Origin of the sequence: Alloalcanivorax xenomutans, from assembly GCF_900217905.1 — a bacterium.
In the GTDB taxonomy this organism is placed as follows: Bacteria; Pseudomonadota; Gammaproteobacteria; order Pseudomonadales; family Alcanivoracaceae; genus Alloalcanivorax; species Alloalcanivorax xenomutans.
This window is the reverse complement of the sequence record NZ_OBMO01000014.1, coordinates 1-56,238: the sequence shown is the minus strand read 5'-3', so window position 1 is coordinate 56,238 and position 56,238 is coordinate 1. Positions and strand designations below refer to the sequence as shown.

Annotated in this window: 52 protein-coding genes; 33 read left to right on the top strand and 19 right to left on the bottom strand. The window is 63.1% G+C overall.

All coding sequences use genetic code 11. The features are described from left to right. Positions 1-69 precede the first annotated feature (69 nt). From fabZ to tilS, 7 genes are all read left to right on the top strand, one after another. Positions 70-507 carry a 3-hydroxyacyl-ACP dehydratase FabZ gene (gene fabZ / locus CRO06_RS12420; RefSeq protein WP_014994279.1) on the top strand — a complete coding sequence of 146 codons (438 nt, stop codon included), beginning with the start codon at positions 70-72 and terminating at the stop codon, positions 505-507. Positions 508-623: 116 nt separating this feature from the next. Then, complete coding sequence (gene lpxA / locus CRO06_RS12415) at positions 624-1,394, top strand: acyl-ACP--UDP-N-acetylglucosamine O-acyltransferase (RefSeq protein ID WP_022994542.1); 771 nt, start codon at positions 624-626, stop codon at positions 1,392-1,394. A gap of 1 nt (position 1,395) precedes the next feature. Then, the gene (gene lpxB, locus CRO06_RS12410; protein WP_097058558.1) at positions 1,396-2,541 is read left to right on the top strand and encodes a lipid-A-disaccharide synthase; all 1,146 of its coding nucleotides are present in this window, start codon (positions 1,396-1,398) and stop codon (positions 2,539-2,541) included. Continuing rightward, positions 2,538-3,176, top strand: coding sequence for a ribonuclease HII (rnhB, locus tag CRO06_RS12405; RefSeq protein ID WP_172800735.1), 639 nt, complete (start codon positions 2,538-2,540; stop codon positions 3,174-3,176). The genes lpxB and rnhB overlap by 4 nt, the downstream gene beginning before the upstream one ends. Before the next feature lie 38 nt (positions 3,177-3,214). After that, the gene (dnaE, locus tag CRO06_RS12400) at positions 3,215-6,718 is read left to right on the top strand and encodes a DNA polymerase III subunit alpha (protein WP_080530864.1); all 3,504 of its coding nucleotides are present in this window, start codon (positions 3,215-3,217) and stop codon (positions 6,716-6,718) included. Between the two features lie 153 nt (positions 6,719-6,871). Beyond that, positions 6,872-7,843, top strand: coding sequence for an acetyl-CoA carboxylase carboxyl transferase subunit alpha (accA, locus tag CRO06_RS12395; RefSeq protein WP_022994546.1), 972 nt, complete (start codon positions 6,872-6,874; stop codon positions 7,841-7,843). Continuing rightward, on the top strand, positions 7,843-9,111 hold the full coding sequence (gene tilS, locus CRO06_RS12390) for a tRNA lysidine(34) synthetase TilS (RefSeq protein ID WP_097058557.1): 1,269 nt from the start codon (positions 7,843-7,845) through the stop codon (positions 9,109-9,111). The genes accA and tilS overlap by 1 nt, the downstream gene beginning before the upstream one ends. A gap of 101 nt (positions 9,112-9,212) precedes the next feature. Here tilS and CRO06_RS20070 read toward each other — a convergent pair whose 3' ends face one another. After that, a complete protein-coding gene (locus CRO06_RS20070; RefSeq protein WP_179746581.1) occupies positions 9,213-9,359 on the bottom strand; it encodes a hypothetical protein in 147 nt (48 codons plus the stop codon). Positions 9,360-9,558: 199 nt separating this feature from the next. Between CRO06_RS20070 and CRO06_RS12385 the strand changes: the two genes are divergently transcribed. The 11 genes from CRO06_RS12385 to CRO06_RS12335 are packed head-to-tail and all read left to right on the top strand — an operon-like array spanning position 9,559 to position 19,271. Continuing rightward, positions 9,559-11,184: a CTP synthase gene (locus CRO06_RS12385; protein ID WP_022994548.1), complete on the top strand. Its 1,626-nt coding sequence runs from the start codon at positions 9,559-9,561 to the stop codon at positions 11,182-11,184. A gap of 3 nt (positions 11,185-11,187) precedes the next feature. Continuing rightward, positions 11,188-12,036 carry a 3-deoxy-8-phosphooctulonate synthase gene (gene kdsA / locus CRO06_RS12380; protein WP_022994549.1) on the top strand — a complete coding sequence of 283 codons (849 nt, stop codon included), beginning with the start codon at positions 11,188-11,190 and terminating at the stop codon, positions 12,034-12,036. A 25-nt stretch (positions 12,037-12,061) separates the two neighbouring features. Further along, a complete protein-coding gene (gene eno / locus CRO06_RS12375; RefSeq protein ID WP_097058556.1) occupies positions 12,062-13,351 on the top strand; it encodes a phosphopyruvate hydratase in 1,290 nt (429 codons plus the stop codon). Positions 13,352-13,394: 43 nt separating this feature from the next. Next, positions 13,395-13,709 carry an FtsB family cell division protein gene (locus tag CRO06_RS12370; RefSeq protein WP_026949951.1) on the top strand — a complete coding sequence of 105 codons (315 nt, stop codon included), beginning with the start codon at positions 13,395-13,397 and terminating at the stop codon, positions 13,707-13,709. After that, complete coding sequence (gene ispD, locus CRO06_RS12365; RefSeq protein WP_244902823.1) at positions 13,693-14,412, top strand: 2-C-methyl-D-erythritol 4-phosphate cytidylyltransferase; 720 nt, start codon at positions 13,693-13,695, stop codon at positions 14,410-14,412. The genes CRO06_RS12370 and ispD overlap by 17 nt, the downstream gene beginning before the upstream one ends. After that, positions 14,409-14,891, top strand: a complete 483-nt coding sequence (gene ispF / locus CRO06_RS12360) for a 2-C-methyl-D-erythritol 2,4-cyclodiphosphate synthase (protein ID WP_097058554.1) — start codon at positions 14,409-14,411, stop codon at positions 14,889-14,891. The genes ispD and ispF overlap by 4 nt, the downstream gene beginning before the upstream one ends. Beyond that, positions 14,878-15,960, top strand: coding sequence for a tRNA pseudouridine(13) synthase TruD (truD, locus tag CRO06_RS12355; RefSeq protein WP_244902822.1), 1,083 nt, complete (start codon positions 14,878-14,880; stop codon positions 15,958-15,960). Before ispF ends, truD begins: the two co-directional genes overlap by 14 nt. A gap of 39 nt (positions 15,961-15,999) precedes the next feature. Then, entirely contained in the window at positions 16,000-16,659 is a 660-nt protein-coding gene (locus CRO06_RS12350; RefSeq protein ID WP_026949947.1) for a protein-L-isoaspartate(D-aspartate) O-methyltransferase, read from the top strand. After that, on the top strand, positions 16,656-17,579 hold the full coding sequence (locus CRO06_RS12345) for a DUF368 domain-containing protein (protein ID WP_097058552.1): 924 nt from the start codon (positions 16,656-16,658) through the stop codon (positions 17,577-17,579). Before CRO06_RS12350 ends, CRO06_RS12345 begins: the two co-directional genes overlap by 4 nt. Before the next feature lie 43 nt (positions 17,580-17,622). Continuing rightward, the gene (locus CRO06_RS12340; RefSeq protein ID WP_233925873.1) at positions 17,623-18,360 is read left to right on the top strand and encodes a peptidoglycan DD-metalloendopeptidase family protein; all 738 of its coding nucleotides are present in this window, start codon (positions 17,623-17,625) and stop codon (positions 18,358-18,360) included. After that, positions 18,357-19,271 carry a cation diffusion facilitator family transporter gene (locus CRO06_RS12335; protein ID WP_080530867.1) on the top strand — a complete coding sequence of 305 codons (915 nt, stop codon included), beginning with the start codon at positions 18,357-18,359 and terminating at the stop codon, positions 19,269-19,271. The genes CRO06_RS12340 and CRO06_RS12335 overlap by 4 nt, the downstream gene beginning before the upstream one ends. Positions 19,272-19,461: 190 nt before the next feature. Here the strand turns inward: CRO06_RS12335 and CRO06_RS12330 are convergent, their stop codons facing one another. Together CRO06_RS12330 and CRO06_RS12325 are read right to left on the bottom strand one after the other, a co-directional pair. Continuing rightward, positions 19,462-22,110 (bottom strand): efflux RND transporter permease subunit, encoded by a 2,649-nt coding sequence (locus CRO06_RS12330; protein ID WP_097058551.1) that lies wholly within the window; start codon positions 22,108-22,110, stop codon positions 19,462-19,464. A 94-nt stretch (positions 22,111-22,204) separates the two neighbouring features. Next, positions 22,205-22,633: an SRPBCC family protein gene (locus tag CRO06_RS12325; protein WP_022996811.1), complete on the bottom strand. Its 429-nt coding sequence runs from the start codon at positions 22,631-22,633 to the stop codon at positions 22,205-22,207. Between the two features lie 242 nt (positions 22,634-22,875). Here CRO06_RS12325 and CRO06_RS12320 point away from each other — a divergent pair, with 242 nt between their 5' ends. From CRO06_RS12320 to CRO06_RS12310, 3 genes are read left to right on the top strand one after another with little or no spacing between them, the layout of a single operon-like run. Continuing rightward, positions 22,876-23,943, top strand: coding sequence for an AraC family transcriptional regulator (locus tag CRO06_RS12320; protein ID WP_097058550.1), 1,068 nt, complete (start codon positions 22,876-22,878; stop codon positions 23,941-23,943). A 55-nt stretch (positions 23,944-23,998) separates the two neighbouring features. Further along, complete coding sequence (locus tag CRO06_RS12315) at positions 23,999-24,865, top strand: fructosamine kinase family protein (RefSeq protein WP_097058549.1); 867 nt, start codon at positions 23,999-24,001, stop codon at positions 24,863-24,865. A gap of 38 nt (positions 24,866-24,903) precedes the next feature. Next, entirely contained in the window at positions 24,904-26,070 is a 1,167-nt protein-coding gene (locus CRO06_RS12310; protein WP_080530871.1) for a 4-phosphoerythronate dehydrogenase, read from the top strand. Here the strand turns inward: CRO06_RS12310 and CRO06_RS20065 are convergent. Continuing rightward, a complete protein-coding gene (locus CRO06_RS20065; protein ID WP_167321212.1) occupies positions 26,003-26,176 on the bottom strand; it encodes a PA1571 family protein in 174 nt (57 codons plus the stop codon). The two genes, CRO06_RS12310 and CRO06_RS20065, sit on opposite strands and share 68 nt — an antisense overlap. A 108-nt stretch (positions 26,177-26,284) precedes the next feature. Here CRO06_RS20065 and CRO06_RS12305 point away from each other — a divergent pair, with 108 nt between their 5' ends. The 4 genes from CRO06_RS12305 to CRO06_RS12290 all read left to right on the top strand — a co-directional run bounded on the left by CRO06_RS12305 (position 26,285) and on the right by CRO06_RS12290 (position 31,655). Beyond that, positions 26,285-27,427 carry an ATP-NAD kinase family protein gene (locus CRO06_RS12305; protein WP_097058579.1) on the top strand — a complete coding sequence of 381 codons (1,143 nt, stop codon included), beginning with the start codon at positions 26,285-26,287 and terminating at the stop codon, positions 27,425-27,427. A gap of 194 nt (positions 27,428-27,621) precedes the next feature. Beyond that, positions 27,622-28,419: an SDR family oxidoreductase gene (locus CRO06_RS12300; protein ID WP_055100790.1), complete on the top strand. Its 798-nt coding sequence runs from the start codon at positions 27,622-27,624 to the stop codon at positions 28,417-28,419. 42 nt (positions 28,420-28,461) lie between these two features. Next, positions 28,462-29,331 carry a tRNA 2-thiocytidine(32) synthetase TtcA gene (gene ttcA / locus CRO06_RS12295; RefSeq protein WP_063139648.1) on the top strand — a complete coding sequence of 290 codons (870 nt, stop codon included), beginning with the start codon at positions 28,462-28,464 and terminating at the stop codon, positions 29,329-29,331. A gap of 149 nt (positions 29,332-29,480) precedes the next feature. Next, positions 29,481-31,655, top strand: a complete 2,175-nt coding sequence (locus CRO06_RS12290) for a malate synthase G (RefSeq protein WP_097058548.1) — start codon at positions 29,481-29,483, stop codon at positions 31,653-31,655. Between the two features lie 151 nt (positions 31,656-31,806). Here the strand turns inward: CRO06_RS12290 and CRO06_RS12285 are convergent, their stop codons facing one another. Continuing rightward, positions 31,807-32,736, bottom strand: a complete 930-nt coding sequence (locus CRO06_RS12285) for a LysR family transcriptional regulator (protein ID WP_022996819.1) — start codon at positions 32,734-32,736, stop codon at positions 31,807-31,809. A gap of 133 nt (positions 32,737-32,869) precedes the next feature. On the opposite strand from CRO06_RS12285, the gene CRO06_RS12280 reads away from it, so the two are divergent. Both CRO06_RS12280 and CRO06_RS12275 read left to right on the top strand, forming a co-directional pair. Next, positions 32,870-34,072, top strand: a complete 1,203-nt coding sequence (locus tag CRO06_RS12280) for an MFS transporter (RefSeq protein WP_097058547.1) — start codon at positions 32,870-32,872, stop codon at positions 34,070-34,072. Positions 34,073-34,154: 82 nt separating this feature from the next. After that, positions 34,155-35,186 carry an aldo/keto reductase gene (locus tag CRO06_RS12275; protein ID WP_097058546.1) on the top strand — a complete coding sequence of 344 codons (1,032 nt, stop codon included), beginning with the start codon at positions 34,155-34,157 and terminating at the stop codon, positions 35,184-35,186. A 208-nt stretch (positions 35,187-35,394) separates the two neighbouring features. On the opposite strand, the gene CRO06_RS12270 is transcribed toward CRO06_RS12275, so the two are convergent. The 3 genes from CRO06_RS12270 to CRO06_RS12260 all read right to left on the bottom strand — a co-directional run bounded on the left by CRO06_RS12270 (position 35,395) and on the right by CRO06_RS12260 (position 38,158). After that, positions 35,395-36,387, bottom strand: coding sequence for an aldo/keto reductase (locus tag CRO06_RS12270; RefSeq protein WP_097058545.1), 993 nt, complete (start codon positions 36,385-36,387; stop codon positions 35,395-35,397). Between the two features lie 19 nt (positions 36,388-36,406). Continuing rightward, the gene (locus CRO06_RS12265; RefSeq protein ID WP_097058544.1) at positions 36,407-37,135 is read right to left on the bottom strand and encodes a hypothetical protein; all 729 of its coding nucleotides are present in this window, start codon (positions 37,133-37,135) and stop codon (positions 36,407-36,409) included. Positions 37,136-37,246: 111 nt separating this feature from the next. Next, positions 37,247-38,158 (bottom strand): toxin-antitoxin system YwqK family antitoxin, encoded by a 912-nt coding sequence (locus CRO06_RS12260; RefSeq protein WP_179746579.1) that lies wholly within the window; start codon positions 38,156-38,158, stop codon positions 37,247-37,249. 160 nt (positions 38,159-38,318) lie between these two features. Between CRO06_RS12260 and trmB the strand changes: the two genes are divergently transcribed. After that, positions 38,319-39,005: a tRNA (guanine(46)-N(7))-methyltransferase TrmB gene (trmB, locus tag CRO06_RS12255; RefSeq protein WP_167374836.1), complete on the top strand. Its 687-nt coding sequence runs from the start codon at positions 38,319-38,321 to the stop codon at positions 39,003-39,005. A 13-nt stretch (positions 39,006-39,018) separates the two neighbouring features. Beyond that, a complete protein-coding gene (locus tag CRO06_RS12250; protein ID WP_097058542.1) occupies positions 39,019-40,413 on the top strand; it encodes an MFS transporter in 1,395 nt (464 codons plus the stop codon). A gap of 45 nt (positions 40,414-40,458) precedes the next feature. Here CRO06_RS12250 and CRO06_RS12245 read toward each other — a convergent pair whose 3' ends face one another. The 8 genes from CRO06_RS12245 to CRO06_RS12210 all read right to left on the bottom strand — a co-directional run bounded on the left by CRO06_RS12245 (position 40,459) and on the right by CRO06_RS12210 (position 47,876). Continuing rightward, positions 40,459-41,820, bottom strand: a complete 1,362-nt coding sequence (locus CRO06_RS12245) for a TrpB-like pyridoxal phosphate-dependent enzyme (protein WP_063139638.1) — start codon at positions 41,818-41,820, stop codon at positions 40,459-40,461. Between the two features lie 44 nt (positions 41,821-41,864). Next, positions 41,865-42,290: a GNAT family N-acetyltransferase gene (locus CRO06_RS12240; protein WP_022996386.1), complete on the bottom strand. Its 426-nt coding sequence runs from the start codon at positions 42,288-42,290 to the stop codon at positions 41,865-41,867. An 11-nt stretch (positions 42,291-42,301) separates the two neighbouring features. Continuing rightward, on the bottom strand, positions 42,302-43,429 hold the full coding sequence (locus CRO06_RS12235) for a cupin domain-containing protein (protein WP_022996387.1): 1,128 nt from the start codon (positions 43,427-43,429) through the stop codon (positions 42,302-42,304). 2 nt (positions 43,430-43,431) lie between these two features. Further along, complete coding sequence (purB, locus tag CRO06_RS12230; protein WP_022996388.1) at positions 43,432-44,799, bottom strand: adenylosuccinate lyase; 1,368 nt, start codon at positions 44,797-44,799, stop codon at positions 43,432-43,434. 142 nt (positions 44,800-44,941) lie between these two features. Next, positions 44,942-45,586, bottom strand: a complete 645-nt coding sequence (gene hflD, locus CRO06_RS12225) for a high frequency lysogenization protein HflD (protein WP_022996389.1) — start codon at positions 45,584-45,586, stop codon at positions 44,942-44,944. Then, the gene (gene mnmA, locus CRO06_RS12220; protein WP_063139633.1) at positions 45,583-46,701 is read right to left on the bottom strand and encodes a tRNA 2-thiouridine(34) synthase MnmA; all 1,119 of its coding nucleotides are present in this window, start codon (positions 46,699-46,701) and stop codon (positions 45,583-45,585) included. The genes hflD and mnmA overlap by 4 nt, the downstream gene beginning before the upstream one ends. A gap of 25 nt (positions 46,702-46,726) precedes the next feature. After that, positions 46,727-47,194, bottom strand: a complete 468-nt coding sequence (locus CRO06_RS12215; protein WP_022996391.1) for an NUDIX hydrolase — start codon at positions 47,192-47,194, stop codon at positions 46,727-46,729. A 58-nt stretch (positions 47,195-47,252) separates the two neighbouring features. After that, on the bottom strand, positions 47,253-47,876 hold the full coding sequence (locus CRO06_RS12210) for a pseudouridine synthase (RefSeq protein ID WP_022996392.1): 624 nt from the start codon (positions 47,874-47,876) through the stop codon (positions 47,253-47,255). 109 nt (positions 47,877-47,985) lie between these two features. Here CRO06_RS12210 and icd point away from each other — a divergent pair, with 109 nt between their 5' ends. Continuing rightward, positions 47,986-49,248: an NADP-dependent isocitrate dehydrogenase gene (gene icd / locus CRO06_RS12205; RefSeq protein ID WP_022996393.1), complete on the top strand. Its 1,263-nt coding sequence runs from the start codon at positions 47,986-47,988 to the stop codon at positions 49,246-49,248. Between the two features lie 28 nt (positions 49,249-49,276). Here the strand turns inward: icd and CRO06_RS12200 are convergent, their stop codons facing one another. Next, positions 49,277-49,549, bottom strand: coding sequence for a cold-shock protein (locus CRO06_RS12200; protein WP_022996394.1), 273 nt, complete (start codon positions 49,547-49,549; stop codon positions 49,277-49,279). A 447-nt stretch (positions 49,550-49,996) separates the two neighbouring features. Here CRO06_RS12200 and clpS point away from each other — a divergent pair, with 447 nt between their 5' ends. Then, on the top strand, positions 49,997-50,380 hold the full coding sequence (gene clpS, locus CRO06_RS12195; RefSeq protein WP_022996395.1) for an ATP-dependent Clp protease adapter ClpS: 384 nt from the start codon (positions 49,997-49,999) through the stop codon (positions 50,378-50,380). A gap of 69 nt (positions 50,381-50,449) precedes the next feature. After that, positions 50,450-52,723, top strand: coding sequence for an ATP-dependent Clp protease ATP-binding subunit ClpA (gene clpA / locus CRO06_RS12190; RefSeq protein WP_022996396.1), 2,274 nt, complete (start codon positions 50,450-50,452; stop codon positions 52,721-52,723). Positions 52,724-52,803: 80 nt separating this feature from the next. Here clpA and infA read toward each other — a convergent pair whose 3' ends face one another. After that, a complete protein-coding gene (gene infA, locus CRO06_RS12185) occupies positions 52,804-53,022 on the bottom strand; it encodes a translation initiation factor IF-1 (RefSeq protein ID WP_014994331.1) in 219 nt (72 codons plus the stop codon). 75 nt (positions 53,023-53,097) lie between these two features. Continuing rightward, positions 53,098-53,847 (bottom strand): arginyltransferase, encoded by a 750-nt coding sequence (locus tag CRO06_RS12180; RefSeq protein WP_022996397.1) that lies wholly within the window; start codon positions 53,845-53,847, stop codon positions 53,098-53,100. Positions 53,848-54,048: 201 nt separating this feature from the next. On the opposite strand from CRO06_RS12180, the gene CRO06_RS12175 reads away from it, so the two are divergent. After that, positions 54,049-56,046 carry an acetoacetate--CoA ligase gene (locus CRO06_RS12175; protein WP_022996398.1) on the top strand — a complete coding sequence of 666 codons (1,998 nt, stop codon included), beginning with the start codon at positions 54,049-54,051 and terminating at the stop codon, positions 56,044-56,046. Positions 56,047-56,238: the final 192 nt, after the last annotated feature.

The window sequence follows — 56,238 nt, the reverse complement described above, 5'->3', positions numbered from 1 at the left end:
CGCGTCAGGCCCAGCGACGATCGGATGTCACGCCCCCGACAGGGGGTTTTTGCTTTCGGAATACATATCATGATGGACATTAACGAGGTGCGGGAATACTTGCCCCACCGCTATCCGTTTTTGCTGGTGGACCGGGTGGTGAACGTGGAGCCGGGCAAGCGCATCGAGGCGTACAAGAACGTCACGATCAACGAGCCCTTCTTCAACGGCCATTTCCCGCAGGAACCGATCATGCCCGGCGTGCTGATCATCGAAGCGATGGCTCAGGCCGCCGGGATCCTCGGGTTCGTCACCGAGAACAAGCGCCCGGCGGATGGTTACATCTACCTGCTGGTGGGCGTGGACAATGCCCGTTTCAAGCGTCAGGTCGTGCCCGGTGATCGTTTGACGCTGCATGCCGAGTGGCTGATGCTGCGCCGCAGCATCCTCAAGTTCACCTGCCGCGCGGAAGTGGAGGGCCAACTGGTGGCCTCCGCCGACATGCTGGTGGCGGAACAGAAAGTCTGATTCACGCCCGCTCGGGCGGGCGTCACGGCCATCGCCGCCCCTTGGCCTCTTGGCTATACTGGCGGCGATTGCACCATTCGGAACGACACACCAGCCCAGGGTGGACACGCATACCTATGATTCATCCCACAGCCATTATCGATCCCAAAGCGGACCTGGCGGCGGACGTCGAAGTCGGGCCGTACTCCGTGATCGGGCCTGACGTCACCATCGGTGCCGGCACTGTTATCGGCCCCCATGTGGTGATCAAGGGGCCGACCCGCATCGGCGCCAATAACCGCATTTTTCAGTTCGCTTCGGTGGGCGAGGACTGCCAGGACAAGAAATATCAGGGGGAACCCACCCGTCTGGAGGTCGGTGACGGTAACGTGATTCGCGAGCACGTCACCATTCACCGCGGCACCGTGCAGGATCAGGGGCTGACCCGCATCGGCAACAACAATCTGCTGATGGCCACGGTGCATGTGGCCCATGATTGCATGATCGGCAACGATAATATTTTCGCCAATGCCACCGGCATCGCCGGCCACGTGCACATCGGCGACAACGTGATTCTCGGCGGCATGACCGGTATTCACCAGTTTTGCCACATTGGTTCCTACGCCATGTCCGCCGGCTGCAGTCTGATCGTCAAGGATGTCCCCGCCTACGTCATGGTTGGCGGCAATCCTTCCTCGGCCCGCAGCATGAACTTCGAGGGCATGCGCCGGCGCGGATGGGACAGCGAAGTCATCAACCGTCTGCGCAAGGCCTTCAAGGTGGTCTACCGCCAGGGCATGACCCTGGAGCAGGCGCTGGCGGAGCTGGATCCGGAAGCCGGGCAGTGCGATAAGCTGAAGCTGTTCGTGGACTCCCTGCGTGATTCCACCCGGGGCATCACTCGCTGATATGGACGCGCCGCTGATCGCCCTGGTGGCCGGCGAGGCTTCCGGCGATATTCTCGGCGCCGGCCTGATCGAGGCCTTGCGGGCGCGTTACCCGGATGCCCGTTTCTTCGGTGTTGGCGGCGAACGCATGATCGCCGCTGGTTTTGAAACCCTGTTTCCGATGGAAAAACTGTCGGTGATGGGCATCACCGAGGTTCTTGCGCACCTGCCGGAACTGTTCCGTCTGCGCCGCCAGTTGGTGGACGCCTTGCTGGAAAAGCGCCCGGCGGTGGTGATCACCATCGATTCCCCGGATTTTACCCTGGGTGTGGCCAAACGCGCCCACGCCGCCGGTCTGCGCACCGTTCATTACGTCAGCCCGTCGGTGTGGGCCTGGCGGCAGGGGCGGGTCAAGGGGATCCGCCGGGACGTGGACCTGATGTTGACGCTGTTCCCGTTCGAGGCGCTGTTCTATGAGGAGCATGGTGTGCCGGTGGCTTTCGTCGGCCACCCGCTGGCGGACATGATCGAACTGGATGTGGACACCGCCGCCGCCCGCGATGAGCTGGGCCTGGCCAGGGACAGCCAGTGGCTGGCGGTGCTGCCGGGCAGTCGCGGCGGAGAGGTATCGCAACTGATGCCGCCGTTCCTCGACGCCATGGTGCGCCTGCAACGGGACAATCCGGCGCTGCGTTTTGTTATTCCCGCCGCCAACCGGGTCCGCCGCGAGCAGATCGAACTGGCGCTGGGGGCGGCACCGGCGTTGCCAGTGACGGTGGTGGATGGGCACAGCCGCACGGTGATGGCGGCCGCCGATGTGGTGCTGATGGCTTCCGGCACCGCCACCCTGGAAGGCTTGCTGCTGAAAAAACCCATGGTGGTGGGCTACCGGGTGGGCGCGGTGACCTATGCCATCGTTTCACGGCTGGTGAAGAGCGAGTTCGTTGCCTTGCCCAATCTGCTCTGCCGGAAAGCCATGGTGCCGGAGCTGATTCAGGATCAGTTGAGCGGCGAGGCGGCGGCGCGGGAAGTGAATCGCTGGTTGCATGAACCGCGGCGGGTGGCCGCGTTGCGGGAGGATTTCACCCGGGTGCATGAGGCCTTGCGTGGCGGCGCCAGCGCCAAGGCCGCCGAGGCCGTCGCCGGCCTGTTGGAGAGGCCGCGATGAATCATCCCTTTCCTGAGTATGATCTGAACGAACCGTTCGTGCCCAGCGCCTTTGCCTGGCAACCGGGCATGGTGTTGGCCGGCGTTGACGAGGTGGGCCGTGGTCCGCTGGTGGGGGCGGTGGTGACCGCCGCGGTGGTGCTGGACCCGGCAAGGCCCATAGAAGGGCTGGCGGATTCCAAGAAACTCACCGCCAAACGCCGCGAGCGGTTGGCGGAATTGATTCGCGAACGGGCCCGAGGCTGGGCCCTGGGCCGCGCCGAGGCGGCGGAAGTGGATCAATTGAACATCTATCACGCCACTCACCTGGCCATGGTCCGGGCGGTGGAGGCGCTGCCCATTGACGTGGAAGCGGTGTTGGTGGACGGTAACCGGACCCCGTCCTTCGCTTGCCCGGCGGAAGCGGTGGTGAAAGGGGACGGCCGGGTGCCGGCAATCGCGGCCGCGTCGATTCTCGCCAAAGTGGCGCGGGACGCGGAAATGGTGGCGTTGCACCAGCGGCATCCCGATTACGGCTTCGATCGCCACAAGGGCTATCCCACCGCGGTGCACCTGGAAGCGCTGCGCCGGCTCGGTCCCTTGCCCGAACATCGCCGTTCCTTCGGCCCGGTAGCGGCCCTGATCGAATCGAACTGACCCGCCGCAGCCGTGGCGGGAATCAAGGAGCTTTTTTCGTGAGCGAACCTCGTTTCGTCCATTTGCGATTGCATACCGACTACTCCCTGGTGGATGGGGTGGTGCGAGTGAAAGAACTGGTCAAGACTTGCGCTGCCCAGGGCATGCCGGCGGTGGCGGTCACCGATGAGAACAACCTGTTCGCACTGATCAAGTTCTACTCCAATGCCCAGAACGCCGGCATCAAACCGGTGATGGGCGCCGACCTCTGGGTGCAGGCGGACGATCCCGAAGACGAGCCCAGCTATATCACCTGTCTGGTGCAGAACGAACAGGGCTACCGCAATCTGACCCTGTTGATCAGCCGCGCCTGGCAGACCAATCAGGTGCGTGAACGGGCACTGATCCGGCGCGAGTGGCTGCTGGAACTCAACGAGGGGCTGATCGTGCTGTCCGGCGCCCGTTTTGGTGACGTGGGCAAATTACTGCTGGCGGAGAAGACCGATCTGGCACGGGAGCGGGCCTCGGAATACAAAACCGTGTTTGGCGACCGTTACTACCTGGAAGTGCAACGCACCCAGCGCCCCGGTGACGAGGACTGCCTGCACGCCAGCGTGGCGTTGGCGGCGGAGCTGGACATCCCGGTGGTGGCCAGCAATGACGTGCGTTTCCTCAAGCGCGAGGATTTCGAAGCCCACGAGGCGCGGGTCTGCATTCATGACGGCAACACCCTGGATGATCCGCGCCGGCCACGAAAATATTCCGAAGAGCAGTACCTGAAAAGCGCGGAGGAAATGGCGGAGCTGTTTTCCGATCTGCCGGAGGCGCTGCAAAACAGCGTCGAGATTGCCCGCCGCTGTACCCTCGACATTCGCCTGGGCAAGAACTTCCTGCCGGATTTCCCGGTGCCGGAAGGCATGACCATCGAACAGTATTTCGAGAAAGTGTCCCGGGACGGGCTCGAGGAGCGGCTGGCCAAGATTCTCGATTCGCAGGCGCCGGACTACGCCGAGCGCCGCAAGGTCTACGACGACCGCCTCAAGTTCGAGCTGGACATCATTAATCAGATGGGCTTCCCCGGTTACTTCCTGATCGTGGCGGACTTTATCCAGTGGGGTAAGGAACATCAGGTGCCGGTGGGACCCGGGCGGGGCTCCGGCGCCGGTTCCCTGGTGGCCTACGCACTGAAGATCACCGACCTCGACCCGATCGCCTACGACCTGCTGTTCGAGCGGTTCCTCAATCCGGAACGGGTATCCATGCCCGACTTCGACGTCGATTTCTGCATGGAAAAACGCGACCGTGTGATCAATTACGTGGCCGACAAATACGGCCGTGACGCGGTCAGCCAGATCATCACCTTTGGCACCATGGCGGCGAAGGCGGTGGTGCGGGACGTGGCGCGCGTGCAGGGCAAGCCCTACGGCATGGCCGACCGGCTCTCGAAGATGATTCCCGGCACTCCGGGGATGACTCTGTCCAAGGCACTGGAGCAGGAAGAGACGCTGCGGGATTTCCTCGAGGACGACGGCAACCCGGACAAGGAAGCGGTCAATGAAATCATGGAGATGGCCTTCAAACTGGAGGGCCTGACCCGGAACGTGGGCAAACACGCCGGCGGCGTGGTGATCGCGCCGGGCAAACTCACCGATTTCGCGCCGTTGCACTGCGACGAGCACGGTGAAAACCTGGTCACCCAGTACGACAAGGACGACGTCGAGCAAGCCGGGCTGGTGAAGTTCGACTTCCTCGGCCTGAAAACCCTGACCATCATCGACTGGGCGATGAAGGCGGTGAACGTGCGCCGCCAGAGGGAAGGGGAAGGGCCGCTGGAGATCGAGCGGATCCCCCTGGACGACGCGCCCAGTTTCGATCTGCTCAAGCGCGGTGACACCACCGCCGTGTTCCAGCTTGAAAGTCAGGGCATGAAGGAGCTGATCAAGAAGCTCAAGCCCGACGTGTTCGAGGACATCATCGCCCTGGTGGCGCTGTATCGCCCTGGTCCACTGGAATCCGGCATGGTGGACAACTTCATCAACCGGAAGCATGGCCGTGAGCCGCTGGCCTACCCGGATCCGCAATACCAGCATGAATGGCTGGAACCGATCCTCAAGCCCACCTACGGGGTGATCCTCTACCAGGAGCAGGTGATGCAGATCGCCCAGGTCCTGGCCGGCTATACCCTTGGTGGCGCGGATATGTTGCGCCGTGCCATGGGTAAGAAAAAGCCGGAGGAGATGGCCAAGCAACGGGCGATCTTCGAAAGCGGCGCGAAAGAGAAGGGCGTGGATCCGGATCTGGCGATGAAGATCTTCGACCTGGTGGAGAAGTTCGCCGGTTACGGCTTCAACAAATCCCACTCCGCCGCTTATGCCCTGGTGGCGTATCAGACTGCCTGGCTCAAGGCCCATTACCCGGCGGAGTTCATGGCGGCGGTGATCTCCGCCGATATGCAGAACACCGACAAGGTGGTGACCTTCATTGATGAATGTCACTCCATGGGCCTCAAGGTGCTGCCGCCGGACGTCAATTCCTGTGGCTATCGTTTCACCGTCAATCCCGATGGCGACATCGTCTACGGGTTGGGGGCGATCAAAGGGCTCGGCGAAGGCCCCATCGACGCCATCGTCAGTGCCCGCGGCGACAGCGATGGATTCGACGATCTGTTCGACTTCTGCCGCCGTATCGACCTGAAGAAGATCAATCGCCGCTCCCTGGAAGCCCTGGTGCGTGCCGGAGCGCTGGACAAGCTCGGGCCGAACCGTCATTTCCGTGATCGCGCCACGCTGCTGGCGACCCTGCCGGATGCCATCGCCGCGGCGGAACAGGATGCCCGCAACGAAGAAGCCGGCATGATGGATTTGTTTGGCTCCATGCAGACCGCCGAAACACCAGTGGTGGAATGGAAGCCGGCCCGCGAGTGGAATGACGAACTGCGTCTCAACGGCGAGCGCGATACCCTGGGCCTGTTTCTGACCGGTCACCCCATCGACCAGTTCGAGCACGAGGTGCGGCAATTCGTCAGCGCCCGCTTCAATGCCCTGCAACCCACCGCCAAGGGCGAGGCCGCCACCGTGGCCGGACTGGTGGTGGCACTGCGCATTACCCGCAGCAAGCGCAGCGGCGAGCGCATGGCCTTCGTCACCCTCGACGACAAGACCGGACGGCTGGAAGTATCGGTGTTCGGCAAGACCTTTGCCCAGTTCGGCGAACGTATACAGAAGGATATCCTGCTGGTGGTGCGCGGCGGGGTCCGCAACGACGATTACTCTGGCGGTTTCAACCTGGTGGCCGACGAGGTCATGGACATGCGCCAGGCCCGTGAGGTGTTCGCCCGCCGCTTGTGCGTGTCGGTACCGGTGGAGCAGCAACTGCCGGACACCCTGGACCGGCTGCTGGCGCCTTACCGGGGCGGGGCGATCCCGGTGACGCTGCGGCTCGCTCACAAGGAAGCGGATGTGGCCATGTCGCTTGGCGACGAGTGGAAAATCAGCCCCCACGAAGCCCTGGTGGATGAGCTGCGCAACCGCTTTGGCGAGACGTCGGTGCAGCTGGAATACTGACGGCTCGACGCCGGACCACCGGACGCGCAAAAGCCGGCGAGCAGGCTTGGAGTGGCGTCCGGTAACAACTTGCAACTTTACGCCCAGCCGGGTATCTCGACGCTGTCATTGTATTGCGGCTACACTTGAGCGCACTGTGACAAGGGGTAGCACATGAATCCGAATTTCCTCGAATTTGAACAACCTATTGCGGAACTGGAAGCCAAAATCGAGGAACTGCGACTCGTAGGCACCGGCAGCGAGGTCAGTATCTCCGACGAGATCGCCAAGCTGCAGGAGAAGGGGATCGCGCTTACCGAGAATATCTTCAGCAAGCTGACCTCCTGGCAGATCTCGCAGCTTTCCCGGCATCCCAAGCGTCCCTACACGCTGGATTACGTCAAGCGCATTTTCGGCGACTTTGACGAACTGCATGGCGATCGCAGCTTTGCTGATGATCCGGCCATCGTTGGCGGCATCACCCGGCTGGACGACCGGCCGATCATGGTGATCGGCCACCAGAAGGGCCGGGAAGTGAAGGAAAAGGTACGCCGTAACTTCGGCATGCCCAATCCGGAAGGCTACCGCAAGGCGTTGCGCCTGATGGAGCTGGCTGAGCGGTTCCGGATGCCGATTTTCACTTTCATTGACACCCCTGGCGCTTTCCCCGGCATCGACGCGGAAGAGCGTGGGCAATCCGAGGCGATCGCCCGTAACCTGCGGGTGATGTCCCAATTGAAAGTTCCGATCATCGCCACCGTGATCGGCGAAGGCGGCTCTGGCGGCGCGCTGGCCCTGGGCGTCTGCGACCACTTGCAGATGCTCCAGTACAGCACCTATTCGACCATTTCCCCGGAAGGTTGCGCCTCGATCCTCTGGCGCAGCGCCGAAAAGGCGCCGGAAGCGGCGGAAGCGATGGGCCTGACCGCCAATCGCCTGCACGAACTGGGTATCGTCGATGAAGTGGTGCAGGAGCCGCTGGGTGGTGCCCACCGCGACTACGACCAGGCCGCCGACGCCGTGCGCCGCTCCCTGACCGCCGCGCTCAACAGCCTCGACGCTTTGGAGCAGCCGGAACTGATTCAGCGTCGCTACGAGCGCCTGATGAGCTACGGCAACTTCGTCAGCGACCCCGTGGATGAGTGATGTCCGACGCCGCCGTCCCCCGCGTGTCGGCGGCCCAGGCCCCGCCCGGGCCTCTGCTGCTGGCGTTCAGCGGCGGCCTTGATTCCTCCCTGTTGCTGCACCTGCTGGTGGAGGCCGGTCTCGGTCGCCGCCTGCGGGCACTGCACGTCAATCACCAATTGCAGGCACGGTCAGAGGACTGGGCGGCATTCTGCCGGACCCGGGCCGAGGCACTGGGCGTGCCGTTCGAGGAAATCCGGGTCAGTGTGCCCGCCGACGTGAACCTGGAAGCCGGCGCCCGCGCCGCCCGCTACCAGGCGCTGACCGAACGGGCCGCCGGCGCCACCGTGATCACCGCCCACCATCGCGACGACCAGGCCGAGACCGTGCTGCTGAACCTGCTGCGTGGCGCCGGCGTACAAGGGCTGGCGGCCATGTCCGAGCACTCCTGGCTGAACGGGTTGCCCCTGTGGCGGCCGCTACTGGCATTCGGGCGGGTGCAGCTGGAGCGCGAGGCTCGCCGCCGGGGTTTGGAGTGGGTGGAGGATCCCAGTAACGCTGATATCAGTCTGCGCCGGAACCGGCTGCGTCATGAGATCCTGCCCCGCCTGGCCGTCACCTGGCCGGGCGCCCCCGCGATCCTGGCTCGCACCGCCGGAGTGATGGCCGACGCCGCTGCCTTGCTGGACGAAAGGGCCGCCGAGGATGCGCGGGCGTTGGCGGCGGCAAGGGATCGGCTGCCCCTGGAGGGGCTGGCGGCGCTGAGCCGTGAACGCCAGGATAATGTGCTGCGTTGGTGGCTGGACCAGGCGGGGGCGCCGCCGCCGTCCCTGGCCGTCACCGGGCAGATCCACGGCCTGCTGCGGGCGCCGGCGGACCGGGAGGCCAGTGTGACGTGGGCCGGCCACACCCTGCGCCGCTATCGCGGTGATCTCTATCTGCTCCACGACCGTGACCTGCGGCCGCTCAGCGGACCTCTGGACTGGCGCCAAGGTCATGAGCCCCCGGATCCCGGCCTCTGGCGTCTGCTTCCGGGAGAAGGCGAGGTGACCCTGTGGGTACCTCCCGGTGATGTGCAACTGCGGCCTTTCGCCGGCGGTGAGCGTTTGCGCCGTCATGGGCAGCATCAGCAGGTCTCGGAGCTGTGGCGCGTGGCCGGGGTGCCGCCCTGGCGTCGCCGCCAATGGCCGTTGCTGTATCAGGAGGGTCAATTGGTGTCGGTGCCGATGATCGGCGTCGCCGATGGCGTGGACCGGCGCCGCTGCCGGCCGTGGCAGTTACGCTGGTAGACGGGCGCGGGCCACGAAGCCGTTTGCGCCCTTGCCGCCTTTTACGTTTTTACCCGTTTTCACGCCGCGACAGTGGTTCCCTGGCGGCAGCCGTTCTGTTACTATTTCGTCCCATCCTGACGTAGCCCAACTCCCTGATATTTCAGGAATACCGAGACCCGGCGGTACGTCCGTTCCAAGCCGAAACAGAACACACCTTTGCCCACCGCGGTGAGCAAAGGTATTTTTTTTGAGGTCATGTCATCCATGGCGACCTCCCTTCGGGCCATCGCTGGCACGATGTGAAAAATCGCTCCCGGCGATTTTTTGGTGTTTCGTTGGCGCTTTCTCACCTCCGGGGCTTGGGGCCTGGGGCAGGTTGTGGAAAGATCAGTGGCACGGTCGATGAATATGAAGTTGTCGGGACGGCTTGGGCACGTTCAATCCATGACTGATTCTGGTGGGTGCATGGCACGTTATATTTTTGTCACTGGCGGTGTGGTGTCTTCCCTGGGCAAGGGGATCACCTCGGCGTCCCTGGCCTCGTTGCTCGAGGCCCGTGGTCTGAAGGTCACTCTGATCAAGATGGACCCCTACATCAACGTGGACCCAGGCACCATGAGCCCCTATCAGCACGGGGAGGTGTTCGTCACCGAGGACGGCGCCGAAACCGACCTGGACCTGGGGCACTACGAGCGCTTCATCCGTACCCGGCTCAGCCGCCGCAACAGCTTTACCACCGGCCGCGTCTACCAGGACGTGCTGGACAAGGAGCGCCGCGGCGAGTACCTGGGGGCCACCGTGCAGGTGATCCCGCACATCACCGACGAAATCAAACTGAAGATCCAGGAAGGGGCCGGTGACGCCGACGTGGCCATCGTCGAGATCGGCGGCACCGCCGGCGACATCGAATCGTTGCCATTCCTGGAAGCGGTGCGGCAGATGCGTGTGGAACTGGGTTCCAGCCGTTCCTTGCTGGTGCATCTGACGCTGGTGCCGTACATCGCCACCGCTGGCGAGATCAAAACCAAGCCGACCCAGCATTCGGTGAAAGAGCTGCGTTCCATCGGCCTGCAGCCGGACATTCTGGTATGCCGTGCCGATAACCCGATTCCGCAGAGCGCCCGTGAGAAGATCGCGCTGTTCACCAATGTGGAAGCCCGCGCGGTGATCTCCTCGCCGGACTGCAAGAGCATTTACCAGGTTCCGCGTGGCATGCACGAGCAGGGGCTGGATGCCATCGTGGTGGAAAAATTCGGCCTTGATCTGCCGCAGCCGGACCTGTCCGAGTGGGACCGGGTGGTGGAGGCCCAATTGCATCCCCAGCACGAAGTCACCATCGGCATGGTGGGCAAGTACGTGGAGCTGGCGGACGCCTACAAGTCGCTCAACGAAGCGCTGATGCACGCCGGCATCGCCACCCATGCGCGCGTCAACATCCGCTATATCGACGCCGAGGACATCGAGCGTAACGGCACTGGTGAGCTGGCGTCGGTGGACGCCATTCTGGTGCCCGGCGGTTTCGGCGACCGGGGCACCGAGGGCAAGATCGCGGCGATCCGCTACGCCCGGGAAAACAAGGTGCCCTATCTGGGCATTTGCCTGGGCATGCAGTTGGCGCTGATCGAATACGCCCGCCATGTAGCCGGCCTGAAAGACGCCCATTCCACCGAACTGAGACCGGATACCCCGCAACCGGTGGTGGCGCTGATTACAGAGTGGACGCGCGAGGATGGCAGCAAGGAGCTGCGTTCGGAAACCTCCGACCTCGGTGGTACCATGCGTCTGGGTGGCCAGGAATGCGTGCTGGAAGAGGATTCCGTGGCGGCCCGGTGCTACGGCCGTTCTCATATCGTTGAACGTCACCGGCACCGCTACGAGGTCAACAACAACTATCTGCCGCAATTGGAAGGCGCCGGTCTGCGCATTGCCGGCCGCTCCCACGACGGCGAACTGGTGGAAGTGATCGAAGTGCCGGACCACCCGTGGTTCGTGGCCTGCCAGTTCCACCCGGAATTCACCTCCACGCCCCGCGACGGCCATGGTCTGTTCAAGGGATACGTGGAAGCGGCGCTGGCCCACAAGGAGAGTTAATCCGTGAGCAGCCAGATAACCATCCAGCTTGACGGTCTGCGCTTCGCCAATGACGCCCCGATGGCCTTGTTCGGCGGTATGAACGTGCTGGAATCCCGGGACCTGGCCCTGCAGGTGGCGGAGCATTACGCCCGTGTCACCGAAAAGCTGGGGATCCCCTGGGTGTTCAAGGCCAGCTTCGACAAGGCCAACCGCTCCTCCCTGCATTCCTTTCGCGGGCCGGGCATGGATGAGGGGCTGAAGATCTTCGAGGAGATCAAACGGACCTTCCAGTGCCCGGTGATCACCGATGTGCACGAGCCTTATCAGGCGGCACCGGTGGCGGAAGTGGCGGACATCATTCAATTGCCGGCGTTTCTCGCCCGGCAGACCGATCTGGTGGTGGCGATGGCAAAAACCGATGCCATCATCAACATCAAGAAGCCCCAGTTTCTGGCGCCCCAAGAGATGCGCCATATTCTGCACAAGTGCGAGGAAGCCGGTAACGACCAGCTGATCCTCTGTGAGCGGGGCTCCAGCTTCGGGTACAACAACCTGGTGGTGGACATGCTCGGCTTCGGCATCATGAAGGCCTTCGGTTATCCGGTGTTCTTCGATGTCACCCATGCCCTGCAAATGCCCGGTGCCCGCAGCGACTCCGCCGGTGGTCGCCGCGCCCAGGTGGCGGAACTGGCCCGTGCCGGTATCAGTCAGGGCATCGCCGGCCTGTTCCTGGAAGCCCATCCCGACCCGGACAACGCCAAATGTGATGGCCCCTGCGCCCTGCGTCTGGATCGCCTGGAGCCATTCCTGGCGCAGTTGCAAACCCTGGATAATACGGTCAAGGCATTCCCCGCCTTCGACAACGACTGAATTGAAATTCTGGAGTAACTCTCCCATGTCCAAGATCGTCGACATCAAGGCCCGCGAAATTCTGGATTCCCGCGGCAACCCCACTATTGAAGCCGATGTGATTCTCGAATCCGGCGCCAGCGGCAGTGCCTGCGCTCCCAGTGGTGCCTCCACCGGCTCCCGCGAAGCACTGGAACTGCGTGACGGTGACAAAGACCGCTATCTGGGCAAGGGCGTGACCCGGGCGGTGGGCAACGTCAATTCCGAGATCCGCGAACTGCTGGTGGGCCGCGATGCCGTCGCCCAACGTGAGCTGGATCAGTTGATGATCGACTCCGACGGCACCGACAATAAAGGCCGTCTCGGCGCCAACGCGATCCTGGCGGTGTCCCTGGCGACCGCCAAGGCCGCGGCGCAATTCCAGCAAAAACCGTTGTACGAATACATCTCCGATCTACAGGACGACGACAACGAGTACTCCCTGCCGGTGCCGATGATGAACATCATCAACGGTGGTGAGCACGCCGATAACAACGTCGACATTCAGGAATTCATGATCCAGCCGGTGGGCGCTCCCACCGTGGCCGAGGCCATCCGCTACGGCGCCGAGGTGTTCCACGCCCTCAAGAGCGTATTGAAAAAGCAGGGCCTGAGCACGGCGGTGGGTGACGAGGGCGGTTTCGCTCCGGACCTGCCCAGTAACGAAGCGGCCCTGGAAGCGATCATGAAGGCCATCGATCTGGCCGGTTACAAGGCCGGTGACGACATCACCCTGGCCCTGGATTGCGCCTCCAGCGAGTTCTACAAGGACGGCCAGTATGTGCTCGCCGGTGAAGGACGCAGTATGGACGCGGCCGGTTTCAGTGATTATCTGGCCGAGTTGTGTGACCGTTACCCGATCATTTCCATCGAGGACGGCATGGATGAATCCGACTGGGAAGGCTGGAAGATCCTGACCCAGACCCTGGGTAGCCGGGTGCAATTGGTGGGGGACGATCTGTTCGTCACCAATACCAAGATCCTCAAGCAGGGGATTGACCAGAACGTGGCCAATTCCATCCTGATCAAGTTCAATCAGATCGGTTCCCTGTCGGAAACTCTGGACGCCATCAAGATGGCCAAGGACGCCGGTTACACCGCGGTGATTTCCCACCGCAGCGGTGAAACCGCCGACACCACCATCGCCGACCTGGCGGTGGCCACCGCCGCCGGCCAGATCAAAACCGGTTCCCTGTGCCGCTCCGACCGGGTGGCCAAATACAATCGTCTGATCCGTATCGAAGAGGAATTGGGCCGTGCCGCCTACAAAGGCCGCAAAGAGTTCAAATTCCTGTGAGGAGTGACGGGCGGCCGGCGGCCGCCCGTGATGAGGATTGCCCATGAAACTGTCCCCGGCCCGCCAGGTCATGCTCGCCGTTCTGGCCTTGCTGCTGGTGGTACTGCAGGCGCGCCTGTGGTTCGGGGAGGGCAGCCTGCGCCATGTGGCGACCCTGAAAAAGGAGGTTCAGGCGCTCTCCGAACAAAACCAGACGCTCAGTGAACGGAATCGCCTGATGGCGGCGGACGTCCGTGATCTCAAGGAAGGCAGCGATGCGGTGGAAGAGCTGGCACGCAAGGATCTGGGCATGATCCGTGATGGCGAGACCTTCTTCCTGATCCTGGAACCGGACACACCCCGTGACGACAAGCGTTAAGCCTTTTCCTTTGTACGCGGTGGTGCCCGCCGCCGGTGTCGGCGCGCGTATGGGCGCCAGCCTGCCCAAACAATATCTGACACTGGAAGGGCGCACCCTGGCGGAACATACCCTGCAGCGGCTGCTGGCGTTCGCGCCTTTGTCCGGTGTGGTGGTGGCGGTGGCCGAGGGCGACCCCTGGTGGTCAAGATTATCACTCCATGATCATCCGCGTATCCGCACCGTCATCGGTGGCGCCAGTCGCGCCGAATCGGTGCGCGCCGGGCTCCAGGCGGTGCTGGAGCAGGCGCCGGATGCCTGGGCGCTGGTGCATGACATGGCGCGCCCTTTGGTGCGTCTGTCGGATATCCAGAAGCTGATCGAGGGCGTCGGAGAGCAGGGCGGAATCCTGGCCTGCCCGGTGGTGGATACCATCAAGCGGGCGGGCCCTGGCCAATGCATCGATGCCACAGTGGATCGCAATCTGATCTGGCGGGCCCTGACCCCGCAACTGTTCCCGGCCGCGGCCCTGGCCGAGGCGCTGGCGGTGCCGGATGACGCCATCACCGACGAAGCGTCGGCCATGGAAGCGCGTGGCTGGCGGCCCAGTCTGGTGGCCGGAAACGCCGACAACATCAAGATCACGGTACCGGAAGATCTGCCACTGGCGCGCTTTTATCTGCGCCGCCAGGGACTGGACTCCGGCCAGGAGGAGTCATCATGAGCCTGCGTATTGGTCAGGGTTTCGACGTTCACGCCTTCAGTGATGACGGCGATCACGTTGTCCTCGGCGGTATTCGCATTCCCCATGAGCGTGGCCTGAAAGCTCACTCCGACGGCGACGTGGCGCTGCACGCTCTCAGCGATGCGCTGCTCGGCGCCCTGGCGCTGGGTGACATCGGCCATTATTTTCCGGACACCGATCCGCGCTGGAAAGGCGCGGACTCCGCCGTCTTGCTGAAAGCGGTGCTCAAGGATGTCACCGGGCGAGGCTGGCGGCCGCTGAATCTGGATCTGACCATCATCTGCCAGCAGCCGAAGATCGCTCCCCATGTGCAGGCCATGCGTGAATGTATCGCCGACCTGATGGGGCTGGCGCTGGACGCGGTGTCGGTGAAAGCCACCACCACGGAACGGCTGGGCTTCACCGGACGGGGCGAAGGTATCGCGGTGCAGGCGGTGGTGTTGCTTGAACGAGACTGAGTTGAATGGCGCCATTTTGAACACCGTCGGCGCCCCGGCGCGGCCGCCGGCTCATGGCGCGCCGCTGGGGCGTGCCCTGATGCGGGAGCAGTTCGCGGACTTTCGCGTCGACGAGATCATGACAGTGACGCCGGAAGGAGAGGGCGAGCACCTCTGGCTGGAGATCGAGAAAACCGATTGGAATACCGAGGACGTGGCGTTGTGGCTGGCCCGGCAGGCCGGCATTCATCGTCTCTCGGTGGGCTACAGCGGGCTTAAGGACCGCCGGGCCATTACCCGCCAGTGGTTCAGTCTCCATCTACCCGGCAAACCGGACCCTGACCTGGACTGTCCGCCGGGGTTGAGGCTGTTGCAGGCTCGCCGCCACCGGCGCAAGTTGAATCGCGGCACCCATCGCGCCAATGCTTTCCAACTGTGTCTGCGTCAGGTCCAGGCGGATCCGGCGGCGCTGGCGGAGCGTCTGGCGCTGATCGCCCGCCTGGGCGTGCCCAACTACTTCGGTGAGCAGCGCTTTGGCCGTGACGACAGTAACTGGCAGCGCGGACTGGCGTGGCTGAGCGGAGAGGGCGAGGCACCTCGCAAACGCACCCTGCGCGGCCTGTGGCTGTCGGCGGTGCGCTCGGGGCTGTTCAATGCGGTGCTGGCGGAGCGGGTGCGTGGTGGCTGCTGGGACCGGCTGCTGGACGGCGACCTTTTACAACCGGACGGCAGCCGTGGATTATTCGCCGCCGCCGATGAACCGGACGCCGAAACCCGCTTGAGTGCCGGGGAAGTTCATCCCACCGGGCCTTTGCCCGGCGCCGGGGGCATGGCATCATCGGGCGCTTGCCAAGTATTGGAACAGACCGTGCTGGCCCCCTGGGCCGCGGTCATCGAGGGATTGGCGGGGCAGGGCGTCGACGCGGCCCGCCGCGCCACCCGCCTGCCGGTGTCCGGCCTCGACTGGGACAGCAGGGACGATACCCTGCATTTATCTTTCCGCCTGCAGGCCGGAGCCTTCGCCACCACCGTGCTGGCGGAGTTGCTGGAGACTCGCGGGCCGGAACGGCGCTCGCGGGAAAGGCTTTGATATCAGGGGGGCGTCTGGCCCCATTGGGATTTTTGTAGCATGACAGACCGACGAAGTGGGATTGGCATGACGTCCGCGCGTACCCGGGAACGGCTGATCAGCCGACTGAGGGAATCGGGGATCACCGATGAACGGGTACTGGAAGCCATTCGCGCCACGCCACGGCATTTGTTCGTGGACGAAGCGCTGTCCCATCAGGCCTACGACGATACCGCCCTGCCCATCGGCCACGGGCAGACCATTTCCCAGCCCTGGGTGGTGGCGCGCATGACCGAACTGCTGATCGAGCAGGCGATTCCGGAGAAGGTGCTGGAGGTGGGCACCGGCTGCGGTTATCAGACCGCGATACTGGCCGCCTTCGCCCGCCAGGTTTGTTCGGTGGAGCGGATTCGCCCTTTGCAGGATGCCGCCCGGCTGCGGCTGCGTGAGCTGGGACTGGCCAATCGGGTGCAGCTGCGTCATGCCGACGGCGGCTTCGGCTGGTCCTCGGCGGCACCGTTCGATGGCATCCTGGTGACCTGCGCCCGCCCGGATATTCCCGAGGAACTGCTTGCTCAGCTGGCCGAGGGTGGCCGTCTGGTGATGCCGGTGGGGGATCGCCAACAACGGCTGACCGTGGTGGACCGGCATGGTAACGAGTTGGTGTCGCGGGCGTTGGACCCGGTGCGCTTCGTGCCCTTTCAGAGAGGCGTGCAATGACCGCTTTGTTTCGCCCCGGCATTTACTGCCGGGGGATCGCCATGGGCGCGGCCGACGTGGTGCCCGGCGTTTCCGGTGGCACCCTGGCGCTGATCACCGGTATCTATGAGGAGTTGATCGCCACTCTGGGCGGGGTTCGTCCCGGTCTGCTCACGATCTGGCGACGGCAGGGGTTTGCCGCCTTCTGGCGCGCCGGCAACTTCACGTTCCTGTTTTCCCTGCTGGCGGGCATCCTTACCAGCATTGCCTTGCTGGCACGCTTGATCACCTGGTTTCTGGAACACCATCCGGTGCCAGTGTGGGCGTTTTTCTCCGGTTTGATCGCCGCCAGTATCCCGATGATTCTCAAGCCGCTGGTACGAAGAGGCCCCTCTCAATGGGCCGCCTTCCTGACCGGCACTCTGGCGGCGGTGGCGATTTCGCTGGCGCCGGGATTACACGGCGCTGGCACCGGCCCGCTGGTGTTTTTCCTGGGCGGTGCCGTGGCCATCTGCGCGATGATCCTGCCGGGCATTTCCGGCAGTTTTATCCTTCTTTTACTCGGGCTTTATGAGCCGGTTCTGCAGGCGGTGCGTGACGGCCAGTGGTCTTTGCTTGCCGCTTTCGCGGGGGGCTGCGCGGTGGGGTTGTTGAGCTTCGTGCATTTGCTGAAGTGGCTGTTGGGCCGTTACCACGACACAGTAATGGCGCTGCTTGGCGGCTTCATGGCCGGTTCGCTGGTCAAACTCTGGCCCTGGCGCCTCGGTGCCGAAAGTGGCCTCGGAGAGCGCTGGCTGACGCCAAATCAATACGCGCAGGCGACCGGCGAAGGGACGCAAATTCTTATCGCGGTGCTTGCTGCTTTATTGGGAATGGCCGTGGTCTGGCTACTTTCCCTGGCCGCACCTGTGCATAATGTCGCCAAGGAGACCACCGACTGAGAGCCTGTTCTTGCGCGTTTGGGTCCGTATATTCAGCTTCTGTATGGCTATGGCACTGCTGTTGGGCGGGTGCGCGGTAAGCAATCCGCCGCCGGTGGTTGACCTGTACGGCAAGTCATCCCGCTCCCAGCCGGTGACTTCCGGCAGCCATAAGGTGGCTCGCGGCGAGACCTTGTATTCGATCGCCTGGCGCTACGGCTGGGACTACAAGTCACTGGCGCGCGCCAATGGCATCAAGGCGCCTTACACCATCTACCCCGGACAAGTGATCCGTTTTTCCTCCCGCGCCGCGCCGGCACCAAAAAACCGTCCACGCAGTACCGCCTCAAGCAGCAAACCGGCGGCGAAGCCGGTCGTCAAACCGGTGGCTAAACCGGCCCCTCCAGCGGCCCCGAAAGTGGTCAGCAACGTGCGTTGGCGCTGGCCGGCGGATGGAGAGCTGGTGCAGCGCTTTTCCTCCGCTGGCAGCGGCCCTCGCGGTATCGCCATCGCCGGGCGTCGCGGCGCGTCGGTGGTGGCCGCGGCGGACGGGACGGTGGTGTATAAAGGGGTGGGGCTGACCGGCTACGGCAAGTTGCTGATCATCAAACATAATGATCGTTGGCTGAGCGCCTATGCTCATAACGATAACTTACTGGTGAAGGAGGGGGAGCAGGTGAAATCCGGTCAAAAAATCGCCACCATGGGGTCCAGTGGCACCTTCCGCACCCAATTGCATTTTGAGATCCGCCGGGACGGACAGCCGGTGGACCCGCTTCCTCTGTTACCGAAGAAACCATGACCGATCATTCCCACGCTTCCCATCGTTTACTGCTTCTTGCCGCCTCTGCTTCAGTGGCCGTGGCCATGGTGCTGATCGTGGTCAAGGCGCTGGCCTGGAGTGCCACCGGCTCGGTGAGCCTATTGGCCTCGCTGGTGGATTCGGCGATGGATTCGCTGGCCTCGCTGGTCAACTTCGCCGCCATTCGCTATTCGCTGGTACCGCCGGATAAGGAGCACCGTTTCGGGCACGGCAAGGCGGAGGCGCTGGCCGGGCTGGGCCAGGCGGTACTGGTGGCGGGCTCGGCGGTGTTTCTGGGGCGGGAAGCAATCCTCAAAATGCTGGATCCGCAACCGCTGGAAGCCACGGGGCTGGGCATTGGCGTGATGGTGTTTTCCATTGTCCTGACCGGCGCCCTGGTGATTTTTCAGCGCCACGTGATCCGCCGTACCGGCTCCACCGCGATCCAGGCGGACAGCCTGCATTACTTCTCCGATCTGGCGGTGAACCTGGGCATTATCGCCACACTGGTGATCGCCGGGTTCGGTTTCCCGGAAGCGGATGGCATCGTGGCGATGCTGATCGCGGTGTTCGTTCTGCGTTCCGCCTGGCATATCGGCTGGGAGGCCAGCCAGCTGTTGCTGGACCGGGAGGTGGAAGGGGATACCCGTGATCGTATTGGCGCCATCGTCGGAGCCCATACCGACGCGCTGGGGTTCCATGATCTGCGTACCCGTCTTTCAGGTCGCACTTTGTTTATTCAACTGCATGTGGACATGGACCAAACCATGTCATTGCTTGATGCCCACGCCCTTGGCGAGCGCATTCGTCTGGACATCCGCAAGGCGTTCCCCAACGCCGAGGTAATCATTCACCAGGACCCGGTACCGGGAGCGCCCCGGGTGCCAGTGGATGAACGTCGGGACGTCTGACGCCAGGAAAGGCTTATCGTGGTTCAGGGAAAACCGGGGCCCCAGCAGGGACAGCGGAGCCACGTTAGGCCTTTGCGGGAACGCCGTGAATACGTCCGTGTAGGCTCCCGGTCGAACGTCCGTGTTCGACAGGGTCCCGCAAAGGCCTAACGCGGCTCCGCTTCGAGGTAACCGGCAAGCGCAGGAGTCCTCACACCCTCAGTTTCGGTTTCACACTGATCAGCAAGGCCGGCAACAATGTCAGGTTGCTGAGCAACGCCACCAGCATGGCCAGGCCGGTGAGCAGCCCGAAATAGACGGTGGGATTGAAGTTGGAAATCGCCAGGATCGAGAAGCCGGCGATGATCACCAGAGAGGTATAGTACATCGCCTTGCCGATGGAGCCGTGGCAGCGATACATGGTGGCCACATAGTCGTTGTCCTTCGGCAATTCCTCATGGAACCGGTGTATGTAGTGGATGGTGTCGTCCACGGCGATGCCGATGGTGATCGCGGTAATGGTGATGGTCATCAAATCCAGCGGCAGACCGATCCAGCCCATCAATCCCAGTACCAGCGCCGCGCTGACCAGGCTCGGCACCATGCTGATCAATGCCACCGGCAACGAGCGGAACAGGATCAGCAACATCACCATGATCGCCACGAACACATAGCCGAGGGTCTTGATCTGGGAATCGAACAGACTTTGCAGCATGTTGTTATAGAGCACCATGGCACCGGTGAGGTGCACCTGCTCGGGCTGCAGATCGAACTTCTCCAGCAGATCGCCGCGAATCTTCTTGAGCAGGTCATCGCGATTGAGATTCTTGTCCGAATCGATCACCCGCACACTGATGCGTACCTGGCGGCCGTCCTCGGACATGTATGGATTCACCAGCTGTGAACGCAGATCATCGGGAATGAAGCTCGCCAGCAGCATCAACTGCATGTAACTGAGAGGGCCGCCATTGAGCTTTTCCGCCACCTGGTAAGTGGTGGCGATGGACAGCACCTTGCCGGTTTCCGGCAGGGACTTGAGATATTCCTCGATCTCGATCAACTGGCCAAGCCGGTGCGGGGTATACCAGTAAGCGTCGCGCAGACGGCGCTCACCGGCGGCAGCCTGTTTGAACGGATCGCCGCCATCGTCGGCACCGAAGGGATCGGCGCTGAATGAGTCGGTGTTGTCGTCGGCGAAGGGATCGCCCGCCTGATTGGCGCCGTCCGTGCCGAAGCCGTCGTCTCCGGCGGCGAAGGGATCCTCGTCCACCGCGCCGAAACCATCGTCGGACGCCGGCCCGGAGGAGGCGGTCTGGTTGTTTTGTGCTTTGGGTTCCGGTCTGGGCGGTGCATCAATGATGATGTCCAGTGGAGTGGTGCCACCCAGCTTGCGATCGATTTGCAGCATGCCCTGGTGGATTTCCGTGTCCTTCTGGAAGTAATCAATAAAGCGGTTTTCCACCGTCAGGCGGCTCATCCCCCACACCGCCAGGGCAATGATCACCAGCGCCGTCAGCAGTAGCGGCAGCCGGCTCTTTTCGGTGATGGTGGCGAAGCCCAGTGTCAACTTGCGGGTCAGGTCGCTACCGCCGGGGGCGGTGCCGGGCTGCAATGGCAACAGCAGGGCCGGGAAGGCCAGGAAACACACCACCAGCGCCACCGCCAGACCAATGGTCATCATCCAGCCGAAGTCGATCACCGGGCGGATGTCACTGATCACCAGGGAGGAGAAGCCGACCATGGTGGTCAGGATCATGTACACACAGGGCCGCATCATGTGAGCAGCGGTTTCCCGTACCAGCCAGGCCTGGGTCGCGGAAGGGTTTTCCTCGTGCAATTCCCGGTATCGCACGGTCAGGTGAATGGCGATGGACATGGTGATGATCAGCAACAACGAGATGTAGTTGCTGCTGATGACGGTGACCTTCCAGTCCATGAACCCAAGCCAGCCGGTGACGATCAGCACGGTGAGTCCACAGCAGACCAGTGGCACCACCACCCAGCGGGGGCGGCGGAAAATCAGAAACAGGGCCAGGATCAGAAAGACCAGAACGCCAATGCCGAAGATTTCCAGATCGGCGCGAATGAAGCTGACCATGTCACTGGCGATCATCGGCACACCGCCGAGGAACAATCCCGCCTGATCGCGGTATTGGTCCATGATGCCGCGCACCTGCTCGATACGCTGGGTGCTTTCCGCCTGCAGCTGGCTGCTGTAGTCGCTGAATTCCCGTGAGACCGTATCCAGCCGCTCCTCTTCTTCGGCGTTGAGCGTGCCTTCACGTCGCTTCTCGCGCAGTTCCGTACGTTGCGCCAGCAGATCGCGGTAATGCTGATCATCTTCCAGGGTCAGCAGCAGCGCGGTGGTGTTGCCGTCCCGGCTGACAAGAAGATCCTGATAGAGAGGGTTTTCCTTGGTGAATTCCTGCTTCGCCAGGGCCAGGTCGGTGTCCGGTTCAAGCAGGGTGCGGTAGCCGCTGGCCAGATCGGTGAATTCCACCTGCGGGCTGAACAGCAACGGCACATCCAGCATGCTGTAAACCGAAGCCACACGATCCACTTTCTTCAGACTGTCCTGCAACCGTGACAGGTGCTCCAGGGTGTCGCGCTGAAACAGGGGGCGATCCTTGGGGGTGTAGGTCACCACCAGAAAATCGCTGCCGCCATAGCGCTTGGCGATACCACGGTAATACTGCAGCGCCTGGTCGTTCTCCAGCACCAGAGAATCCGCCGAGGCATCCAGTTTGAAGTGCCGTGCCTGCCAGGCGGCGGTGGCGCTCAGCAAAGCCACGATCAGCAGCCAGAACAGCGGATGGCGCAGCACCACCCGGCAATAGCTCAAGAACAGTCGGTGGGTCATGGAACCTCTCGGACCGGTTATTATTAACAGCCTTCTAGGGCCTGTTCACGCTATTTGCATCCAGCAGGCGGGACGCAAATAGCGTGAACAGGCCCTAAAACATCGCCGCGAATTCGGCGGCGAAACGGCGATCAAAGCGATGAATCAGTTTACCGAAGGGGAGCGTGAGCAATGTCATGGCGCCCTCGGACCATTCTTCCTGATGCAACCGGCAGCCACCCTCGTCGTCGTCAATGAAGGAAAAGCGGTGCTGAATCCGTGCCAGCGGCAACGACAGTCCCCAACTGATGCGCTCGTTCTCCACCACTTCCAGTACCTTTACCGCCACCGGCGCGGGTGGCAGGCCGGGCAGGTCGATAACGAACAGCAGGGTGGCGCCGGGTCGCCATCCGCCGAACAATCTGGCATAGCGAACCACCGAACACCAGTCGGCCCAGTCGTCCACCCGGGTGAACAGGGAGAAAGCCTGACGGCGGGAGGCGGCGGTGTCGGTGACGTCGTCGATGAAATAGCGTTTCAGCATGGCAGGCTCTTCAGGGTTTGCGCCAAGATTACCTGTCGTGATGGATCGCGGCCAGTTCAGAGCCAAGGCGAATCGGGCCATTATCCACTGGAAACTTGACCGAGGGCCGCGTCCTGCCTAGCGTGAACAAAAAATCATAGGGAATGATTTCTGACGTCGCTTGCGACGGCCCGCAGGGGGACCGCCATGGATGGCAGTCATGAAAAATAACAAAGGCGAAAGCCACTACGTAAGGAAACCACATGGCGAGCAAATTGTTCCCGGCATCCAATCTGCCGGCGTTAATGGAGATCGCATTGCGTAGCCGCCTGGACGTGCAGGCGTTGTTTCAGAAAGCCGGGATCGACGCGGACATGGTCGGGCGCGCGGACTGTTATGTGCGCGTGGAGCAGATCGACACGGTGCTCAGCACCGCCTTTTCCGAAACCCGGGATCCGCTCTTTGGCCTGCATGTGGGCAGGGACAACCACTACGGTAATCTGGACATCATCGGCAACCTGATGGCGGCTTCCGCCTCCCTGGATCAGGGACTGGCGCTGCTGTTCCGCTACAAGGACCTGTTGGTGCCGTACCTGGGATTCGCCCTGCGCCACCAGTCCGATGCCGTGGCCCTGGAAGTGTTCCCGCATTATCCGGATCTGGCGTTCACCCAGACCCGCACCCACAACGAACTGGTGGTAGCCACCATCGTCGCCATCGGCCGCTCTCTCACCGGCGGGCGTTTCCCGGTACGGGAGGCGGCCTTCCGCCATCCGGCCCCGCCACCACCACAATTGAACGAATACCGAGCCTTCTTTCAGTGTCCACTGGTCTTCGAGGCGCCCTGTAATGCCGTGCTGTTTGATGAAGCGGCGTTGACCTCGCCGCTGCCTGGTGCCTATCCGGATTACCGGCGCCGTCTGGAACGCGCCGCGGATCGCCTGCTTGGCGCGCTGACCCGGGCGGCGGCGGTGAGCCTGCAGGTACGTGAGCGGCTGTATGAAACGCTGGGACAAGACGCCTGGTCGGTGGAAAAGGTGGCTTCCTCATTGAACATGACCACCCGCACGCTGCAGCGGCGACTGCGTCAGGAAGGGCTGCGCTTCGCCGACTTGCGCGACCAGGTGCGGCACGAGCACGCCTGCCGTAAACTGGTGGAACCGTGCTGTGACATGCAGCAACTGACCCAGGATCTGGGCTTTTCGGATATCGCCAATTTCTACCACGCTTTTCGCCGCTGGCAGGGTTGCGCGCCGGGGGAGTACCGGCGCCGGCAATTAACCGAACGGGCCCGCAACGAACGGATGGCGATCCATCAAATGGAGCGCTGACGCTGGTCCCTGGCGCGCCGGGGATTGATTGCCCGAACCAACAACCCGAACCATCATGATCGATATCGACACCGCCGCCCGGGAACTGGAAGTACTGTGGTCGCTGCCCGGCCGGGACTGCCGGCTGCAACCGCTTGGGCAGAGTGGTACCGGGCTCACCGCGATCATCCATACCCCGGCGCAGCGCTTCTTTCTTAAATGGATGCGCGATGGCGGCCCGCTGGAGGCGGAACAGGACGGTCTGATCCGGCTGGCGCCAGTGGTGAGAGTGCCGGGCTGGCGTTACCTTGGCCCGCTGGCGGGCGGGCAGGCTCTGATTCTGGAATGGCTGGAACTGGGGCAATCCCTTTCCCATGGACAATGGCGGGAGCTGGGCGAGCTGTTGCGGCGCCTGCATTCCGTGCCCGGTGAACAGTTCGGTTATCACCGCGATAACTGGATCGGCGCCAGCCGCCAATATAATGCGCCGTCGGCGGATTGGGCCACTTTCTTCGTCAACCAACGGCTGGCGCCACAATGGCGCTGGGCCTGTCAGCGCGGGCTGCCGGCGGCGGAGGCGGGCCAGGTGGAAGCGGTGATGGCGCTGGCCATGGATTGGCTCTCCGAAGTGACGGTGGCGCCGTCACTGGTGCACGGTGATCTGTGGTCCGGCAACCTGGGCACGCTCACCGACGGCACCGTGGTGCTGTTCGATCCGGCGGTGTACTACGGCCATGGGGAAGTGGATCTGGCCATGCTGGAACTGTTCGGTCCGGTGCCGGAAGAATGTCATCGCGGTTATGGTATCGACCCTCACGATCCCGCCGTGGTGCAGCGCAAGACGCTCTATAACCTGTATCATCTGCTCAACCACTTCGTGCTGTTCGGTGGCGGCTACCTCAATGCCATCACCCGCAGTTGTCGGACTTTGCTGTCCTACTGACAGCGCGATCCATGATGCCTTGTTGATGGTGTTGAGCTTTGACTCCCATTCGTATTGTCGCTGATGAAAACATGCCGGGGCTGGCGCCCTTTGAAGCGCTCGGGACGGTGCGCCGTGTGGACGGCCGCCGCCTTACCCGGATCGACCTTGCCGACACCGAGGTGTTACTGGTGCGCTCCGTTACCCGGGTGGACCGGGCGCTGCTGGAGGGCACCCCGGTGCGTTTCGTCGGCTCCGCCACCATCGGCACCGATCACGTGGACCGGGCGGCGCTCAAGGCCATGGGCGTGGCCTTCGCCCATGCGCCGGGTTGCAACGCCCGGGCGGTGGCGGAGTATGTGCTGCAGGCGCTGTTGCTGGCCTGCCGGGAACAGGGCAGGACCTTGCGCGACAGCAGCGTGGGAATTGTGGGTCTGGGGAACGTGGGCAGTCGGGTGGCGCAGTGGCTGAGCGCCCTTGGGGTAACGGTCCTGGCCTGTGATCCGCCGCTGCAACGGGCCGGAGCCGATACCGTGGTGCCGCTGACCGACCTGGATACGGTGCTGGCGGCGGATCTGGTTACCCTGCACGTGCCGCTGACTCGCCAGGGGCCGGATGCCACCTTCCATATGCTCGACCGGGAGCGCTTGTCGCGTCTCGGCCCCCGGCAAACGCTGCTCAGTACCTGCCGGGGCGCGGTGATCGACAACCAGGCGTTGCGGGAGAGACTGACGGACGCCGACGCGCCGCTGGTGCTGCTGGACGTCTGGGAGGGGGAGCCACGAATCGATGCCGGGCTGCTGACGCGGGTGCGCCTTGGTTCCCCGCATGTGGCCGGCTACAGCGTGGAAGGGAAGTGGCTGGGCACCGCCATGCTCCACCAGGCCTTCCGCCTGTGGCGAGGGGAAAGCGCCGGGGTTCCGGTGATGGCCGGGGAGCGGCCGATACTGGAACACCCGGTGGCGAACGAGGGTGATCTGCTGACGTTGTTAAGGCGGGCGTACCGGATTGACGATGATGACCGACGTCTGCGTGCCAGCGTCGATGATATCGACCCGGGGAGGGCGTTCGACGCCTTGCGGCGCGACTATCCGCCGCGCCACGAACTGCACCACTGGCGTCACCGCGGAGAGGCGACGCCGGCGCTGGGCGCCTTGCTCAGCCTGCTTTTCGATCCGCCTGGCGCGGGTAGCGCCATGCCTGCTCCAGCTCTCGACAGGCCTTGAGAATCATCGCTTCGGTGATCGGAATCTCGCGTCCCTGTTCGTCCACCAGGGCGGCGTCGTTGAAATCTCCGGATCCCGGCGAGCGGGAGAGGGAAGTGCGGCTCATGGTAGTCTCTCCGTTAATCCGACCCTCCATGGAGGGCTGACCTTTGGGTTCGGGGTGATCTCCCCCGGCACGGCCATTCTTGTTGTTGGATATGATGATTTTATGACGATGGACGAAAAATCCCCGCTAACCGTGGGGGTACTGGTCAATCCGTTCGCCGGCATCGGCGGTGCCGTCGGCCTGAAAGGCAGTGACGGTGCCGAAACCCGTGCCGAGGCCCTGCGCCGGGGCGCACGGCCGATGGCGGTGGAGCGCATGACCCGGGCCCTGCAAGCGCTGGGACCGGCGGCGCGGCCGCTGCGCTGGTTGACCTGGGGCGGCGACATGGGCGAACACAGCTGCCGGGACGCCGGTCTCCAGGCGGAGATCGTGGGACAGTCGCCGCGGGCCAGCGAAGCCGAACACAGCCGCGAGGCGGCGGCGGCTCTGGTGGCGGCCGGTGTCGACCTGCTATTGTTCGCTGGCGGTGATGGCACCGCCCGGGATCTGGTGGACGCGGTGGGGCAGCGCATCCCGGTGCTGGGCGTGCCGGCCGGCTGCAAAATGCATTCGGCGGTGTACGCGGTGAACCCGGAAGCCGCCGGCCACTTGCTGGCGGACTTGCGCGATGGTGGGCTGGTGGCGCTGCAGGAAGCGGAGGTCCGTGACATCGACGAAGAGGCGTTCCGCCACGGTGAGGTCCGCGCCCGTTACTATGGCAGCCTGATGGTGCCGCAAGAGGGGCGCTACCTGCAGCAGGTGAAATGTGGCGGCCGCGAAGTGGAGGACCTGGTGGTCACCGAAATCGCCGCCTGGGTCATCGACACGCTGGAGGATGACGTTTATTACCTGGTTGGCTCCGGTTCCACCGTGGCGGTGGTGATGGAACAACTGGGACTGCCGAATACCCTGCTCGGGGTGGATATCATCCGCAATGGCGAGGTGGTGGCGGCCGATGTAGGCGCCGAAGCGATCCTGGAATGTATCGGCGAAGCGCCGGCGCGGGCGCTGCTGACCGTGATCGGTGGTCAGGGGCACTTGTTTGGCCGTGGCAATCAGCAGTTCAGCCCGGCGGTGATTCGCCGTCTCGGTAAGGACCGCGTCCAGATCCTCGCCAGCCGGGGTAAACTGGCCACTCTGGAAGGGCGCCCATTGCTGGTGGACACCGGTGACGCCACACTGGATCAGGAACTGTGCGGACTTTGGCCGGTGACCAGCGGCTATGAGGATACGTTACTGTATCGGGTGGCGCTGGACGCCGGTGATGCGTAAATGGTCGGGCGCCAGAACTAAAAGGCTGCTGTAGGAGCTTGCCTTGCAAGCGAATTCGGCATCCGGCGCAAACGATTCGCTTGCAAGGCAAGCTCCTACAGTGGCTTCGAACTCCCTCTGTAGGAAGCTGCTTTAGTAGCGATGGCGTGCCAGCGTGTTGCGTGTAAGCGCTTTTCAAAACAAAGAGGATTGAGATGATGGCTTCCCTGGCGGATCAGGTGATCTGGATTACCGGCGCCTCCTCCGGGATCGGCGAGGCGCTGGCGGCGGAATACGCCCGCTATGGCGCCCGGCTGGTGTTGTCCGCCCGTCGGCGGGAGGAATTGGAGCGAGTTCGCGACGCCTTGGTGAACGCCGACCAGCACCTGGTTCTGCCGCTGGACCTGTCCGACGTCGACGCCATGTCGGCGGCGGTGGAGCAGGTCATGGCCCGCTTCGGGCGGCTGGATCAGGTGGTGCACAACGGCGGCATCTCCCAGCGTTCGCTGGTGCGTGACACCGGCGTGGCGGTGGATCAGCGCATCATGGCGGTGAATTACTTCGGCGCGGTGGCGCTGACCAAGGCGGTGCTGCCGGTGTTCCGGGCGGCCAAAGCCGGCCGTTTCGTGGTGGTGACCTCGCTGGTGGGGGAACTGCCGACGCCGCTGCGATCCGCCTACAGCGCCAGCAAACACGCCTTGCACGGTTTTTTCGAGGCGCTGCGGGCGGAAGAGTACGATGAGGGGATCCGGGTCACTCTGGTCATGCCCGGTTTCATCCGTACCCAGGTATCGGTGAACGCGCTGGTGGGCGACGGTTCCGCCCAGGGCACCATGGACGCGGCCCAGGAGCAGGGCCTGGCCGCCGAGGAGTGCGCCCGGCGGGTGGTGGAGGCCGTGCAGCGTGGCCGCGATCAGGTTATCATCGCCGGCCGCGAGCGCATGGGCGTGTATCTGAAACGATGGTGTCCGCCGTTGTACCGCCGCCTGATCCGCAAGATCAAGGTCACCTGACCCCTTAACTCACCAATCCGCAGAGCCCGTTCAGAGGTTGCCATGGCAAGCGTCACCGACAGTCTCGATGCCAAGCATCGCACTCACTTCAACAAGCTGCAGAAGAAATTGCGGCGGGAAGTGGGCAAGGCCATCGCTGATTACAACATGATCGCCGACGGCGACAAGGTGATGGTGTGTCTGTCCGGCGGCAAGGATTCCTACACCATGCTGGAGATTTTGCGCAATCTGCAGCTTTCCGCGCCGGTCAGCTTCGAGCTGGTGGCGGTGAATCTGGATCAGAAACAACCGGGTTTCCCGGAGCACGTACTGCCGGATTACCTGGAGAAGGAAGGGGTGTCTTATCACATCCTGGAGAAGGACACTTATTCCATCGTCAAGGAAAAGGTGCCGGAAGGAAAAACCACCTGTGGGCTCTGTTCACGGCTGCGACGGGGCAGTCTGTATGGGTTTGCGGAGGAGATCGGCGCCAACAAGATCGCCCTGGGCCACCACCGTGACGACATCGTCGAGACCCTGTTCCTGAACATGTTCTTCGGCGGCAAGATGAAAGCCATGCCGCCGAAGTTGCGCAGCGACGACAACAAGAACGTGGTGATCCGCCCGCTGGCCTACTGCCGGGAAAAGGACATTGTGCGCTTCGCCCGCTACAAGGATTTTCCGATCATTCCCTGTAACCTGTGCGGTTCCCAGGAGAATCTGCAGCGCCAGACCATCAAGGAAATGCTCAACAACTGGGATCGTGAGCATCCCGGCCGTATCGAGAGCATCTTTTCCGCGATTCAGAATATCGCCCCCTCCCAACTGGCGGACACCCGCCTGTTTGACTTTGAACACCTGGAAGACGGCGTGCAGCGAGCAGGGCAGCAAGCCCACCGTCTGGATGTGGTCAACTTGTTCGGCGGCCATTGATCGGCCTGACCGGTGCGTCACGCCGGAAACGGTTGATGGCATGAATCATGGCGGTGTTTCGGGTAAAATGCCGCCGCTTTCCGGCCTCTGGGCCTCGCGCACCGCGCCGCCCGGGCCTTGTTTTCGACTCGACCAGAAGGTAGGAGCACATGACCGATCGCATTAAAAAGGGCGGACTGGAAATCGCCGCTGAACTTCATGATCTGGTAGTCAACGAAGTGGCGCCGGGTACCGGTGTGGATGTGGAACACTTCTGGGCGCAGCTGGAACAGATCGTGGCCGACCTGGCGCCGCGCAACAAGGCCTTGCTGGCCAAGCGTGACGAAATCCAGGAGAAGATCGACGGCTGGCATCTGGAGCGCAAGGGCAAGCAGATCGACCTGCCGGAATACAAGCGCTTCCTCACCGAGCTGGGCTACCTGCTGCCGGAAGGCGATGATTTCAAAGTGGCCACCCAGAACGTGGACGACGAGATCGCCCACATTGCCGGGCCGCAGCTGGTGGTGCCGGTGAAGAACGCCCGTTTCGCCCTGAACGCCGCCAATGCCCGTTGGGGCAGCCTGTATGACGCGCTCTACGGTACCGATGCCATCTCCGAGGAAGACGGCGCCGAGCGCGGTGGCGCTTACAATCCGAAACGCGGTGACAAGGTGATTGCCTTTGCCCGTGATTTCCTCGACACCTATTTCCCGCTGGCCAATGGCTCCCACAAGGACAGCACCGGCTACGCGATCCGCGACGGCAAGCTGGTGGTGAGCCTGAAAGAGGGCGAATCCGGTCTGGCCGACGAAGGCCAACTGCGCGGCTACCTGGGCGACGCCGAGCGTCCCAGCGGCGTGCTGCTGAAGCACAACAATCTGCATGCGGAAATCCAGATCGACGATCAACATCCGATCGGTGCCGAGGACCCGGCCAACGTCAAGGACGTGCTGCTGGAATCCGCCATCACCACCATTCAGGACTGCGAGGACTCCGTTGCCGCGGTGGACGCCGAGGACAAAGTCGAGGTGTATCGCAACTGGGCGGGCCTGATGAAAGGTGACCTGAAGGAAAGCTTCGACAAGGGCGGCCGCACCCTGACCCGCGCCCTCAACCCGGACCGTGAATACACCGCGCTGGATGGCGGCAAGCTGGTGCTGCCGGGCCGTTCCCTGCTGCTGGTGCGCAACGTCGGTCACCTGATGACCAACCCGGCGATCCTGCACAACGGTGAGGAAATCCCGGAAGGCATCATGGACGCCATGGTCACCGTGCTGGCCGCCATCCACGATCTGAAGAAGCAGGACGGCGCCGATTTCCGCAATAGCCGCACCGGCTCCGTGTACATCGTGAAGCCGAAAATGCACGGTCCGGAAGAAGTGGCGTTCGCGGTGGAACTGTTCGAGCGGGTGGAAAAAGCGCTGGGTCTGCCGGCCAATACTCTGAAGATCGGCATCATGGACGAAGAGCGCCGCACCACGGTCAACCTGAAGGAATGTATCCGCCAGGCCAAGGACCGGGTGATCTTCATCAACACCGGTTTCCTCGACCGTACCGGTGACGAGATGCACACCTCCATGGAAGCGGGCCCGATGGCGCGCAAAGGCGATATGAAAGGCATGCCCTGGATCAACGCCTACGAAAACTGGAACGTGGATATCGGCCTGGAATGCGGCCTGCAAGGCGTGGCCCAGATCGGTAAAGGTATGTGGGCGAAGCCGGACGAAATGGCGGAAATGATGGCCACCAAGGCCGGTCACCCGAAAGCCGGCGCCAACTGCGCCTGGGTGCCGTCACCCACCGCCGCCACCCTGCATGCGATGCACTATCATGAAGTAAACGTGCAGCAGGTACAGGAACAACTGGCCAGCCGCGGTCGCGCCTCCCTGGACGACATCCTCACCATTCCGTTGCTGGAAGGCGAACTGACCGCCAATGAAATCCAGCAGGAACTGGACAACAACGCCCAGGGCATCCTCGGCTACGTGGTGCGCTGGATCGACCAGGGCGTGGGCTGTTCCAAGGTGCCGGACATCAACAACGTGGGCCTGATGGAAGACCGCGCCACCTGCCGTATCTCCAGCCAGCACATCGCCAACTGGCTGCACCATGGCATTGTCACCGAGGAACAGGTGATGGAGTCCATGAAGCGCATGGCGCAGGTGGTGGACAAGCAGAACGCCGGTGACCCGACCTACATGGACATGGCGCCGAACTTCGATGACAGCATCGCCTTCCAGGCGTCCTGTGATCTGGTGTTCAAGGGCTGCGAGCAGCCCAGCGGCTACACCGAGCCGGTCCTGCACCGCCGTCGTCGTGAACTGAAAGCCAAACTGGCCGGTTAATCCGGGCCCGCTTCTTGCCACGAAGGGGACTACGAAGCCGCTGTAGGAGCTTGCCTTGCAGGCGAATGGGCTCTTGAACGAAAGATTCGCCTGCAGGCAGTCTCCTACAGCAACTCGTCCCACAGAGACGGATTCGAGCCGGGGTGCCCGTTCACGCCCGGCTTCCCTCCGGCAGCCGTTCCCACAACGGCGCTTCTCCCAGACTTTCCGATACGAACTCCACGAAGGCCCGCACCCTTGGGGGTACCTGCTTGCGTTGCGGCATTACCGCGTGGATGGCGGTGTCGGCCAATTGATAATCCGCCAACACCACCTTGAGACGGCCCTGGCACAGGTGTTCGTGGATGTGCCAGAGCGAATGCTGGGCAATGCCCAGGCCGGCGAGCACGGCTTCGGTCAGCAACTCCCCCTGATTGGCGCGGACCGGGCCGCTGACTCTGACCGGGCATGGCCGTCCGTCCGGGTCGCGCAGATCCCAGACGTCCTGCCGGTCCGGATGGCTGGTCAGCAGTAGACAAGGATGATCGGCCAGTTCCCGGGGATGGGCGGGCACGCCGTGGCGGGCCAGGTAATCGGGGGAGGCGCACAGCACCCGCTTGTCGTCGGCCAGCCGCCGCGCCACCAGGGAGGAGTCCTTGAGTACGCCGATACGAATGGCGAGATCAAACCCTTCCCCCACCAGGTCCACCTGGTCATCGCTCAGATGCACGTCCAGGCGCACTTGCGGGTAGCGTTGCAAAAAACCGGGTAGCAGCCGGGAAATATACTGACGCCCGAATGCCGGTGGCAGCGCCAGACGCAGGGTGCCGCTGATCTCGTTGGCGCTTTGCCTGAGCCCGTTGGCCAGGGCTTCCAGGTCTTCCACCAGCAACCGCCCCCGCTCCGCCAGAAGCCGGCCCTCGGGGGTAGGGTGGAGACGGCGGGTGGTGCGGTGCAGCAGACGTACCTGCAGATCCCGTTCCAGCCGCTTCAGACGCTGGCTGGCCACCGCCACGGAAAGGTCGAGGGTACGTGCCGCGGCGCTGATCGAGCCCTGATCCAGCACGCGTAGGAACAGCGCGATGTCACTGAGTCTTTCCATGGTTCGTCCAAGGCAAAAATGGAGAGTTATTTTCAATGAAATTTTAAAAGTGAATAAAAGGCTATATTGTTTTTGTGAAAGAGGTAAAGCCCTAGCATGCCGTCTCTCTATCCCATTCCAACGGAGAACGGTCATGAAAGACCCGCGACAGGGCGGTATACCCTGGGCGCTGTACGCGCTGACCATCGGTGCCTTTGGCATCGGCACCACTGAATTCGTGATTATGGGCGTGCTGCAGCAGGTGGCGGACGATCTGGGCGTCAGCATCGTCGCCGCCGGCCTGCTGATTTCCGGCTACGCCCTGGGCGTATTCGTCGGCGCGCCTTTGTTGACCGCCACCACCGGCGGCCTGTCCCGCAAGCGGGTACTGGTGGGGCTGATGCTGATCTTCACCGTCGGCAACCTGGCCTGTGCCCTGGCGCCGAACTACACCGTGCTGATGGTGGCGCGGGTGATGACCTCCCTGGCGCATGGCACGTTCTTTGGCGTCGGCTCGGTGGTGGCTACCTCCCTGGTAGCGCCGCATCGGCGTGCCAGCGCCATCGCCATCATGTTCACCGGCCTCACCGTGGCCACCCTGCTGGGCGTGCCGGCCGGGGCCTGGCTGGGCGTGGAGCACGGCTGGCGGACTTCGTTCTGGGCCATCACTGGTGTCGGCGTGCTGGCCACCCTGGTGATCCTGACCCTGGTGCCCGCCGATCAGGGCGGGCAGGTCGGGGAATCATTCCGCGACGGCTTCCGCGTCATCGGGCGCGCCACTGTGTTGCTCGGGCTGCTCACCACCGTTCTGGGGTACGCCGGCGTGTTTACCGTCTTTACCTACATCCAGCCCATGCTGGTCCGCCTGGCGGGCTTTTCCGAAGCGCAGGTGTCCTCGATTCTGCTGGTCTTCGGCATGGGCATGATCGCCGGCAATCTGGCCGGTGGCCGGCTGGCCGACCGTAACCTGCCGCGCGCCATCGGCGTGACATTAACGATATTGGCGCTGGTGCTGGCAATGACCGGCCCGGCGCTGCGGCACCCGGTCACCGCGGTGGTGTTCGTCGGCCTGCTTGGTGCCGCCAGTTTCGCCACCGTGGCGCCGCTGCAACTGTGGGTGCTCAGCCGTGCCGAGGGCGCCTCCAGTCTGGCTTCCAGCTTCAATATCGGCGCCTTCAATCTGGGTAACGCCCTGGGTGCCTGGCTCGGCGGCGCGGTGATTCACTCCGGCACCGGTTTGACCGGCATCCCCTGGGTGGCCTCGGCGGTCACGCTGTCCGGCCTCGCCCTGGCGCTGTGGGCGCTGCGGCGGGAACGCCAGCGCGCGCCGCTGCTTGAAACCGGGGACTGTGCCTGAGGCCGGTTCCTCGAACGTCACTACGAAGCCGCTGTGGGAGCCTGTCTGCAGGCGAATGACATCAGAGCAAGGAGACACAATCATGGAACACCGTTATCTGGGACGCTCCGGCTTCAAAGTACCGGTGCTGGGCTTCGGCGCCGGCACCTTCGGCGGCAAAGGGCCTCTGTTTAGCGCCTGGGGCAATAGCGGCGTGGACGAAGCGCGGCGGCTGGTTGACCTGTGTCTGGAGGCCGGCGTGACCCTGTTCGACACCGCCGACGTGTACTCGGACGGCGCCTCCGAGGAAGTGCTTGGGGCCGCCGTCGCCGGCCGTCGAGATCAGGTGATTCTGTCCACCAAAGTGAGCCTGCGAACCGGAGAGGGCGCCAATGACGTCGGCGCCTCCCGTCATCATCTGGTGCGGGCGGTGGAACAGTCGCTGAAGCGGCTCGGCACCGATTACATCGACCTGCTGCAACTGCACCACTTCGACGCCATGACGCCGGTGGAACAGGTGATGGCGACCCTGGACGATCTGGTGCGCTCCGGCAAGGTCCGTTACATCGGCGCCTCCAATTACTCCGGCTGGCAACTGATGAAGTCCCTGGCGGCGGCGGATCGCTACGGCTACAGCCGCTTCGTCGCCAACCAGACTTATTACTCGTTGATCGGTCGCGACTACGAGTGGGAACTGATGCCGCTGGGCCAGGACCAGGGACTGGGCGCGCTGGTGTGGAGCCCGCTGGGATGGGGACGCCTCACCGGCAAAATCCGTCGCGGGCAACCGCTGCCCGAGGGCAGCCGTCTGCATGAAACCGCCGGCTTCGCCCCGCCAGTGGAGGAAGAACGGCTCTACAACGTGGTGGATGCGTTGCTGACAGTGGCGGAGGAAACCGGCAAAACCGTGCCGCAGGTGGCGATCAACTGGCTGCTGCGCCGGCCCACGGTGTCCTCGGTGCTGATTGGCGCCCGCGACGAACAGCAATTGCGCGACAACCTGGGCGCGGTGGGCTGGTCCATGACGGAGCAACAGGCCGCCCGGCTCGACAAGGCCAGCGCCGTGACGCCGCCGTATCCCTACTATCCGTACTGGAACGGCCAGTTCGCCGAGCGGACGCCGCCTTTGGTGTGAGAGTAAAGGCCCTTTTTAGTGCAAGACGCGTGGACAACCGCGAGCCGATTCGCTGCCCAAGTCAGCTTCCCATAAGAGAGTACGGAGCCGCTGTGGGAAGCTGCTTTAGCAGCGAATGAGGCGTTGGCGTGGGAAGGTGTTGTGTGTCAGCGGGCTGATCCCCAACTGTGGGGAGGCAGGGCTTGATCAACCGGAATTTTCAGCGGTTCTACCGACCCGTCGGCGCCATGAACTCCGGCCCCACCGGGTCGGTGATCGTGTCGGCCAGTATACGTTCGATCTCCGCGTTCAAAGCATCATCCAGATGCCAGCCGTCCAACTCCAGCATGGGCAGGATCTGTTCCGGGCGACGCACGCCCCAGAGGGCCAGATCGACGCCGGGCTGGTCCAGCAGCCAGCGTACCGCCAGCGGCAGCACGCCGCTCAAGCCGTTGTCGCGGGCCAGCGTGTTGAGGGCGTCCACCGCCTCAAGGTACTGGGCGTAGCGGGGAGGTTGGAATTTGGGGTCGTGGTTACGTAGGTCGTCGCTGCTGAAACGGGTGTGTGGACGCATCTTGCCGGACAGCAGGCCACGGCACAGAGCGCTGTAACCCAGCACGCTGATGCCCAGCTCCCGGGCGGTGGGCAGCAGATCCTCTTCAATACCCCGTTCGAACAGATTGTAGGGTACCTGAACCGCGGTGAGCGGACAGAGGGCGTGGAAGGCGCGCAGCTGCTGGCCGGTGACGTTGCTGACGCCGACGGCGCGGATCTTGCCCTGGCGCCGCAGTGTGGCCATGGCCCCGGCGGTGTCTTCCAGCGGGCAGGCCAGATCCGGCCAGTGCACTTGGTACAGATCGATGACATCGGTGCGCAGGCGCCGCAGGCTGGCGTGCACTTCCTCGAACAGCCGTTGCGGCCGGGCGTCACGGAACGGGGTGCCGTCGTGCCAGTCCAGTCCGGCCTGGGTGGACAGCGTCACATGCTGTCGCAGACGGCCACGGTGCAGCGCTTCGCCCACCAGCGCTTCGGATTCTCCGAAGCCGTACAGGGGAGCGGTGTCGATGGTGGTTATACCGTTTTCCACCGCCTCCAGGATGGCCTGTAGAGCGTTATGGCGATCCCACCCAGCGCTGTCCCGTGCTCCGGCGCCCATGGTCTGGGTGCCCAGGGTGATCCGGCTGCAGGTTAGGTCGCTGTTGGCCAGGGTGGTGGTTTCCATTGCCGCTCCGGTGGGCTGGTCAGTGGACCAGGTCGACTTTGATTTCCAATGGCAGAGTGACGGTACTGCTGCGTTGCTCCGCGCCGCCCAAACCCTGGCTCCGGGTTTGTTCGTGCACTTCTATGTTTCCCAAGGGCGTCCACTGGCCCAGGGGCACTTGCAGGGTGGTGGCGGTGCTCTGGGTGTCCGCGACGGTGCCATGGCTCAATTGTTCGAAGCGCTGGCTGATGCGCAGGCGCACCTGATTGTCGGCGGTGAGCAGAGGCAGAATATCGATCCCTTGTTTCAGGCTCAATAAAGCGGGCAGCTGGCTGCCAGCCAGGGCGATCAGCGTGCCCTGACCGACACTGGCCGGATGCCCGGAGAGGGTGTTGATACGGTACTGGTCCTCGCGCTGCTGCCGGTGCCGGCCGCCGCTCACGGTGACCCGGCCGCCCTCGACTTTCAATACGCGGTCGTCGCCTTCGCTGTTCTGGCGCCGCCGCAAAACCACCGATACCGTGCGTGGCGCGGCGGGCATGTCGCCCAGGGCATTGAGGATTTGATCAAAATTCTCCTGACTGGTGCGGATCACCAGCCGGCCTTGGTAGGCGTTGACGGAGCCGCCTTCCGGCAGCAACGGTTCGATGACCGGCACCAGAGCTTCAGCGTCGGCCCGCTGGATCACATGGATGGACATCTGTGCCAGGGCAGGGCCGGTCAGGATCAGGCCCAGTAGCAGGGCCAGGGTGCGGATGAATGGGGTCATGGCGGCCTCTTGGTCATGATGCGCTTGTTATCATAGCCCTGCTGAGGGCGGATTGATTTGTGGCGATACTCATCCTTTGGATGGTGGAAAGAGTACGCGGTTCAGGCGTTGTTATCCGCCATCGCCGGCATTAATGGTTTCGATGGTGCCGTCGCGGCCGCGCTGATGCCATTCGCCGACCCGTTTGCCGTCACGATATTGCCCCCACAGCAAGGGCGTACCGGTGGCCGTTTGCAGACGCCAGGGGCCATGCAAGCGACCTTTGACATAGGTCTCCCGGTAGACACGTGTTCCTTTCCGGCTGATGTTCAGACCCTCGGGCAGGCCGTTGACGGTATGATGAATTTCCACCAGGGCGCCCTTTTCGAAACGCTCAAGCCAGCGTTCACCGGTCTCGGCGTAGTGAATGTCAGCCTGGATCGGCTGGTGCTGGTGGTAGCGGGCAGTAATGATCAGCCATAGCGGCGCGTTGTCCAGGAAGCGCCCCTCCGAGTCTCGTCGATACTCGACTTGGTGCTGGGTCAATTCACCGTCCTTGCCCCAGAAGCGTGTTTCGACGATGCCGGCACTTTGCGCCGTGCCCCGGGCGGTGACGCGGCCGCTCTCGTCAAAATAGCTGAACACGCCGTTTTTCTTGCCCCGGACAAAGCAGACTTGTTCGCGCAGATTACCGTCAGGGTAGTAACGGCGCACTTGACCGTGTACCTGATTATTCCGGTAGGGAATCTCCTCGGTGAGGTGTCCGGCGCGGTCGAACCACTGTTCCAGGCCGGATTGAACACCATTCCGGTACTGGGCGATGCGTCTCAGAGGGCCCTTTTCCACACGCCCTTCTTCCTGCCCGTTTTCGCCGCTCCTTTCATAGTAATAGCGTTGCTCGCCGTGCCGCTTGCCGTCCTTGATACGCCGATGTTCGATCAGCGCGCCTTGTTGATTGAGTACTCCGAACTCGCCCTGAAGGGCAGCGTTCGCCGGCGGTTTGGCTGTCTCGGCGGTGCTGAGGCCGGCGCACAGCAGAAGCAATGATACGAGGCATCGGCGGACCATTATTATCGGTGCCCCGATAAATCCGTCGACGGGAGGAAAAACGGTCTTTTAAAACGCATAATGGTGCCTCCGTGCGGCTTGCTGAAAGAATAGCAAACGGTCGCCATCCCAACTTCATGCGGATCACAACAATTTCATGTTTGCCAACAGTTCCCCCGTGGTGTCGAACCAGACCGGACCGCACGAGCGCCTGGAGGCCACCGTGCGCCGCCATTTGTCGCAGCCCTGGCGGGCGCCGCTGGCGGAGCATGACCGCCGGGCGTTTGATCAGGCGCGGCAATGGCTCGGCGACGATGCGAGGCCGCTGATCCTGGATTCTGGCTGTGGTACCGGCCGGTCCTCGGTGATGCTGGCCCGCCGTTTCCCGCAGGCGAGGGTGCTCGGACTGGACCAGTCCGAACACCGGCTGCAGCGGGGCGAGCGGCGTTTCGGCGAAGCGCTGCCGGAAAACCTGCGGCTGGTGCGTTGCGATTGCGCCGGATTCTGGCGGCTGGCGCAAGATGCCGGCTGGCGTGTGCAACGCCATTATCTGCTGTACCCCAATCCGTGGCCCAAGAGTGCCCATCTGAAGCGACGCTGGCACGGACACCCGGTATTTCCGCATCTGCTCGCCCTGGGCGGCGAGTTGGAGGCGCGCAGTAACTGGCGGTTGTATCTGGAGGAGTTGGCGGCGGCGCTGGCGCTGGCCGGGATCACGGCATCGGTGACGCCGGTGGCGGACACCGAGGAGACGCTGACCGATTTCGAGGAGAAATACCGGCTCAGCGGCCATCAGCTCTGGCGGCTTAGCGCGATACTGGGGGGTGGCCCAGGGGCCGCCTGAGAGGAGGCCCCGCATGCCCGTTCCCACAGCGCCCCAGTCCGACACTTGGCGTGATCTCTGTTCAGGCCGGCGTGGGCCGCGCCTGTTGCTGATCTGGCTCGGTATCTGGGTGGGGGCGGCGGAAAGTCTGGTCACCGCCACCATCATGCCGACAGTGGCGCGGCAATTGGGCGGCTACGCGTATTTCAGTTGGGCGGTGGCGCTGTTCATGATCGGAACGATCCTGGCCGTGGCCAGCGCGGGGCGATTGGCGGAGCGATACGGTTTGGCGCGTGCCAGCGCGGGCGCCGGACTGGTGTTGGCGACCGGGTGCGCGGTGTCCGCGCTGGCGCCGGATATTTTCACCTTTCTGGCTGGCCGCTGGGTGCAGGGCGTGGGTGGGGGCTGGATTTCCGGTTTCGCCATGGTGGCGGTGTCGCGGTTCTTCCCGGAGCGGCATTTGGCGCGGGTGTTTGCCTCGGCCACCGCGATTTGGGCGCTGGCCACGGTGCTCGGCCCCTTGCTGGGGGGTGTGTTTGCCGGGAGCGGCAGCTGGCGTGGCGTGTTCTGGTTGTTCTCTGCCCAGGCATTGCTGTTCGTACTCGCCGCTTTACTGCTGTTTCGTGGCGCCGCCCCGGCGGAGCGCGGTGCCCGGGTGCCCTGGCCGCAGCTGGGATTGTTGGCGGTGGGGGTGGCGGCGCTGGTGCTGGCGAGTCTGGCGGAACACTGGCTTTGGGTATTGGGACTGCTGCTGTTGTCCATCGGCATGCTGACGTGGTTGCGCTGGCGGGATCAACGCGGAGAGAACCGCCTGTTACCCGCCGGGGCCTGGCAACTGCGGCACACCGTGGGGGCCGGTTACGCGGCGATGGCGGCGGTGACGGCGGCGTCCATGGCGTTGCTGATCTACGGCCCGCCGATTCTGCAAGCGCTACAGGGGCTGTCGCCATTGCGGGCCGGCTATGTGGTGGCGGTGCAGGCGATGGCCTGGACACTGGCGGCGCTGGCGGTTTCCGGGGCGGATCGGAAGGGCGAGCGCCGCTGGATTCGCATCGGCGCGTTGACGGTTTTACTCGGGGTGTTGTTGCTGGCCGCCGTTATGACGTCGCCGGTGCTCTGGGTATTGATGGGCGCGGCAATCTGCGGTCTGGGCCTGGGTTGGGGCTCCAGTCTGATGAACCGGCGCTTGCTGCGGGCGCTGGCGGAAGGAGACCGGACCATTGGCTCTTCGGCATTGATCGCGGTGCGCCAGGTGGGTGGTGCCGTGGGCGCGGTGCTGGCGGGGTTGGCGGCCAATCTGGCCGGTGTGGCGGAGGGGCTGTCGCCGGAAAGCGCCGAGCGGGCAGCTCCGGTGGTGTTCATGGCGGTGCTGCCGATGGCGCTGTTAGCGGTGTGGTGCGCGTGGCGGTTTACCCGGTCGGCGGATTGAATCGCGGCGCACAAGCCGCGATTCCGCGTGTTGCCGTCACGGGCCTCAACCGAGCTGAGGCAACTGCGCCAGCGCCACTTCCGCGGCGGCGGCGTCGTACTCGCGGTCTTCCAGTTTGCCATCGAAGAAATCGATGTAGGCCTGCATGTCGAAATGACCGTGGCCGGACAGGTTGAACAGGATGGTTTGTCCCTGGCCTTCTTCCTTGCAGCGCAACGCTTCGTCGATGGCGGCCTTGACCGCGTGGGAGCACTCTGGCGCCGGCACGATGCCTTCGTGGCGGGCGAATTGCACCGCCGCCTCGAAGCAGCCGGTCTGGGCGTACGCGCGGGCTTCGATCAGCCCCAGTTGCAACGCGTGGGAAACCTGCGGGCCCATGCCGTGGTAACGCAGGCCGCCGGCGTGGAAGCCCGGCGGGGTGAAGCTGGAGCCCAGGGTGTGCATCTTGGTCAGCGGTGTCAGGTGGGCGGTGTCGCCGAAGTCGTAGGCGAACCGGCCCTGAGTCAGGGTCGGGCAGGCCGCCGGCTCCACCGCCAGGATGCGGCGGCCGCGGCCACCACGCAGTTGCTCGCCGAGGAACGGAAACACCAGGCCGGCGAAGTTGGAGCCGCCGCCGGTGCAGCCGATCAGTATATCCGGATCGTCGCCGGCCATTTCCATCTGCAGCAGGGCTTCCTGGCCGATGATGCTTTGATGCAGCATCACATGGTTGAGCACGGAACCAAGGGCGTACTTGGTATCGTCGGCCTGGGCCGCCAGTTCCACCGCCTCGCTGATGGCGATGCCGAGGCTGCCCGGGTGATCGGGGTTCTCCGCCAGTATGGCGCGGCCGGCGTTGGTGAGATTGGACGGGGAGGGGATGCACTCGGCCCCGTAGGTGCGCATCAGTGCCTGCCGATAGGGCTTTTGTTGATAGGACACCTTGACCTGGAATACCTGCACCTCGAGACCGAACAGGCTGCCGGCGAACGCCAGGGAAGAGCCCCACTGGCCGGCGCCGGTTTCGGTGGTCAGACGGCGGGTGCCGGCTTCCGCATTGTAATAGGCCTGGGCCACGGCGGTGTTCGGCTTGTGCGAGCCGGCCGGGCTCACGCCCTCGTATTTGAAGTAGATGCGCGCCGGCGTATCCAGCGCCTTTTCCAGGCGGCGGGCACGGATCAGAGGGCTTGGGCGCCACATCTTGTAGACGTCCAGCACCGCTGCCGGAATATCCACATAACGCTCGGCGGTCATTTCCTGGGCGATCAGGGTATCCGGGAACAAGGGCGCCAGATCCGAAGGGGCCACCGGCTGACGGGTGCCGGGATGCAGCACCGGGGCCATCGGTTCCGGGAAGTCCGCCATGATGTTGTACCACTGGCGTGGCAGACGGGATTGCTCCAGGAAATATTGGGTGGTGTCGGACATGGGGCTCTCTTCTTCTGATTATTGTTCCGTCGTGGCGTGACGGGTTATTTCAGCAACTTGAACATTTGCCGGTGCGGGATATGGGCATCCATGAAAATGCCGCCGGAACTGGCGAAGCCCGCCGCTTCATAGAAGCTGGTGGCGTGGGTCTGGGCGTTGAGGAAGATCTCCTGCATGCCACGGGCCCGAGCGGCTTCCTCGGCGGCCACCAGCAGGGCTCTGCCGATACCGCTGTTGCGGCTGTTCGAGAGCACGCACAGGCGGCTGATCTGGCCACTGCTCTGCAGGCGGATACAGCCCACCGGCTGGTTCCGCTGGTCGAGCGCGAGAAAGTGACAGGCACTGGAATCCTCGCCGTCCCACTCCAGTTCTTCCGGCACGTTCTGCTCGCCGATGAAAATGGTTTCGCGCAGCAAACGCAGCGCCGGCTCGTGTTCGTCCCAAGTGGTTTCGATGATGCTAAAGGCCATGGTGTTCTCGGTTAAAGCGGGGCAAAGAAGCCCTGATCGATCCAATGATTGAGCAGCTCGCCGGCGGACCGGGTCAGCAGCGGCTCCAACTGGTCGTTGCGGTAGCGGCGTTGCCCGGCCAGCAGGTCCACCAGTGCGGCTTGCTCCGCGTCCAGTGTCCAGCATTCGCCGTTGAGCCAGGCATGGTCGCCCTGACGAAGCAGGCGCACACCGCCGTGCCGTACCAGCGCGGCGTCCGGTGCGCCGGCGCGAATCTGCTCTTCGTCCACAATAAAATCAAGACCGTTCTGACGCGGTGTGCTCAGCCAGCGGGCCACCGCCCGGGCTGCCTGGGCGCGGTCCAGCAAGCCCAGGGAAGCAGACAGCAGGTTGTCCAGATCGTTCTGTTCGAGCCGCCCCGGATCCGGGCAGGGCGCGCGCCCGGCGTCGCGGTAGAGCTGCTCGGGCTGATTGGCCAGACATTCGGCCACCATTTCCGCCAGCAGGTCACGGTAATCCGGGGCCCGGAATCCCACTGACCAGGTGACGCAATCGCTGTCGCTGGCGACGCCATGGTGGGCGACGCCCGGCGGCAGATACAGCACATCGCCGGGGCCGGCATGGAACTCCTGTTCGCAGGGCATGTGCGCCAGCATCTTCAGCGGCGTATCAGTGCGCTGCGGCGCGGCGTCGTCACAATGCGGTCCGATTTTCCAATGGCGATGGCCGCTGGCCTGGATCAGAAACACGTCGTACTGATCGAAATGAGGGCCGACGCTGCCGCCCTCGGCGGCGTAGCTGATCATGATGTCTTCCAGACGCCAGCCCGGCACGAAGCCGAAATCGTCCAGCAGCAGGCTCACCGGTGTCAGAAAGTGGTCCACGGACTGTACCAGCAGGGTCCAGTCCCGCTCGCCCAGGCCCTCGAACGCATCCTCTTCCAGCGGTCCCTGCTGCAACGACCAGGGGCCCTCGCCGGCACCCCGGATCAGCCTGGATTCCACCTCCGCTTCCAGCGCCAGTCCGGCCAGGGTGTCGGCGTCGGGGTAGTCAAGGCCGCTAGCGGCGGCGGGCATGAACAGCGTGCGCCGCTGCCAGTGCCGCTCGAGAAAGGTCTCCGCCGGCAGTGGCAGCGTGAAGCGGGGCAGCTCGGTGGCCAAGATCAGACTGCCCGTGCCTGCTGGCCGGCGCTGCCCACGTAGGAAGCCGGAGTCAGTTCCTTGAGTCGCGCTTTGGCTTCCTCTGGGATCGCCAGGGTGTCGATGAAGGCAATCAGAGCCTCCTCGGTGATGGCCTTGCCACGGGTCAGGGCCTTGAGTTTCTCGTAGGGCTGCTCGATGCCGTAGCGGCGCATTACCGTCTGAATGGGCTCGGCCAGTACTTCCCAGGCGTGCTCCAGATCCTCTTCCAGACGGGTCGGGTTCACTTCCAGTTTGCCGATGCCTTTGAGACTGGCTTCATAGGCGATCAGGCTGTGGGCCAGGCCCACGCCCACATTGCGCAGCACGGTGGAGTCGGTGAGATCGCGCTGCCAGCGGGAGACCGGCAGCTTGGCGGCGAGGTGATCCATCATCGCGTTGGCCAGCCCCAGGTTGCCTTCGGAGTTCTCGAAATCGATCGGATTGACCTTGTGCGGCATGGTGGAGGAACCCACTTCGCCTTCAACGGTTCTCTGTTTGAAGTAACCGAGAGAGATGTAACCCCAGACGTCGCGGTCGAAGTCCAGCAGGATGGTGTTGAAGCGCATCAGAGCGTGGAAGTATTCGGCGATCCAGTCGTGCGGTTCGATCTGTGTGGTAAAGGGATTGAAGGTCAGTCCCAGCCCCTCGACGAAACGGCGCGCGAAGGTTTCCCAGTCCACTTCCGGATAGGCCGCCAGGTGGGCGTTGTAGTTGCCCACCGCGCCATTGATCTTGCCGAGCACCGGTACCGCCGCGAATTGTTCGCGCTGGCGTTGCAGGCGTGCCACCACATTGGCCATTTCCTTGCCCACGGTGGTGGGGGAGGCGGACTGGCCGTGGGTGCGTGACAGCATTGGCCGGTCGGCGTTGGCATGGGCCAGCTTGCGAATGGCGTTGATGACCTGATCCAGTTTCGGCAGCAGGGCATCGCGCGCTTCCTTGAGCATCAGCGCGTAGGAGAGGTTGTTGATGTCCTCGCTGGTGCAGGCGAAGTGCACGAACTCGGTCATCTTGTCCAGCTCTTCGTGCTCGGCCATGCACTCTTTGATGAAGTACTCCACCGCCTTGACGTCGTGATTGGTGGTGGCCTCGATTTCCTTGATGCGCTCGGCGTGCTTCTCCTCGAATTCACGGGTGATGCCGCGCAGATGCCAGGCGGCCTTGCCGCTCATCAGCGGGACTTCCGGAATGGCCTTCTCGTGGGCCAGCTGTTCCAGCCAACTGACTTCCACATGAACCCGGTAGCGGATCAGGCCGTATTCGGTGGTGATGTCGCGCAGGGCATCCGCTTTGCCGGCGTAGCGGCCGTCCACCGGAGAAATGGCACGAAGGTGAGTAAGGCTGGACATGAAGCACTCCTAGACAGGAAAACCGAAAGCGGCGCTATCATACAGCAAATCGGGAAGCGCCGCGTGGGTTATGACGAAGGTCGAAGGACGAAAAAATCGCGGCTCATGAGGGGCGATTTTCTTTATATTTTACTTTATTTGTTTAGTTTAATTCATTGATTTTTATGCTGTTTAGTATATCGAGATGCGCTTTGCGCTGAAACAGCAAACGCCAGCGCCGGCCACCCATCTGATGCCATAGAAAGGCGGCCCGCACACCGGCCAGGAACAGGGCGCGGATGCGGGCCGCGTTGTCCTCGTCCTGCAGTTTGGCCGGGTCGCCCTGCACGCGGATACGGAACCGGAACGTGCCCAGCGTATCCACATAGATACCCGCCAACCGGTGGCAGAAGCCGGGTTGCGTGAGATCCTCGAAATGGGCGCGCTGACCTTCCAGGGCCAGTAGCCGGTTACGCAGAATATTCACCACGTCGTCATTCTTGCGCAGTTTTGAGGAGAGATGCAGCAGCGCCAGCCCATAGCTGAGAGGGCGGGCGGCGTCCCGGTTCTGTTCCCTGTTGAGGCTCTTGCGCAGCAGGCGCAGGCCATCCTGGAAGCGGCCCGGGCGCGGGTAGATGGTGTCGAAGTCGGTGGCGTCCATCACCAGCACTGATTCAAACAGCGACGCCAGTACCGCCGGATCGGCGTCGCCACGGGTGGCGATCTGGTCCGCCATGACCGCGCACTCGAATACCGCGCCGAGAGCCAGCATTTGCTGTTGCTGTAGGGACAGGGGTTGCTCGGTCATCGTGTCTCCTCGATCACGGCCCCGCCGAGACAGGCGTCGCCGTGGTAAAACACCACCGACTGACCCGGGGTGACCGCTCGTTGTGGCTGATCGAACACCACGCGTACCCGGCCGTCGCCGGCGTTCTCCACGGTACAGGCCTGATCGGGCTGGCGATAGCGGGTTTTGGCGGTAAGCCGGGCGGGGAGGGCCGGCGGCGCCATGGCCACCCAGTCCACCGGCGCGCTGGTCAACTCACGGCTGAACAGCAGCGGGTGGTCGTGGCCCTGCACCGCGATCAGCACGTTGCGGCTCAGATCCTTGGCGGCCACGTACCAGGGTTCATCGTTGCCGTCGGCGCGGCCGCCGATGCCCAGTCCCTGGCGCTGGCCCAGGGTGTAGTACATCAGTCCGTCGTGCCGGCCGATCACCTTGCCATGGTCGTCCTCGATGATACCGGGCTGGGCTGGCAGATAGGTCTCCAGGAAGTCCTTGAAGCGGCGCTCACCGATGAAGCAAATGCCGGTGGAATCCTTCTTCTTGTGGTTGTCGAAGCCTTTCTCCCCGGCCAGGCGGCGCACTTCCGGTTTGTGCAGATCACCCAGGGGGAACAGGGTGCGGGCGAATTTGTCGCCGCCCACCGCGTGCAGAAAGTAAGTCTGGTCCTTGTTGGTATCCACCGCGCGCAGCAGCCGGGCGGGCCCATGCCCATGCTCGACCCGGGCGTAGTGGCCGGTGGCGATGGCGTCGGCGCCCAGCGCCACGGCGTGATCCAGGAAGGCGCGGAACTTGATTTCCTTGTTGCAGAGGATGTCCGGGTTGGGAGTGCGGCCGGCCCGATATTCCTCGAGGAAGTGCTCGAACACCCGGTCCCAGTACTCGCCGGCGAAATTCACCGTATGCAGCTCCATACCCAATACGCCAGCCACCTGCATGGCGTCGAGCAGGTCCTCCCGGGCGGTACAGTATTCGGTACCGTCGTCCTCGTTCCAGTTCTTCATGAACAGGCCTTCCACCTGATAACCCGCCTCCAGCAGGCGGGCGGCGGCCACCGAGGAATCCACACCGCCGGACATGCCGACGATGACGCGGGTGGATTCCGGGGTGAGGGTGGAAGGAGCAGGCAGTTCCGACATGGCGAGCAACCGTGTAGTGATGGGTTCAGCCCTGCTGCAAAGGCCAGGGGTGCTGATAAATGCTGTCCAGCGGCAGGCGCCGGCCGCTCAGGTAATCGGAGACGCAACGCATCACCAACGGGCTGCGGTGCTCGGCCTGCCGTGAGGACAACTCCTGAGGTGTCAGCCAGACCGCTTCCTCGATGCCGCGATCCAGTTTCTGGCGCGGGTCGTGTTTCAGCGGACGGGCGACGAAACAGGCCCGGTAGTATACTCCGGCGCCCTTGAACGGCTGAAAAATATACCAGCCGAGCAGGTCGGTGACTTCCACTTGCCAGGCCGTCTCTTCCAGGGTTTCGCGGTAGGCGGCCTGCATCAGGTCCTCGCCGAATTCCACATGACCGGCGGGCTGGTTGAGCACCAGCGCTCCGTCCTGGTGTTCTCGCACGAACAACAGGCGTCCGTCTTGCTCCACCACGGTGGCTACCGTAATGTGCGGTTCGAAGCTGTTCATAGATTGGCCGTTCCAGGCATGGCGGGCGCCAGATGGTATCGCAACGCCGGGGGGCTCGTCACGACCGGCGCGCTTTCCCGCGCCGCTGACGTGGAGGAGAACGGCGCCGGGATGGCCCGCCCCGCGCCGGGGCCTTGGGCAGGTGCACGGTTTCGTCACGCCACTGACCGGGCTGCAAGCCATCCAGGCTCCAGTCGCCGATGCGCCAACGCACCAGCCGCAGGGTGGGAAAGCCCACCGCCGCGGTCATGCGCCGCACCTGGCGGTTGCGACCTTCGTCTATGGTGAGTTCCAGCCACTGGTCGGGTACCGTGAGCCGCGTGCGCACCGGCGGCTGGCGCGGCCATAACGAGGGTTCGTCGATACGCCGGACCCGCGCCGGCCGGCAGGGGCCGTCCTTGAGCGTGATGCCCTGGCGCAACGGCTCTAGATCGTCTTCACCGGGAGCGCCTTCCACTTGTACCAGATAGGTTTTCGGCAGGTGAAAGCGCGGGCTGGCGATGCGCGCCTGGAGGCCGCCGTCATCGGTGAGCAGCAACAATCCCTCGGAGTCCCAGTCCAGCCGGCCGGCGGGGTAGACGCCCTCCACGGGAAGCGATTCCTTGAGGGTCCGGCGCCCACGGGTGTCGGTGAACTGGGACAACATCTGAAAGGGTTTGTTAAACAAAATAAGCCGGGCCATTGGGAAAATCGTCGGTTCGGGCCCATGAAGGCCAAGCAAGGTTATCCACTCGATGGTATACTCGCCCGGCAACCGAATTCCACGGTTATTCTCAGAGGGAGTAGTGTAGATGGGATACCAAAAGATCGTGGTTCCGGCAGACGGTGACAAAATCACCGTTAATGCGGACCTATCCCTGAATGTCCCCAACCACCCGATCATTCCGTATATCGAAGGGGACGGCATCGGCGTTGATATCTCGCCGGTGATGATAAAAGTGGTTAACGCCGCGGTGGAAAAAGCCTATGGCGCCAAGCGTGGCATCACCTGGATGGAAATCTATGCCGGTGAAAAAGCCACCCGGGTTTACGGGCCGGATGTATGGCTGCCCGAAGAAACCTTGGAGGCCATGCGGGAATTCACCGTAGGTATCAAAGGACCGTTGACCACTCCGGTGGGCGGAGGGATCCGTTCTCTGAACGTGGCCCTGCGCCAGGAGCTTGACCTTTATACCTGTATGCGCCCGGTGCGATGGTTCGAAGGGGTACCCAGCCCGGTACGCCACCCCGAACTGACCGACATGGTGATCTTCCGTGAAAACTCCGAAGACATCTATGCCGGCATCGAATGGGCCGCGGACGGTCCCGAAGCCACCAAACTGATCCGCTTCCTGCGCGAGGAAATGGGGGTTACCCAGATCCGTTTCCCGGAAGGTTGTGGTATCGGCATCAAGCCGGTGTCCCGCGAGGGCACCCAGCGTCTGGTCCGCAAGGCGATCCAGTACGCCATCGATAATGACAAGGATTCCGTCACCCTGGTGCACAAAGGCAACATCATGAAGTACACCGAGGGGGCCTTTAAGGATTGGGGCTACGAATTGGCCCGGGACCGCTTCAACGCCGAGCTGCTTGACGGTGGCCCCTGGATGGTGATGAAGAATCCGCGTACCGGGAAAGAGATCGTCATCAAGGACGTGATCGCGGATGCCTTCCTGCAGCAGATCCTGATGCGTCCGGCGGAGTACAGCGTGATCGCCACGCTGAACCTGAACGGTGACTACATTTCCGACGCCCTGGCGGCGGAAGTGGGCGGCATCGGCATCGCGCCGGGCGCCAACATTGGCGGCTCCGTGGCGCTGTTCGAGGCCACTCACGGCACCGCGCCGAAGTACGCCGGCCAGGACAAGGTGAACCCGGGTTCACTGATCCTGTCCGCCGAGATGATGCTGCGCCACCTGGGCTGGGAAGACGCCGCCGATCTGGTGATCAATGGCATGGAAGGGGCGATTGCCGCCAAGACCGTGACCTACGATTTCGAGCGTCTCATGCCCGATGCCACGCTGCTGAAGTGTTCCGAATTCGGCGATGCCGTGATCGAACACATGGGGAACTGATTCCCATCCCCTCCGGTGAAGCGCTCACTCAGGTGGAGAGGGCGCTTTTCTCCCGCTCCCGCCTCCGGCCTTGCCGGTGCCGGCGGGTGGTGGGAACCGCTCCCGGCTTCAGGTTCACCGCATGGTAACCCTTGCTGGCCTCGAGCAGCTCATATTCCACACTCTGTCCTGTGTATAAGGTTTTGTAACCTTTCTCCTGTATATAGGAGTAGTGCACGAACAGATCGTCGCCACCTTCGTCCGGCCGAACGAAGCCATACCCTTTGGCGTTGTTGAACCACTTTACCGTTCCCGTTGCCATGGTCGTCCCTCATGTTGCCCCGGGGGTGTGTTCCGGGTGTCCCGCCGTGCCGGTGTTCTGTATGACAACCGGTCATCGCACGGTAACCTATGGCTGTACATTGTTTTTGTTATCCCCGCCCGGGCGGGGCCTGGATCACTGACGTCAATATCCAACATCAACGCCGTCGGCCATGGGGCTTTGCTCTGGCTATCATAGCGGGTTGCTATGAAGACCTTGCCGCCGGCCTCGGCATGATGTGGATTGAGATGCGCCGAACGGGCCGGAAAGTCCCGGAACATCCGGCATTGCTGGATTCAGAGATCCCCTGGGTCGCGCTCTGCCCAACTTTTCATCATGGAAAACTGAGTGTCAAGTCTTGATGGTGGGATTGAAAAATAGCGGTTAATGCCCCAATTAGTGGATTGCCTGTCGGCGCCCGCGGGTATACAAACTTCAGAGAGACGCATGAAAAGGCAGCACAAGGTGTTTTTCACGGGTAACGAGCGGGGGGCGCGAATACGCCTGGGGCCGGATCAGCCGGCGGATCCCGATCGTCAGGGCGATCTGGCCGTGGAGGCGAGCAAGCCACGGCTAAAGCGCCCATCCATGTATAAAGTGATCATGCTCAACGACGACTACACACCGATGGACTTCGTCGTTGAGGTACTGGAAACCTTTTTTCGTATGGACCGCGAGCAGGCCACTCGTGTCATGCTGACGGTCCATACCGAGGGCAAGGCGGTGTGCGGGGTGTTTCCCCGGGATATCGCCGAGACCAAGGCCGCGCAAGTGGTCGATTACGCCCGGGAACATCAGCATCCGCTGATGTGTCAGGTGGAGAAGGCCTGATTCAGGCCCAAGGGCCTGATTTCAGGCCGGCCAGCCCGACACCAAGGGTGACGAGTAGTGAGGTAGCCTATGCTCAGCAAAGAACTGGAACTTACCCTTAACGAGGCGTTCCATCACGCACGAAGCCACCGTCATGAGTTCATGACCGTGGAGCATCTGCTGTTGGCACTGCTGGACAACGATGCCGCGTTGGAAGTGCTGCGCGCCTGCGGCGCGGATCTGGATGAGCTGCGCGAGGCCCTGACTCAGTTCATTAGCGATTCCACGCCGCTGTTACCGGATGACGGTGACGATGAGCGTGATACACAGCCGACGCTGGGTTTCCAGCGGGTGCTGCAACGCGCGGTGTTCAGCGTGCAGTCCTCGGGTAAGAAGGAAGTGACCGGCGCCAATGTGCTGGTGGCGATCTTCAATGAGCAGGAAAGCCAGGCGGTTTACCTGCTCAACAGCCAGGACGTGCACCGCTTGGATGTGGTCAATTACATCTCCCACGGTGTCTCTCCGCAGCAGGAGGCGGATGATGCTCAACAGCCGGATATCGAAGCCGGCGGTGGCCCCGAAGGGGGCGCCTCGGCCAACGCCCTGGAGGCTTATGCGTCCAATCTGAACGAGCTGGCACGGGCGGACCGGATCGACCCGCTGGTCGGACGGGCGTTTGAAATTGAACGGGCGGCGCAGATCCTGTGCCGGCGGCGCAAGAACAATCCGCTGCTCGTGGGCGAGCCCGGTGTGGGCAAGACCGCCATTGCCGAGGGGCTGGCGCGCATGATCGTGGAAGGTCAGGTGCCCGAGCCGCTGCAGGACGCGGTGGTCTATTCCCTGGATCTGGGCGCGCTGCTGGCCGGCACCAAATACCGCGGTGATTTCGAGAAGCGGCTGAAGAGTTTGCTGGCGGAGTTGCGCAAGCAGGACAACTCGATTCTGTTCATCGATGAAATTCACACCATCATCGGTGCCGGCGCGGCTTCCGGCGGTGTCATGGACGCGTCCAATCTGCTCAAACCGCTGCTGGCTTCCGGGGAATTGAAATGCATGGGCTCCACTACTTTTCAGGAGTACCGGACCATTTTTGAAAAAGACCGGGCACTGTCCCGCCGTTTCCAGAAAGTGGATGTGGTGGAACCGTCGGTGGAGGATACCGTGGGGATTCTCAAGGGGCTCAAGAGCCGCTTCGAGAAGCACCATGGCGTGCAATACACCGACGCGGCACTGCGCTCGGCGGCGGAGTTGAGCGCGCGCTACATTAATGACCGCTTCCTGCCGGACAAGGCCATCGATGTGATCGACGAGGTCGGTGCCTGGCAGCGCCTGCGGCCGGAAAACGAGCGCCGTGAAATCATCGAGCAGGATGACGTGGAAGTCATGGTGGCGAAGATCGCGCGGATTCCGCCGAAGCAGGTGTCCTCTTCCGATAAGGAAGTGCTGCGCAATCTGGAGCGGGACCTGAAGATGACCGTGTTCGGTCAGGACGAAGCCATCGATGCCATCTCCGCGGCGATCAAGCTGTCCCGCGCCGGGCTGAAGGCGGACAACAAGCCGATCGGCTCGTTCATGTTCGCCGGTCCCACCGGGGTAGGTAAAACCGAGGTGAGCCGGCAACTGGCTCGCGCGCTGGGCGTGGAGTTGGTGCGCTTCGACATGTCCGAGTACATGGAGCGGCATACCGTAAGCCGTCTGATCGGCGCGCCTCCGGGCTACGTCGGTTACGATCAGGGCGGCCTGCTCACCGAGGCGATTACCAAGACGCCGCATTGCGTGCTGTTGATGGACGAGATCGAAAAGGCGCACCCGGAAGTGTTCAACATCCTGCTGCAGGTGATGGACAACGCGTCGCTGACCGACAATAACGGCCGCAAGGCGGACTTCCGCAATGTGATCCTGATCATGACCACCAATGCGGGCGCCGAGGTGTTGAACAAGCGCTCCATCGGTTTCACCGAACAGGATCAGTCCAGCGACGGCATGGAAGTGTTGAAAAAAGCCTTCACGCCGGAGTTCCGCAACCGGCTGGACGCCATCATCCAGTTCAACCCGCTGGGGCGGGAAACCATTCTCGGCGTGGTGGACAAGTTCCTGGTGGAACTGCAGGCGCAGTTGGATGAGAAAGGCGTGGTGCTGGAAGTGGAGGCGGATGCCCGCACCTGGTTGGCCGATCACGGCTATGACAAGGATATGGGGGCCCGCCCCATGGCCCGTCTGATCCAGGAGCAGATCAAGAAGCCGCTGGCGGAGAAACTGCTGTTTGGCGAACTGGCGGAGCAGGGCGGTCGGGCGCGAGTCGTGGTCCGCGACGACAAGCTGCTGCTGACCGTGGATGCCTCCCAGGAGGAAGCCACCTGCTGAAGATCGCGGCCATGGATGGCCAGGCTCTAACAAAAAAACCCGGCATGCCGGGTTTTTTTATGCATCAAGGAAAACCGCCGTTACTTCATGCGGAAGGTGATGCGCCCCTTGCTCAGATCATAGGGCGACATTTCCACCTTGACGCGATCGCCGGTGAGAATCCGGATGTAGAATTTACGCATCTTGCCGGAAATATGGGCGGTGATCACATGCCCGTTATCCAGCTTCACACGAAACATGGTGTTGGGAAGGGTTTCAAGAACCACGCCTTCCAATTCAATTTGCTCTTCTTTCGCCATTCAGCGCGTACCCTGATGTCGTCGGCTACGGAGGGAGGCGCAATTGTGCCGGAATTGGACGCATGCTGCAAAGGTTTAGGCGATGGGAGGGCGACGCCCCGGAGGAGTGGGGGGGTGAAACTCCTGCCACTCGTCGTTGATCAACAGTTCCAGCGGGCGGTACTGGCTCTTGTAGCTCATCTTGCGGCATTCGCTGATCCAGTAGCCCAGGTAGAGATAAGGCAGGCCCAGACGGCGGCATTCCTCGATTTGCCAGAGCAGGGCATTGACGCCGAGGCCGCGCTCGGCGACGGCCGGGTCGAAGAACGTGTAGACCGCCGACAGGCCGTCCTTGAGGGCGTCGGTGACCGCCACGGCAAGCAATTTTTTGGTGGCCGGATCACGGAAACAGTAGAAGCGGGTATCGGTCCAGGCGCAGGTCAGGAAGCTGGAAAACTGCTCCTCGGAGGGCGGATACATGTCGCCGTCACCGTGGCGTTCGCGAATATACAGTGAGTAGAGCCGGTAGAATTCGCGGGTGTAGCGGGACGGCTCCTGCCGCACGATCAGATCGCTATTGCGCTGAAGGATCCGCTTCTGCCGCCGGCGAGGCTGGAAATCCGCCACCCGCACCCGTGCCGGCAGACAGGCGTGACAGGCCTCACAGTGCGGGCGATACAGGTAGTCGCCGCTGCGGCGGAAGCCGAGCAGGGACAGTTCGCTGTACAGGGCCGCATTGAGGCGCACCTGAGGGTCCACGAACAGCGTGGCGGCCTGCTGGCCTTCCAGGTAGCTGCAGGGGTGGGCCGGCGTGCGGAAAAAGCGGAGTTCGGACAGATCACTCATGGGCCCAGTTTATCCAACAGGGGGCGACCAAGGCTAGCCGTCCGGGTATGGCGCTGCTTTTTACCGCGCGGACGAGCGGTTCGTGAATACTTGTACCTTTCGCCGCCCTCCGGAGTTGGATAGGCTTCCGAAGCCCGGTTTATGGCGAAATAACAATAAACGGCCTCGGCCTATACAGAGGCTGTGTTCAGGAGAGCTATGATGACAACAACCGATCCGATGCCCCTGTGGCAACCCAGCGAGGAACGTATCCGCAACAGCCGCCTGCATCATTTTCAAGGTTGGCTGGAGCAGCGCACGGGCGAACATTTCAACGATTACGACGCCCTCTGGCGGTGGTCCGTGGACCACCTGGAAGCCTTTTGGGAAGCGATCTGGCAGTACTTCGAAGTGGCTGCCTCGGAGCCCTACAGCGAGGTGCTCGACAGCCATGAAATGCCCGGCGCCCAATGGTTCGAGGGCAGCCGGCTGAACCTGGTGGAGCAGATCTTCCGTTTTCACCATGACCAGCCCGATCGTCCGGCGATCCTCTCCCGCTCCGAACTTCGTCCACTGCAATCCCTGTCCTGGGGTGAGCTGCGCCGCCAGGTGGCGGCCCTGTCCGACCGGTTGCGCCAACGTGGGATCGGCCCCGGAGACCGGGTGGTGGCCTATTTGCCCAATGTGGCGGAAACGGTGGTGGCATTCTGTGCCTGCGCCAGTGTTGGCGCGATCTGGTCCAGCTGTTCCCCGGACATGGGCACCCGCAGCGTGCTCGACCGTTTCCGCCAGATCGATCCCAAAGTGATCATCGCGGTGGACGGGTATCGCTATGGCGGCAAGGATTTCGACCGCCTGGAGGTGGTAAAGGGGCTGCGTGAGGCGCTGCCGACGGTGGAGCAAGTGATCCTGCTGCCTTACCTCAACCCCGAGGCCCGTCTGGATGGGGCCGATCTCTGGCAGGACATGGTCGCCGGCGAGGCGCCAATGGCGTTTGAACAGGTGCCGTTCGACCATCCGCTGTGGGTGGTGTACTCCTCGGGGACCACCGGGATGCCCAAACCCATCGTGCACGGCCACGGCGGTACCTTGCTGGAGGGTTTGAAAGGTCACGCTCTGCATATGGACCTGGGGCCGGAGGACCGCTTCATGTGGTTCACCACCACCGGCTGGATCATGTGGAATTCACAGATCACCGGTCTGATGGTGGGCAGCACCATCTGTTTGTACGACGGCAATCCCGGTTACCCGGATCTCGGTACGCTGTGGCGTTTCGCCGAGGAGACCGAGCTGACCTTCTTCGGCGCTGGCGCCGCCTATTTTCTCAACTGCAAGAAAGCGGAAATCGAGCCTGGCCAATGGCTGAGCCCTGGCAGGCTCAGATCGGTGGGTTCCACCGGCTCGCCACTGCCGGAGGAGGGGTACCAGTGGATCATGGATCAACTGGGTGACGTGATGATCGCCACCATCAGCGGTGGCACCGATGTGGCGGCGGCCTATGTGGGCGGCTGCCCGATACTGCCGGTCTATTCCGGAGAGATGCAGTGCCGGTATCTGGGCACGGCGACCTATGCCATGTCCGACGACGGCCGGATTCTGGAGGACGAAGTGGGGGAGCTGGTGGTGACCAAACCGATGCCGTCCATGCCGTTGTACTTCTGGAACGACGAAGAAGGGCTGCGCTACCACGACAGCTACTTCGACGTGTTTCCCGGCATTTGGCGCCACGGCGACTGGATCCGCATCACCCCGCGCGGTGGCGCGGTGATCTATGGCCGTTCCGACACCACCATCAACCGCCACGGGATCCGCATGGGCACCAGCGAGATCTATCGGGTGGTGGAAGAGTTCCCGGAAGTCCTCGACAGCCTGGTGGTGGATCTGGAATACCTGGGACGGGAATCCTTCATGCCGTTGTTCGTGGTGCTGCGCGAGGGGCAGGTTCTGGACGAGGATCTGAAAAGCCGCATCAAGGCGGCGATCCGCGACAATCTGTCCGCCCGGCATGTGCCCAACGACATCGTGCCAGCGCCGGAAGTGCCGCGCACACTCACCGGCAAGAAAATGGAGCTCCCCATCAAGAAGCTGCTGCTGGGGCAGTCCCTGGATAAAGTGGCCAACCCGGATGCCATGGCCAATCCGGACAGCCTGACGTTCTATATCGACTACGCCGAACGCCGTGACACCGCCAATGGGGCAGGGCAGGTAAAGACCGGCTGAATGGCTGTCTTCCCCAGACGAGGCTACAAGGCTGCTGTGGGAGTTTGCCTGCAAGCGAATTTTTTGGGCCGAACCCCCTATTCGCTTGCAGGCAAGCTCCTATGTATGGACTCGCCCGTTGCTGTCAACCCTGCCTTGAACATGGCTACCCGGTGGCATCTATGTATCAGGCCTGTTCGAGGAAGCCTCAAT

What these genes read in the sequence shown, in the direction of transcription:
- rnhB (WP_172800735.1), top strand. Translation starts at nt 2,538, where the DNA reads ATGAATCATCCCTTTCCTGAGTATGATCTGAACGAACCGTTCGTGCCC.
- CRO06_RS20070 (WP_179746581.1), bottom strand. Translation starts at nt 9,359, where the DNA reads ATGGATGACATGACCTCAAAAAAAATACCTTTGCTCACCGCGGTGGGC.
- CRO06_RS20065 (WP_167321212.1), bottom strand. Translation starts at nt 26,176, where the DNA reads ATGAGCCGCACTTCCCTCTCCCGCTCGCCGGGATCCGGAGATTTCAAC.
- CRO06_RS12340 (WP_233925873.1), top strand. Translation starts at nt 17,623, where the DNA reads ATGGCTATGGCACTGCTGTTGGGCGGGTGCGCGGTAAGCAATCCGCCG.
- CRO06_RS12305 (WP_097058579.1), top strand. Translation starts at nt 26,285, where the DNA reads ATGGACGAAAAATCCCCGCTAACCGTGGGGGTACTGGTCAATCCGTTC.
- CRO06_RS12320 (WP_097058550.1), top strand. Translation starts at nt 22,876, where the DNA reads ATGGCGAGCAAATTGTTCCCGGCATCCAATCTGCCGGCGTTAATGGAG.
- CRO06_RS12280 (WP_097058547.1), top strand. Translation starts at nt 32,870, where the DNA reads ATGAAAGACCCGCGACAGGGCGGTATACCCTGGGCGCTGTACGCGCTG.
- CRO06_RS12240 (WP_022996386.1), bottom strand. Translation starts at nt 42,290, where the DNA reads ATGGCCTTTAGCATCATCGAAACCACTTGGGACGAACACGAGCCGGCG.
- CRO06_RS12250 (WP_097058542.1), top strand. Translation starts at nt 39,019, where the DNA reads ATGCCCGTTCCCACAGCGCCCCAGTCCGACACTTGGCGTGATCTCTGT.
- CRO06_RS12315 (WP_097058549.1), top strand. Translation starts at nt 23,999, where the DNA reads ATGATCGATATCGACACCGCCGCCCGGGAACTGGAAGTACTGTGGTCG.
- CRO06_RS12275 (WP_097058546.1), top strand. Translation starts at nt 34,155, where the DNA reads ATGGAACACCGTTATCTGGGACGCTCCGGCTTCAAAGTACCGGTGCTG.
- fabZ (WP_014994279.1), top strand. Translation starts at nt 70, where the DNA reads ATGATGGACATTAACGAGGTGCGGGAATACTTGCCCCACCGCTATCCG.
- CRO06_RS12335 (WP_080530867.1), top strand. Translation starts at nt 18,357, where the DNA reads ATGACCGATCATTCCCACGCTTCCCATCGTTTACTGCTTCTTGCCGCC.
- ttcA (WP_063139648.1), top strand. Translation starts at nt 28,462, where the DNA reads ATGGCAAGCGTCACCGACAGTCTCGATGCCAAGCATCGCACTCACTTC.
- CRO06_RS12180 (WP_022996397.1), bottom strand. Translation starts at nt 53,847, where the DNA reads ATGAGTGATCTGTCCGAACTCCGCTTTTTCCGCACGCCGGCCCACCCC.
- icd (WP_022996393.1), top strand. Translation starts at nt 47,986, where the DNA reads ATGGGATACCAAAAGATCGTGGTTCCGGCAGACGGTGACAAAATCACC.
- lpxA (WP_022994542.1), top strand. Translation starts at nt 624, where the DNA reads ATGATTCATCCCACAGCCATTATCGATCCCAAAGCGGACCTGGCGGCG.
- CRO06_RS12345 (WP_097058552.1), top strand. Translation starts at nt 16,656, where the DNA reads ATGACCGCTTTGTTTCGCCCCGGCATTTACTGCCGGGGGATCGCCATG.
- CRO06_RS12265 (WP_097058544.1), bottom strand. Translation starts at nt 37,135, where the DNA reads ATGACCCCATTCATCCGCACCCTGGCCCTGCTACTGGGCCTGATCCTG.
- clpA (WP_022996396.1), top strand. Translation starts at nt 50,450, where the DNA reads ATGCTCAGCAAAGAACTGGAACTTACCCTTAACGAGGCGTTCCATCAC.
- CRO06_RS12215 (WP_022996391.1), bottom strand. Translation starts at nt 47,194, where the DNA reads ATGAACAGCTTCGAACCGCACATTACGGTAGCCACCGTGGTGGAGCAA.
- infA (WP_014994331.1), bottom strand. Translation starts at nt 53,022, where the DNA reads ATGGCGAAAGAAGAGCAAATTGAATTGGAAGGCGTGGTTCTTGAAACC.
- hflD (WP_022996389.1), bottom strand. Translation starts at nt 45,586, where the DNA reads ATGACCGAGCAACCCCTGTCCCTACAGCAACAGCAAATGCTGGCTCTC.
- CRO06_RS12290 (WP_097058548.1), top strand. Translation starts at nt 29,481, where the DNA reads ATGACCGATCGCATTAAAAAGGGCGGACTGGAAATCGCCGCTGAACTT.
- CRO06_RS12330 (WP_097058551.1), bottom strand. Translation starts at nt 22,110, where the DNA reads ATGACCCACCGACTGTTCTTGAGCTATTGCCGGGTGGTGCTGCGCCAT.
- CRO06_RS12350 (WP_026949947.1), top strand. Translation starts at nt 16,000, where the DNA reads ATGACAGACCGACGAAGTGGGATTGGCATGACGTCCGCGCGTACCCGG.
- CRO06_RS12200 (WP_022996394.1), bottom strand. Translation starts at nt 49,549, where the DNA reads ATGGCAACGGGAACGGTAAAGTGGTTCAACAACGCCAAAGGGTATGGC.
- CRO06_RS12385 (WP_022994548.1), top strand. Translation starts at nt 9,559, where the DNA reads ATGGCACGTTATATTTTTGTCACTGGCGGTGTGGTGTCTTCCCTGGGC.
- CRO06_RS12370 (WP_026949951.1), top strand. Translation starts at nt 13,395, where the DNA reads ATGAAACTGTCCCCGGCCCGCCAGGTCATGCTCGCCGTTCTGGCCTTG.
- trmB (WP_167374836.1), top strand. Translation starts at nt 38,319, where the DNA reads ATGTTTGCCAACAGTTCCCCCGTGGTGTCGAACCAGACCGGACCGCAC.
- CRO06_RS12325 (WP_022996811.1), bottom strand. Translation starts at nt 22,633, where the DNA reads ATGCTGAAACGCTATTTCATCGACGACGTCACCGACACCGCCGCCTCC.
- lpxB (WP_097058558.1), top strand. Translation starts at nt 1,396, where the DNA reads ATGGACGCGCCGCTGATCGCCCTGGTGGCCGGCGAGGCTTCCGGCGAT.
- CRO06_RS12245 (WP_063139638.1), bottom strand. Translation starts at nt 41,820, where the DNA reads ATGTCCGACACCACCCAATATTTCCTGGAGCAATCCCGTCTGCCACGC.
- CRO06_RS12270 (WP_097058545.1), bottom strand. Translation starts at nt 36,387, where the DNA reads ATGGAAACCACCACCCTGGCCAACAGCGACCTAACCTGCAGCCGGATC.
- CRO06_RS12285 (WP_022996819.1), bottom strand. Translation starts at nt 32,736, where the DNA reads ATGGAAAGACTCAGTGACATCGCGCTGTTCCTACGCGTGCTGGATCAG.
- eno (WP_097058556.1), top strand. Translation starts at nt 12,062, where the DNA reads ATGTCCAAGATCGTCGACATCAAGGCCCGCGAAATTCTGGATTCCCGC.
- CRO06_RS12300 (WP_055100790.1), top strand. Translation starts at nt 27,622, where the DNA reads ATGATGGCTTCCCTGGCGGATCAGGTGATCTGGATTACCGGCGCCTCC.
- CRO06_RS12210 (WP_022996392.1), bottom strand. Translation starts at nt 47,876, where the DNA reads ATGGCCCGGCTTATTTTGTTTAACAAACCCTTTCAGATGTTGTCCCAG.
- clpS (WP_022996395.1), top strand. Translation starts at nt 49,997, where the DNA reads ATGAAAAGGCAGCACAAGGTGTTTTTCACGGGTAACGAGCGGGGGGCG.
- CRO06_RS12175 (WP_022996398.1), top strand. Translation starts at nt 54,049, where the DNA reads ATGACAACAACCGATCCGATGCCCCTGTGGCAACCCAGCGAGGAACGT.
- purB (WP_022996388.1), bottom strand. Translation starts at nt 44,799, where the DNA reads ATGTCCAGCCTTACTCACCTTCGTGCCATTTCTCCGGTGGACGGCCGC.
- accA (WP_022994546.1), top strand. Translation starts at nt 6,872, where the DNA reads ATGAATCCGAATTTCCTCGAATTTGAACAACCTATTGCGGAACTGGAA.
- tilS (WP_097058557.1), top strand. Translation starts at nt 7,843, where the DNA reads ATGTCCGACGCCGCCGTCCCCCGCGTGTCGGCGGCCCAGGCCCCGCCC.
- ispF (WP_097058554.1), top strand. Translation starts at nt 14,409, where the DNA reads ATGAGCCTGCGTATTGGTCAGGGTTTCGACGTTCACGCCTTCAGTGAT.
- mnmA (WP_063139633.1), bottom strand. Translation starts at nt 46,701, where the DNA reads ATGTCGGAACTGCCTGCTCCTTCCACCCTCACCCCGGAATCCACCCGC.